Here is a 57,671-nt window from a genome sequence, read left to right on the forward strand (position 1 = left end):
TACATACGTGTAGTGGTCCTCTCTTATCTGTGCAAAGCTCTGGATGCCTATCGGGTATTTCATATCGTATGGCTTATTGGTATAGCACAAAAATAGTGAGAATATTTTAGAAACAGCTTTTAATTTCTACAAAAAGTTTTTCTTGGCTTGATGTGTTCGTTTTCGTATGCGCTTTGGACAATAAATTCGAAACAGTTTCTGAATGTACGCAATCAGACTAATCAGGAATTACCAAGAAGCATTTCCTGGAGACTGTTTACACCTACGGATATTCTCACGCCATGTATTTGCGCATTCTAATGGAACATTCAGGGGCAAAAAATACAGATTGCAGATTTTTCCATCTTTTTTGCTTATTTTTTTGCCTTACTTTCTCAATGGGAAAACCTATCTTTGTGTGACATTTTTTTATAAAAAACATACGACCATGAAAAAAACATTTTTGATTGCTGGAATCATAAGCTTATTCTTGGCTTTCCCACTGGTGGGTAAAGCACAATACACAGAGTTCCGTCCTGGAGAAGTATGGAACGATACGGAAGGAAACTATATCAATGCACACGGTGGAGGCATTCTTTACCACAACGGTACATACTATTGGTATGGAGAATATAAGAAAGGAAAGACCATTTTGCCCGAAGGAGCTACGTGGGAATGCTACCGTACGGATGTGACAGGAGTGGGATGTTATTCATCGAAAGACCTGATGAACTGGAAATTCGAGGGTATCGTACTGCCTTCGGTAAAAGATGACCCTAACCACGACCTGCATCCATCGAAGGTATTGGAACGCCCGAAGGTTATCTATAACCGAAAGACGGGAAAGTTTGTGATGTGGATGCACGTAGACAGTGCCGACTATGGCAAGGCAAGTGCCGGTGTAGCAGTATCCGATTCGCCTACGGGAACATTTACTTATTTAGGCAGTTTCCGCCCCAACGATGCGATGAGCCGCGACCAGACCGTGTTTGTAGACGATGACGGACGTGCCTATCAGTTTTATTCTTCGGAAAACAACGCAACGATGTATATCAGCCTCCTTACCGATGATTATCTGAAACCTTCGGGACGTTTTACACGTAACTTTATCGGCATGTCGCGCGAGGCTCCGGCTGTATTCAAGCGCGATGGAAAATATTATCTGATTACATCGGGATGTACAGGTTGGGACCCGAATGTAGCAGAAATAGCCGTAGCGGACTCCATTATGGGTGAATGGAAAACCATCGGTAATCCGTGTACAGGACCGGACGCCGAAAAGACATTTTATGCCCAAAGTACATTCGTAATGCCAGTAGCCGGCAAGAAAGATGCTTATATCGCGATGTTCGACCGGTGGAACAAAACGGATCTGCGCAACTCGCGCTATGTATGGCTTCCAATTGTATTCAAGGACGGAAAGGTTACGATTCCCTGGCGCAAAGAGTGGACATTGGACGTATTTGGCAAATGACAAGTTTTTGCCTGTTTACTTAGAAGCTGTTTTGAATTTATCGTGCGATGATTTGGGATGAGTTTTTGAGGCATTTTCGCTTCTGTGATGAGGAAGATAGCGGGCTATCTGACGAAAAACAGGAGCGAAAAGGACCAAAAAATCGCCCAAAGCACACACGAAAACGGATACATCAAGCCAAGAAAAACTTTTTGGAGAAATTCAAAACAGCTTCTTAGGAATTCTGCCGGAATAACCGTATCTTCGCAGGAAAAGACCTGTCAAACAATTTAAACTTTTGGTAACATGAAATGGAAACACTGGGGTGCTTTAGGGGCAGCGTTATGCTTTTTGCCGGATATGTCTTATGCACAAGACGTAGCAAACCGGCTTGACTCGGTTTATATTTTCTCGTATGCTACAGCCTCTGATGCCGGACGTAGCGGACTGAAACTGGCGTGGAGCCGGGATACTGAACGCTGGTACAGCGTGGGCGACGGTTATGGCTATGTAAAGAGCGACTATGGAGCATGGGGCTCGGAAAAAAGAATGATTCGCCCACATCTCATGCGGGGAACAGACGGCAAATGGCATTGCGTATGGCAATTGAATGAAGAGGGAAAAGAACTGGCACATGCAGCATCTGCCGACCTGACCGACTGGAAACGCCAGACGTATTTCCTAAAAGGGAACGAAAGACAAATAAAACCGGAATTTACTCCTGCCGGCCATGAGCAACCTGCAAGTGTATGGGTAGAAGGTACCCTGCAACAAGGATATGTGCAGAAAGCCGCCTGGACGGAAGTGGATCACCTGATTCGGTTTGCAAGCTATCGTGCCAATAAAGCAAGAATGGAAGGTGAGCAGACTGTACAAGATGCCGAACGCTTTGCAGGACTGAAAGAAGTGAACCTGCAAGTAGATGTACATCCTGACAAGGCACGCCCCATCAGCGATAAATTAATAGGTGTATTTTTTGAGGACATCAACTATGGAGCCGATGGAGGACTTTATGCCGAGCTGATACAGAACCGGGACTTCGAATATTCGTCTGCTGACCGGAAAGAATGGAACGGAGCGTATGCCTGGACCCTGGAGGGTGATGGTGGAAAATTTACAGTAGAAGCCGGTACCGAACCGATACACGCCAACAATCCTCATTATGCCATACTCGACATACACCAGCCGGGAGTAATGCTGAAAAACACAGGCTACGACGGCATTGTATTAAAGAAAAGTGAAAAATACGACTTCTCTTTGTTCGGACGGATATCGGCAGGCAAAAAGGGAGGCAAAATACATGTGCTGCTACTGGATAAGGACGGAAAAGAAGTAGCAAGGACTTCGGTGAAAATCACCTCGGCAAACTGGAAGAAGCAACAGGCAGTGCTGAAGGTGAACGCAGATGTCAATGCAGGCTCACTGGCACTGATACCCCAGCAAGCCGGTACGTATGAACTGGACATGATTTCGCTCTTCCCACAGCACACGTTCCACGGGCATACAAACGGGCTTCGTGCCGACCTGGCACAGGCTATAGCCGACCTTCATCCACGTTTCGTACGTTTTCCGGGTGGATGTGTAGCTCATGGAAACGGTATTGCCAACATTTACGACTGGAAAGGTTCTATCGGTCCGCTGGAAGCCCGCAAGCCTCTGCGCAACTTATGGGGTTATCACCAGACACGCGGACTGGGTTATTTCGAATATTTCCAGTTCTGCGAGGATATGGGAGCCGAACCCGTTCCGGTAGTAGCTGCCGGCGTACCCTGCCAGAACTCGGCATGTATCCCGGGCAAGCTCTTGAGCGGAGGCCAGCAAGGAGGTATCCCGATGGAAGAAATGGATGCCTACGTGCAAGACATACTTGACCTGATTGAATATGCTAACGGTGATCCCCAAACCAACAAGTGGGCAAAAATGCGTGCCGAAGCCGGACATCCCGAACCGTTCAACCTGAAATACATCGGCATCGGCAACGAAGACCTGATAACCGACATATTCGAGGAACGCTTTACGATGATATACGAAGCTGTAAAGAAACAATATCCCGAAGTGACCGTCATCGGTACGGTAGGACCATTCTACGAAGGATCTGACTATGAGGAAGGCTGGGAACTTGCCACTCGCCTCAACGTGCCGATGGTGGACGAACATTACTACAACACACCAGGATGGTTTATCAACAACCAGGACTTTTACGACCGCTACGACCGCTCGAAACCGAAAGTCTATCTGGGAGAGTATGCCGCGCACTTGCCGGGACGTCCCAACAACATCGAGACAGCACTTGCCGAAGCGCTTTACCTCACTTCGGTAGAACGGAACGGCGATGTAGTACAGATGTCATCATACGCTCCGCTGCTGGCAAAGGAAGGACACACCCAATGGAACCCTGACCTGATTTACTTCAACAACCAGGAAGTGAAGCCTACGGTGGGCTATTATACCCAGCTGCTTTACGGACAACATACAGGCGACAGTTACTTGCCTTCGGAAAACCGTACAGATAATCCACGCGCTGATGTGAATAAACGCATCGCCTCATCGGTAGTACGTGATAGCCGCACAGGAGATATCATCGTGAAGCTAGTCAACCTCTTGCCTGTAGCGGTAAATACCCAAGTAAACCTTCCGGCAGGTATTGATGGAAAAACGGCAACCTTGTACATGCTTTCAGGCAAGCCTGATGACAAACAGGCAAAACCTACAGAAAGTACGCTGGAGGTAAACAATGCATTCGCATACCAAATGCCAGCATACTCGCTGAACGTCATCCGTATCCCGATGGGAACCGAGAAATAATGGTAAATGTAAATGAAATCATGAAACAGCAAACATTCATTTTGTGGATACTTCTTTTCGTCTCCAGCACCATCTGTGCCCAGCAGTTGGTGAGGGTAGGCGAAGGATATAGCAATACATCGGTCAACACCACGGTGTTCCGCAACAATTCGCTGGTGACCCAAGGCAATACGCAATACATCGCCTATTACGCCCCCGACGGATACCTGATGCTGGGCAAACGTACACTGGGTGATACCGAATGGACTTTGCACCGTTCCCAATATAAGGGAAATGTGGAAGACGCACACAACATCATCAGCCTGATGGTGGACGGAAAAGGATACCTGCATGTAGCCTTCGACCATCACGGGCATCCGCTCAATTATTGCCGAAGCATAAAACCCGGCTCGCTGGAACTAGGTGACAAGGAATCCATGACGGGTACGGATGAACAAGACGTGACTTATCCGGAGTTTTACCGTATGCCCGATGGGAACTTGATATTCGTCTATCGCTCCGGAGCATCGGGACGAGGCAATCTTATCATGAACCTATACGACGTGACGACACGCCGGTGGGAACGGATACAGGATGTCCTGATTGACGGTGAAGGCAAGCGTAATGCTTACTGGCAACTCTATGTAGATACGAAAGGCACAATACACCTCTCGTGGGTATGGCGCGAAACCTGGATGGTAGAAACCAACCATGACCTGTGTTATGCCTATTCGCCCGACAAAGGAAAAACCTGGTACAAGTCGACAGGAGATGCATATACCCTACCCATCCGCGAATCAAATGCCGAATGTGCCTGGCATATTCCTCAGCACAGTGAACTGATAAACCAGACCAGCATGTGTACCGATGCCGAAGGACATCCTTACATCGTCACTTATTGGCGTGATGCCACCTCGGAAGTACCGCAATACCGAGTGGTATGGAACGACGGTACCCGCTGGAACATGCGTGAAGTGATGCATCGCAAGCTGGCCTTTTCCCTGAAAGGTGGAGGAACCAAGATGATTCCGGTTTCACGCCCGCGCATTGTAGTAGACGGAAACAAGGCTTACTTTATTTTCCGTGATGCAGAAAGAGGAAGCAAAGTCTCAATGGCATACACCGATGATTTGAAGCAAGATGACTGGCAAGTGAAAGACCTGACCGACTTTCCGGTAGAAGCCTGGGAACCAAGCCTGGACACTGAGCTTTGGAAAAGCCGGAAACAATTGCATCTCTTCGTACAGGTCACTTACCAGGGTGATGGAGAGAAAACCGTCGACCAGGCTCCTACACCGGTATATGTACTGGAATTGGAATGAACGCAGGCTACAAGTTGACAAGCAGACGAGTGTAAAAAACTTCAAGCAAGCATTTAAGACCTTGTCTTCTTGTCAACCGATACCTCAATCAAACACTAACCATAAAAATAATAAGACCCATGAAAAAACTTTACCTGTTGGCTAGGGCATGCCTACTCGCCCTCTTACCCCTTACTTGCGCTTTCGCCAAGCCCTCTGAGGCAGAGAAGGTGCGCCAAATTATCGACAAAGTGAATCAGCACTGGCAAGCGGAAAATCCGCCCGAAGTACGTGCCTTTTGGGACAATGCCGCCTACCATACTGGCAATATGGAAGCTTATTACCTGACCGGAAACCCTGCTTATCGAGCTTATTCCGAAGCATGGGCTACACATAATGAATGGAAAGGAGCAAAAAGCAACAACCGCTCCACATGGAAATATTCGTATGGCGAGACTGATGAGTATGTGCTCTTCGGCGACTGGCAAGTGTGTTTCCAAACTTACATCGACCTATACCAGCTCGACCCAGACGACCGGAAGATACGCCGCGCCCGTGAGGTAATGGAATATGAAATGAGTACCCCCCGGCATGACTACTGGTGGTGGAGCGACGGACTGTACATGGTGATGCCCGTCATGACCAAACTCTACAAGCTGACCCATAACCCACTGTACTTGGACAAGCTGTACGAATACATCACCTACTCAGACAGTATCATGTTCGACCCCGAAGAGAACCTGTATTACCGCGATGCTAAATACGTCTATCCCAAACATAAAAGCCTGAACGGGAAAAAAGACTTTTGGGCACGGGGCGATGGATGGGTATTGGCCGGACTGGCGAAAGTGTTAAAGGACTTACCTGCCGACTATGCACACCGCAGGTTCTTTATAGAAAAATACCAAAAGATGGCACAGGCGGTAGCAGCAATCCAACAACCCGAAGGATACTGGACACGCAGCATGATGGATCCCGAACATGCTCCCGGACCTGAGACCAGCGGTACAGCTTTCTTTACCTACGGACTGTTATGGGGAGTAAACCATGGTTATCTGGACGAAACCACCTACATGCCTGTCATTAGCAAGGCATGGACGTATCTATCAGAAACCGCATTACAAAAAGACGGTTCAGTAGGTTACGTGCAACCCATTGGTGAAAAGGCGATACCCGGACAGGTGGTCGATGCCAAGTCTACCGCCAATTTCGGTGTAGGAGCTTTCCTGCTGGCGGCATGCGAGTACGTACGCTATCTGGAAGCTGGAAGCCAGCCCGACCGTGCTTACTGGTGTAAGCTGGCTTATGACATGGCAGCTCCTGTATTAAGCAACATGGCAAAAGGAGAACTGCAGAAAAACATGCAAGTGGAAGTCAGTCCTACCTGGGACGGACGCGACAAGCGAGTCACTTATATGGAATGTTTCGGACGCCTGATGGCAGGCATTGCCCCATGGCTTGCCCTGCCCGATGATGAGACCGAAGAAGGAGCCATGCGCAAGCAGTTGCGTGAATGGGCATTGCAGAGCTACGTTCATGCAGTCGACCCTGATTCGCCCGACTATCTCTTATGGCGCAACGAAGGTCAGCCGCTAGTGGATGCCGCATACGTGGCAGAAAGTTTCCTCCGTGCCTTCGACCAGCTTTGGATGCCACTTGATGAAACCACAAAGAAACGTTACATCGAAGAGTTTACCCAGCTTCGGCGTATCGACCCGCCTTATACCAACTGGCTGCTCTTCTCAGCTACTATCGAGAGTTTCCTCGCCAAGGCCGGTGCACCTTTTGATATCTACCGCATCAATTCTGCCATCCGCAAGGTAGAAGAATGGTATACAGGCGACGGCTGGTATGCCGACGGACCTTCATTCGCCTTCGACTATTATAGCAGCTATGTATTCCACCCTATGTACCTCGAAACCCTTGATGCACTGATTGACGCCAATAAACATTCACGCCTTGACTATCCGAAGTATTACCGCCGTGCACTGAAGCGTGCGCAAAAGTACAGCCTGGTACTGGAACGGTTTATCTCGCCCGAAGGAACCTTCCCAGTCTTCGGCCGTTCTATCCCTTACCGCATGGCTACGATGCAACCTTTGGCTCTGATGGCATGGTACCGTGAATTACCAGCCAGTGTCACTCCAGCCCAAGTGCGTTGCGGACTTACTGCCGTACTGAAGCGTATGTTTGCCAATGGGGATAACTTTAATGAAGGCGGATTCCTTACCATCGGATTTACCGGACGCCAACCTAACGTAGCCGACTGGTACACGAATAACGGAAGCTTGTATATGACCTCGCTCGCCTTCCTTCCGCTGGGACTTCCGGCAAGCGATGCCTTCTGGACAGATGCTCCGCAAGACTGGACCAGCAAGAAAGCATGGAGCGGCCAACCCTTCCCGAAGGACCATCATTGGAGCGATGACATCGTAACAAGAGACCTTTATTGATTGGGAGACATGTCAACCATCATAACAGGCAAATGACCCGGAAAGGCATATACGGACACAGATTTTCATTTACTCTTCTGTGTTTCTCTATGCCTTTCCGGGTCATCTGTATGCCATGAGACAATTACCGTACACCATATATATTATTCGAAACGGATGGAACGTGCCGGATGGATACGGCTAATCAGGTAAGAAGGTCCCACCAGCATCAGAACCGATACTACCAGCGTACCGGCATTGAGTAACAACCATATCCATAGATTCAACTCTATAGGGACGGCATCGATGTAATATACCGCAGGGTCGAGCCTGACAGGACGGAAAAAATACTGCACGGCACAACAGGTCAGGGCAATGACATTTCCCCACAACATCCCTTTCCGGATAAGGAACACGGCAAACGAAAGGAAAACCTTACGGATAGCAGTATTGTCTGCACCCAATGCCTTCAGCACACCAATCATGTTGGTACGTTCCAGAATAATGATAAGCAACCCTGAAATCATTGTGAAACCCGCCACACCAACCATCAAGACCAGAATAACCCATACGTTGATGTCAAGCAGGTCGAGCCATGCGAAAATTTGCGGATATACCTCTTCAATGGTTTGTGCATAATAACGACCTCCATACTTGTCGGTCTTCTTATCGAGTGAAGACAGTATATACCCGTTTGTTTCATCCAGCAAGTCATAATCGGTCACCTGTATTTCCAAGCCACCCACCTGCCCAGGCTCCCAATTGTTCAGCCGCTCCACCGTGCGAAGGTCGGTCAGCAGGAAAAGGTCGTCGTATGAAGAAAAATTAGTCTGATAGATACCAGCTACGGTCAGCCGACGGGCACGAATATTGTTTTCCAAATAATATGTATAAAGTTTGTCTCCCACTCTCACCCCCAGACGGTCGGCTATCGTTTTCGAAACCAACACCTGATTGGAAGAAACCGAATCGGTAAAAGCGGGAATATGCCCTTCCTGCAAATGACGGTGGAGGAACGTCGTGTCATATTCTTGCCCGATACCTTTCAATACGATTCCCTGAAAATTATCGGAAGTCATAATCATACCCGGCTTGGTGGCATAGCGCTGCACATGTTTTACCCCCGGCATCTTTTCCAATGCCGATATCAGACTATCGTCACCTACCACGGGAGTGACTTGATACGACTGTACTACATCCAGACTGGTTACCAGAATATCCGCCCCTAGCCCGATGACCTTATCGCGCACTTCATGCTTGAAGCCGACAACCACTGCCACCGAAAGAATCATCACGGCAAGCCCGATGGCAATGCCCACCATTGCAATGCGTACGGCAGGCTTCGAAACATTCCGGTCACCTTCCTTTTCTTTGGTCTGATAAATCCGGCGGGCTATGAAAAGCTTCCAGTTCATGATTAGTCGTCTACACGTCCGGGATAAGCCTCCAATGCCTTACGTAATACAAACAACGCCCGGAGCAAGTCTTCTTTCTTCAAGACGTATGCCAAACGCACCTCGTTCACTCCAGCCCCCGGTGTGGTGTAAAACCCTGCAGCAGGAGCCAGCATCACAGTCTCGCCTTCGTAATCGAAATCGCTCAGACACCATGCACAGAACTTCTCGCTATCATCCACCGGAAGCTTTGCTACGGTATAGAATGCCCCCATCGGGATAGGAGAATATACGCCCGGTATGCGGTTCAACCCGTCTATCAGACATTTGCGGCGTTCCACGTATTCATCGTACGTTTCCCGTGCATATTCTTCAGGTTCGTCGAGCGAAGCCTCGGCTGCTATCTGCCCGATGAGCGGAGGACTCAAGCGTGCCTGGCAGAACTTCATCACCGCCTTACGCACTTCTTCATTCTTCGTAATCAACGCACCGATACGGATGCCACACTCCGAATAGCGTTTCGACACCGAGTCTATCAGCACCACGTTCTGCTCAATCCCCTCCAGGTGACAGGCAGAAATATAAGGAGAGCCGGTATAGATAAACTCGCGATACACTTCATCGGAAAAAAGAAACAAATCGTATTTCTTCACCAGGTCACGAATTTGGTTCATCTCGCGACGTGTATAAAGATAACCGGTCGGATTATTGGGATTGCATATCAAAATGCCTTTGGTCCGTTCATTAATCAGCTCTTCGAACTTCTCCACCTTGGGCAACGAAAAACCTTCATCGATGGTAGTAGTCACCGTACGGATTACCGCCCCTGCTGATATGGCAAAAGCCATGTAATTGGCATACGCCGGCTCGGGCACAATGATTTCGTCGCCCGGATTCAGACAGCTCAGGAAAGCAAACAATACGGCTTCAGACCCGCCTGTGGTGACGATAATATCATCGGCATCCAAATGGATATCGTATTTCTTGTAATAGCCTACCAGCTTCTCGCGATAGCTGCGATATCCCTGACTCGGACTATACTCCAGCACCGTGCGGTCGATATGGCGAATCGCATCAAGGGCCGCTCGCGGGGTAGGAAGGTCTGGCTGACCAATGTTCAGGTGATAGACGTGGATTCCTCTCGCTTTCGCAGCTTCTGCCAACGGCGCCAATTTCCGGATAGGCGACTCGGGCATTTCTGTTCCTCTGATGGATATATGTGGCATAAATACAAATTTTATTAAATGTGCTCGCAAAGATAGTTATTTTTGAACACAGAGACACAAAGACACCGTGTTTTTTTATTTTTTAGACAGGAAGAGGTTGAATACTGAATACAAGAACACCCGTATCCGCCCCATTATACATAAAGGATCATTCGCCGTAAGATTAATAATCTTCAGGCTGCAAGATTATTAATCTTACAAGCGGAAGATTATTAATCTTACACCAGACGAAGTTATCTGCGTGCAAAACGAAGATATCTTCATAAGGCATTTCAGTTGGTTGCTACAGCCCATGAAGACAACTGAAACGATAAAGGTATCCCCTCAAAAAGAAAAAGGCAGTTCACTTCTGTCCTCGAATAAAAGGACACTAAACTCTATCAAAAAACATAAAAAGCCCTTGCCCGTTTGCCCGCTTATCAGGAAAAAGCCCTATATTCGTCCACGTTAATAATCTCTTCTGTTTTAACTTAACGATTATGGATTTATATTTGCTCATATTCACATCTGAAGACTACCATGCGGAACAAATTTACAAGTGCCATCAAGAACTTTTCATGGCATTAGAGAAGCATTTCACCCTCCATCTGGTACCCTACACCGAAGTAGACCACATTCCGGCAGGAGCCTACAAAATGCCTTTCATCGCCGACGGATGTGTGGCAGATGTCGTAATCCGCAACTTCAGCATATTCCCCTATCCCATCACCATATTGAGCGACGGACAGAACAATTCGCTGGCAGCAGCCCTCGAAATAGCAGCCTGGATAAGGACAAAAGACATGCGGGCGACTATCATTTACGGAAAAGTATCCGACATGGTACGTCAAGTATTGTTTCATTACCAGGCTTTTGCCGCCAAACACAAGCTGAAAGGAAAGCGCATCGGACTGATAGGAACACCTGCCCCGTGGCTAGTGGCAAGTCATGCCGACTATCTGCTGACCAACCGCCGGTGGGGAGTAAACTTTATTGACATACCGGCCGAAGAAGTGTACAAGCTCTATTACGGCATCACCGATGAAGAAGTAGGCGTGGAAGCCTCGATACTTGCCAACAGAGCCCAAGCCTGCCAAGACACCACCCCTGAAGACCTGCTCCGGGAAATGCGCCTGTATTATGCTACCAAGCAAGTATGCGAAAAATACCAGCTGGATGCCGTGACCCTTTCCAGTTTCTCGATGTATCAGGATTTAAAAAGTACGGGCTGCCTGGCGGTGGCACTCTTGAATGATGAAGGCATACCAGCCGGAAGTGAAGGCGACCTGCAAGCCATCATGACTCTGCTGATGGTGAAAGTGCTAACCGGACAACAGGGCTTCATCGCCAATCCATCGTTCATCGATGTTGAAAAGAACGAAGTATTGTTGGCACACGACACCATCGGTACAAAAATGGCCGAACGGTTCATCCTCCGAAGTCATTTCGACACCGAAAAGGGCATCGCTGTACAAGGCATCCTCCACGAAGGAGAAGTAACCGTATTCAAATGTGGAAGCGAATGTCTGGACGAATATTATGTGTCGCCCGGCTACCTGACCGAAAACACCAACATCATCTCTTTATGCCGCACACAACTGCTGGTAAAACTGGGCAAGCCTGTAGAGTATTTCCTGAGAAATCCGCTGGGCAATCACCACATCCTCATTCAAGGGAACTATTGCGACATAATACAGGAGTTCATGCAACAAAACCGGTGTAAACTGAGGGATTAAACACAGCCGACAGGGTATCGGTTGACAAGGTTCTGAATGCTATCCAAAACCTGGTCAACTTGCCAACCGATACTCCGTCAACCCATAAATTTACACCCCGCCAAGCATTGCCGTATCAAATTTATGCGTACCTTTGCACGAAAAGAAAACAAATATATTCATCTTCAAAACAGAAAAAAGACATAAATTATGATGCATAATTGGTTCGAATGCAAAATCCGCTACGAGAAAGTGGCAGAAAATGGCATGAACAAGAAAGTAACAGAACCCTATCTGGTCGATGCGCTGAGCTTCACAGAAGCCGAATCACGCATCATCGAAGAAATAACCCCGTTCATCAGTGGAGAATTTACCGTTGCCGACATCAAGCGGGCAAACTACAGCGAACTTTTCCCTTCTGAAGAAGAAGCCGCCGACCGCTGGTTCAAGTGCAAGCTCTATTTTATCACCCTTGACGAAAAGAGCGGAGCGGAAAAGAAAACATCTGCCAACATGCTGGTACAAGCGGCCGACCTGCGCGATGCCGTGAAAAAACTCGATGAAGGCATGAAAGGCACTATGGCGGATTACGTCATCGCATCCATCGCCGAAACTGCTATCATGGATGTATACCCTTACTCGGCAGAGCCTGACGTGAAGCCAGAGTTTCCCGATGCTGACAAAAGATAAAAACGACCTATAAATGTCCTGTTTTTTAGTTTTTGAGTTTGTAAGTTTATCAGTTTTGACATACTTCAGCTTAAAAACTAAAAAACGTACAAACTCTAATAAACGTATCTATTTATGGACATCCAGACAAATTTACGAAACGTGCTTGCCGAACTGCCCGACGGCGTACGGCTAGTAGCGGTATCCAAGTTCCATCCCGCCGAAGCCATCCGCGAAGCCTACGAAGCAGGGCAACGCATCTTCGGTGAAAGCAAGGAACAAGAACTGGCAGAAAAACAGAAAACACTGCCCAATGACATCGAATGGCATTTCATCGGGCACCTGCAAACCAACAAGGTGAAATATATCGCTCCTTACATCGCCCTGATACAAGCCGTAGACTCGTATAAGCTGCTGGCGGAAATCAACAAGCAGGCAGCAAAATATAACCGTGTCATCCCCTGTCTGCTCGAAATACATATTGCACGCGAAGAAAGCAAGTACGGATTCACCCCCCAGGCTTGCCGGGAAATGCTGGAAGCAGGTGAATGGAAAAAACTGGACCACGTCCGCATAGCCGGTGTGATGGGAATGGCGACCAACACCGATGATGAGGAACAGATAGCACACGAGTTTCATACCCTGAAAGACTTGTTCGATGAATGGAAACAGGCTTTTTTCGCCGAAGAACCGACTTTTAAGGAAGTCTCGATGGGTATGTCGCACGATTATGAAATCGCTCTCCGAAACGGTACAACCCTGGTGCGGGTAGGCACCAAAATATTCGGAGAAAGAGTTTATTAAGTTGACAACTTGCCAACAATCCATTAACCTAATTATACAAAGCCATGGCAAACCTGAAAACCACATTTGCGGGACTGAAACTGAAAAACCCCGTTATCATCAGCAGTTCGGGACTGACCGACACCCCCGACAAAATCAAACAACTGGAAAATGCTGGTGCGGCAGCCGTTGTACTGAAATCGGTATTCGAAGAACAAATCCATGCCCAGACTGGTACTCTTCATGGATATGGCTCACCCGAAGCCGACGATTATCTGAACACCTACGTCCGTTCGCACATGCTTGATGCGCACATAAGCCTCCTGAAAGAAACAAAAAAACATTGCACCATTCCCGTTATAGCCAGCATCAACTGTTACAGCGATCAGGAGTGGACCAACTTTGCCGTGCTGATGGAGCAGGCAGGCGCCGATGCTTTGGAAATCAACATTCTCGCTCTACAGACCGAAAAGAACTACATCCCCGGCAGCTTCGAACAACGTCACCTTAACATTCTACGCCGTGTGAAGAAGGAAGTGAAAATACCTGTCATCATGAAACTGGGAAACAACTTCACCAATCCCGTAACTCTTATCGACCAACTCTACGCTAACGGTGCAGATGCCGTGGTTTTATTCAACAGGCTCTACCAGCCCGACATCGACATCGACCGACTTACCATCGGTAGCACCGATGTGATGAGCCAGCCGGGCGAACTAGCCTCCCGCCTGCGTTGGACCGCTATAGCTTCCGCTGCCGTACCCCAACTAGACTACGCCATATCAGGAGGCGTACACAACGGGAAATGCCTCGCTAAGTCAATCTTGGCAGGAGCTGCAGCCGCTGAAGTCTGTACGGCTGTATACCGTCATGGTACCCCTCTCATCGCTACCATGCTTGATGAATTGTCACAATGGATGGACAACAAAGGTTTTGATACGCTGGCGCAATACAAAGGCAAACTCAACGCACAAGTGGCAGGCGACATCAATCCTTTCGAGCGCACGCAATTTATGAAATATTACAGCGAACACCACGAATAAATAAATTCAGGACAAATCGTCAAAAGCCCCCTTAAACGAACATAAGTGATAAGACTGACTCACTTATGTGAAACGCCCGACTTACTTATGTGAAACGGCCAACTCACTTATGTTCATCAAAATGCATGCTTGAAGTCACGATGACGCAGAGAAACACATATTTTGCAAAGAAAACGCCCGTATCATTGCACAGGTAAGAATAAAAGGATATATTTGCACAATATCGCACGAGTTGTGCAACCAATATACCCTAATTATGGAAAAAAGTTTCTTAGCGCTCATAGAGCAGAGCATCAAAACGAACTGGGACCTTGATGCGCTGACCGATTACAAAGGTGCCACCCTGCAATATAAGGATCTGGCACGAAAAATAGAAAAGCTGCATATCCTGCTAAAGGAAAGCGGCATACAGGCCGGCGACAAGGTGGCCATCTGCGGCAGGAACAGTTCGCACTGGGGAGTGGCATTCCTCGCCACACTGACCTACGGCGCAGTGGCAGTACCTATCCTCCACGAATTCAAGGCAGACAATATCCATAACATCGTCAACCATTCGGACGCGCGTCTGCTCTTTGTGGGTGACATGGCATGGGAAAGCCTCAACGAAGCTGAGATGCCCCGGCTGGAAGGCATCATTCTGATGACCGACTTCACCCTGCTGGTATGCCGGAGCAAACAACTGGAATACGCACGCGAGCACTTGAACGAGCTGTTCGGTAAGAAATATCCCCGCAATTTCCGCCGCGAACACGTGACCTACCGTCGCGATACGGAAGAAGAACTAGCAGTAATCAACTACACATCAGGTACTACCAGCTTCTCAAAAGGAGTTATGCTACCCTACCGCTCACTTTGGTCGAACACCCAGTTCGCCTTCGAAGTACTTCCCCTCCAGCCGGGTAACCGCGTAGTGTCAATGCTTCCTATGGCGCACATGTATGGATTGGCTTTCGAGTTTCTTTACGAGTTATGCGCCGGGTGCCACGTATTCTTTCTCACGCGTATGCCCAGTCCGAAAATCATCGCTCAGGCATTTACTGACGTGAAGCCCCACATCGTTATTGCCGTGCCGCTCATCATCGAGAAAATCATCAAAAAAGGTGTACAGCCAAAAACTGAAACACTCAAGATGAAAATGCTCATGAAACTCCCCATCATCAACGGAAAGATAAACGAAGCCATCCGTGAACAACTGGTGAAGGGATTCGGAGGACAGTTCTACGAAATCATCGTAGGCGGCGCCGCTTTCAACAGTGAAGTGGAAACTTTCCTGAAAGGGCTGGATTTCCCCTACACCGTAGGCTACGGAATGACAGAATGTGGTCCCATCATTAGTTACGAAGACTGGAAACGATTCCGCCCAGGCTCATGTGGAAAAGCTGCGCCACGGATGGAAATACGTATCGATAGCCCCGAACCACATTATACGGTGGGCGAAATTCTGGTGCGGGGTGACAACGTAATGTTAGGTTACTACAAGAACCCCGAATCTACCGCCCAGGCAATTGATAAGGACGGATGGCTACACACGGGCGATTTAGGCATCATCGATGCAGAAGGAAATCTCTTTATTAAGGGACGGAGCAAGAACATGTTGCTCGGTCCGTCAGGACAGAACATCTACCCGGAAGAAATCGAGGAACAACTGAACAACCTTCCGTTCGTAGCAGAATGCATCGTCATCCAACAACGCGACAACCGGCTGGCAGCCTTGATATATCCTGACTTTGAAGCTGCCTATGCTCAGGGGATGACCGACCAGGACATTGAAGCAAAAATGGAAGAAAACCGGACGATGCTGAACGCCGCCCTCCCTTCGTACTCGCAGATAGCCGCCGTACGCATCTATCCCGAGGAATTTGAGAAAACCCCGAAGAAAAGTATCAAGCGTTTCCTGTATCAGGAAGTCAAGTAAAGAGAACGGATTCAATGTATGTCATTTATTCTCATCACGGAGTATGCAGATTCACACGGAGGTTTTTATTTTTCAACGCCCGGTTTTCTCCGCAACTGTATACTGTGATAGACAACATTCAAATTATATGAAACCAAACACGCTATTGGCAGGTATTTTATATACCTGCCTGCTTATGGCCACAGTGCTGCCGGCAAACGCCCAACTACACACCCAGAAAGGACAGAAAAAGGGCATCCACCTTGCACTGAACATTACAAATCAGAAAAAGCAGCCTTCGCGCACATACTTCAACCTTGGACTACTGAGTAACTACCCATGTTTGAACGGTATGGGCATCAACGCCTTGTCCAGCGTAACCTACCACCATTCAAAAGGTCTTCAGGTAACAGGACTGACCAATATCACAGGGGTGGACGCTGCAGGATTCCAGCTGGCAGGCATTGCCAATGTAACGGGCAGGAACACATCCGGCATCGTGTTGGGCGGCCTAGTCAATGTAAACGGAGGAACGATAAACGGATTCGCATTGTCAGGCATTGGCAATATGAGTGCAAGAAACACGCGCGGCATTCTTTTCAGCGGGTTGCTGAATATGAGCAATGGAAATTCATCGGGAGTGCAGCTTGCAGGAATAGCCAATATTACCGGACAAGACCAAAACGGACTGATGTTGGGAGGACTGATGAATGCTTGTAAAGACACCATACGCGGTATGCAACTCACCTCTTTACTGAATGTAGTGGGCAGTGCCAACCAAGGCGTACAACTAGCAATGTTAGGTAATGTAGCGGTCACGAACCAGGGCGTGCAACTAGGTCTGGGAAACTACAGTGCTGAAAACAAAGGAGTACAGCTGGGAATAGCCAATATCTCCAGCCATGGTCACAAAAGCCTGCAACTGGGCTTTTTCAACCTCAGCTCAGACAGCCTTGCTCACCAGATAGGGTGCATCAATATTTCACCACGCACACACATTCAGCTGATAGTTTCGAGCGGGAACTTGAATAAAGCAAACGTGGCGGTGCGCTTCAAGAACCGGTTCACTTACACCGAACTGGGCGGAGGTGCATGGTACTTCGATCTTGACCACGATCTCTCGGCTTCTGCTTTCTACCGCGCCGGTATATACCTCCCGCTTTGCCGCCTGTTGGAAATCAGTGCCGATGCTGGATTTTACCACATCGAAACACTTGATAACAAACACAAAGGATATCCTGCACGGACTTATGCCCTTCAACCACGCCTGAATCTGGAGTTCCGCATAACGAAAAGACTGGGCATCTTCGCCTCGGGTGGCTATGCCTGGACACGCCCGTATAGCAAGGGACACACCTTAGACCACAAAGGGACTTTCGAAGCCGGTATCGTTTTATTCTAAATGCAACACATTCCAAACAAAACTACATCTTTCTGCTACAAATAATAGGAATTCAACAATAATTCGCTATTTTTGCAAAAACAAAAAAGAAACAAGAGAAAAAGCATGAATGTAGCGATTATCAAATACAATGCAGGAAACATCTTCTCGATAGACTATGCCTTGCGCCGGTTAGGGATAGAGCCGGTCATTACCGCCGACAAGGAACTTATCCGAAAAGCGGATAAAGTCATCTTTCCGGGCGTCGGAGAAGCCAAGAACACCATGGAATACCTTCAGGAGCATCAGCTGGACCGGCTGATCACCGACCTGAAACAACCCGTTTTAGGCATTTGTCTGGGCATGCAATTGATGTGCCGGCATTCGGAAGAAGGTGATGTCCCATGCTTGGGCATTTTCGATGTAGATGTCAAGCGTTTCCAGCCTGTCCGCCACGAAGACAAAGTGCCCCACATGGGTTGGAATACCATCCAATGCACAGACAAGCTATTGTTCAACGGTTTCGAACAAGAAGAATTTGTCTATTTCGTGCATAGCTATTACGTTCCGCTAAACGATTTTACGGCAGCCCGGACAGACTATATCCTGCCCTTCAGTGCCGCCCTGCACAAAGACAACTTCTATGCCACCCAGTTTCATCCCGAAAAGAGCGGGAAAACCGGAGAACGTATATTACAGAACTTTTTAAACATAGCATACTGACATGATAGAACTAATCCCAGCCATCGACATCATTGATGGAAAATGTGTCCGTCTCTCGCAAGGCAATTACAATTCGAAGAAGGTCTACAACGAGAATCCGCTGGAAGTAGCCAAAGAGTTCGAAGCATACGGCATCCGCAGGTTACATGTGGTCGACTTAGACGGAGCCGCATCCCACCATATCGTGAATTACCGTACGTTGGAACAGATTGCCACTCATACCTCGCTCATCATCGATTTCGGCGGAGGAATCAAGACATCGGGCGATATCGAAATCGCATTCGAGAGCGGTGCCGAAATGGTCACACTGGGCAGTGTAGCCGTGAAACACCCCGAATGGTTCTGTGAATGGCTGCAAACCTACGGGAACGAGAAAATCATTCTGGGAGCGGATGTGAAAGACCGCAAAATCGCCATCAACGGCTGGAAAGAAGAAAGCCCGATGGAACTGATGCCCTTCTTAGAGCAATACACACAAAAAGGAATCACCAAGGTATTGTGTACCGACATCAGCCATGACGGAATGCTGGACGGTCCTTCCCTCCCGCTCTATCAAGACATACTGAAAGCCTGTCCGGGACTTTACCTGATAGCCAGCGGAGGCATCAGCTGTATGGATGATATCCTGAAACTGGATGAAGCAGGCATCCCAGCCGTTGTATTCGGGAAAGCCATTTACGAAGGACGGATTTCACTAAAAGAACTTAGCCACTATATAATATAATAAGGAGTAGAGCGCATGTTAGCAAAACGAATCATACCCTGTCTGGATATAAAGAACGGACAAACCGTAAAAGGAACCAACTTCATCAACTTGCGCGAAGCAGGCGACCCCGTGGAACTGGGACAACTCTACAGCGAACAAGGAGCCGATGAACTGGTCTACCTGGACATTACAGCCAGCCACGAAGGACGGAAAACGTTTACCGACTTAGTGAAACGCATAGCTGCCTGCATCAATATCCCGTTTACCGTAGGCGGAGGCATTCACGAGCTAAGCGATGTGGAGCGCCTGCTGAATGCCGGTGCCGATAAAGTATCGGTCAATTCTGCCGCTATCCGGAATCCCCAACTCATTGATGACATAGCCCAACATTTCGGTTCTCAAGTATGTGTGGTTGCCATTGATGCCCGCCAAACGGAAAAAGGATGGAAATGTTATCTGAACGGAGGACGGGTGGAAACCGAAAAGGACTTGTTCAATTGGGCACATGAAGCCAACGAACGGGGAGCCGGAGAGATACTTTTCACCAGCATGGACCACGACGGAGTGAAAAACGGATACGCAAACAAGGCACTGGCAATACTGAGTGACACATTAACCATTCCGGTCATCGCTTCGGGAGGAGCCGGGAACAAACAGCATTTCAAAGACGCGTTCACGCAAGGGAAAGCCGATGCGGCACTGGCGGCAAGTGTATTCCATTTCGGCGAAATACCCATACCCGAACTGAAAGCATACCTCCATACGGAAGGCATTAACGTAAGAATTTAACTGATTATATATCTCATAACCCTTAAAATGAAAAAACTATGCAACCCGACTTTGATAAAATGGACGGATTAGTCCCTGCCATTATCCAAGACAGCTATACCCAAAAAGTGCTTATGCTTGGATTCATGAACAAAGAAGCCTACGAAAAGACCTTGACAACAGGCAAAGTCACGTTCTATAGCCGTACCAAACAACGCTTATGGACGAAAGGCGAAACCAGCGGGAACTTTCTGGAAGTAGTTTCCATAAAGAGCGATTGCGACAATGATACCTTGCTCATTCAGGCACACCCGACCGGTCCTGTATGCCATACGGGCACCGACACCTGCTGGGGAGAAAAAAACGAGCAAGACATCATGTTCTTGAAAGAATTGCAAGACTTCATCGACAAGCGCCACAAAGAAATGCCCGAACACTCGTATACTACCAGTCTGTTCCGCTCCGGAGTCAATAAGATGGCACAAAAAGTAGGCGAAGAAGCTGTAGAAACCATTATCGAGGCTTGTAACGGTACTGATGAACGTCTGATTTACGAAGGAGCCGACCTGCTGTATCACCTGATTGTACTACTCACCTCAAAAGGATACCGCATCGAAGACCTGGCACGGGAATTGAAAGAACGTCATAGCGCAACCTGGAAAAAACATTGATGACTTATGGACGAAACACCGCTAATCCGATACAAAGGAGTGGAAATCGACCAACAGGCTCTCTGCGTCCTGCATGATGTGGACTTCGAACTGCATAAAGGAGAGTTCGTCTACATCATCGGCAAAGTGGGAAGCGGAAAATCTACTCTCCTGAAAACAATTTACGGAGAACTGGACATTGCGAAAGGAGAAGCCACCGTATTGGGCTATGATATGAAAAAACTGAAGCAAAAGAATATTTCCGAATTGCGGCGTAAACTGGGTATCGTGTTCCAAGACTTCCAGCTACTTATCGACCGGACCGTACACGACAACCTGGAATTTGTATTGCGTGCCACCGGATGGAGACAACGGCAAGCCATCGAAAACCGTATTGCGGAAGTACTCGAACGGGTAGGCATGGAAAACAAAGGCTATAAGATGCCCAACGAACTGTCTGGAGGCGAACAGCAACGCATCGTGATAGCGCGCGCCATACTGAACAGTCCAGATATTATCCTCGCCGATGAACCGACAGGAAATCTGGATGTGGAAACCGGACGAAACATCGTGGAACTGCTGAAGGAAATATGCAATCAAGGCTCGGCTATCATTATGACTACCCATAACCTTCACCTACTCTCCGAATATCCGGGAATCGTTTACCGTTGCGAACAGCATCATTTGCAACGCATTGGCGAATCCTAAAAAAAACAAAGAGACCAAGATTTTAGCGGCAAATCATAAAAAGACCGTGAAATATTCGTATCTTTGCGCACAGAAAAGAAATAGTATTTAAACTGAACAATTAAAAATTCGAAACTGAAAATGAAAGTTTTAAAGTTTGGAGGAACGTCGGTAGGCTCGGCACAGAGAATGAAAGACGTTGCCAAATTGATTACCGACGGCGAACAGAAAATCGTAGTCCTGTCTGCCATGTCGGGTACAACCAATACCTTGGTCGAAATTTCAGATTATCTGTACAAGAAAAACCCAGAAGGTGCGAATGAAATCATCAACAGGTTGGAAAGCAAATACAAACAACACATTGATGAACTTTATTCTACAGAGGAGTACAAACAGAAGACACTGGAATTTGTAAAATCGGTATTCGATTACATCCGGTCGTTTACAAAAGATATTTTTACGTTGTTCGAAGAAAAGGTAATCTTGGCACAAGGAGAAATCATCTCTACCAACATGGTTACCAACTACCTGTGCGAACAAGGCGTAAAAGCCTATTTGATTCCTGCACTGGAATTCATGCGCACGGACAAAAACAGTGAACCTGACTTGAATTATATCCGCGAGAAACTTGCCGCACAGCTGGAAGCACATCAGGGACAAGACATCTACATCACCCAAGGATTCATCTGCCGCAACGCATACGGTGAAATCGACAATCTGCAACGGGGCGGAAGCGACTATACCGCATCCCTCATCGGAGCCGCTATCAACGCTTCTGAAATCCAGATATGGACCGACATCGACGGCATGCACGACAATGACCCGCGTGTGGTTGACAAAACATCGCCCGTACGCCAGCTGCATTTCGAAGAAGCCGCAGAACTGGCATACTTCGGTGCTAAAATCCTGCACCCTACCTGCATCCAGCCTGCCAAATATGCCAATATTCCGGTGCGCCTGCTGAATACGATGGAACCAAGCGCCCCCGGTACCTTGATTTCAAATGATACCGAAAAGGGGAAAATCAAAGCCGTAGCTGCCAAAGACAACATAACAGCCATTAAAATCAAGTCGAGCCGTATGCTGCTGGCTTACGGGTTCTTGCGGAAAGTATTCGAAATATTCGAAAGCTACCAGACCGCCATTGATATGGTCTGCACCTCGGAAGTAGGCGTATCGATGTCGATAGACAATACCAAACATTTAAATGAAATTGTCAATGACTTGAAGAAATACGGCACCGTTACCGTTGACCACGACATGTGCATCGTATGCGTTGTGGGCGACCTGGAATGGGAAAACGTGGGCTTCGAAGCCAAAGCGCTCGATGCGATGCGTGACATTCCGGTACGTATGATTTCATTCGGAGGCAGCAACTATAACATCTCGTTCCTGATTCGGGAATGCGACAAGAAGAAAGCCTTGCAATCCTTGAGCGACGTGCTGTTCAATGCCGGCAAGTAATGAAATCTTCTTCATAACTTTTATATAACACGAAAAGCGGATGGTACGGTTGTAACACAAACCGCATCGTCCGCTTTTTTTATAATACTTAATACAAATCGATTATGAAAGGTATTTTTCCTGTAGAGAGATTCCAAAACGTAGAAACTCCTTTTTATTATTACAACGCCGACCTGTTGCGCGAGACATTGAACGTTATCCGCACCGAAGCCGGAAAGTACAACAAATTCTGTGTGCACTATGCCATCAAGGCAAACGCCAATCCTAAAATCTTAGGCATCATCCGCGAGAGCGGACTGGGAGTGGATTGCGTAAGCGGCTGGGAGATAGAAGCGGCTATCCAAGCAGGGTTTCCCGCAAGCAAGATCGTATTTGCCGGAGTGGGCAAGACCGACAAGGAAATCAACCTTGCACTCGACCACGACATCTTTTGCTTCAACGTAGAGTCTGTTCCCGAACTGGAAGTCATCAACCAGCTGGCTACCGGCAAGAACAAGATAGCACGCGTAGCTTTCCGCATCAATCCCGATGTAGGAGCACATACACATGCCAATATCACCACAGGCCTTGCCGAAAACAAGTTCGGCATCAGCATGCAGGATATGGATAAGGTTATCGACCGGGCACTCGAAATGAACCACGTGAAGTTCGTCGGCCTGCACTTCCACATCGGTTCGCAAATCCTGGATATGGGAGACTTCATCGCCCTGTGCAACCGTGTCAACGAATTGCAGGAAAAACTCTACGCACGCCAAATCATCGTGGAACATATCAACGTAGGAGGAGGGCTGGGCATCGATTACGCGCATCCCAACCGGCAATCCATCCCCGACTTTGCCGAATACTTTGCTACCTACCACAAGCACCTGAAGCTTCGCCCGCAACAGACTTTACACTTCGAGCTGGGCCGTTCTGTAGTAGGACAATGCGGAAGCCTCATCACACGCGTCATATACGTGAAACAAGGCACCAACAAGCAATTCGCCATTGTCGATGCAGGCATGACCGACCTCATCCGTCCTGCCCTTTACCAGGCATACCACAAGATAGAAAACATTTCTTCCGAAGAACCGGTGGAAACCTACGATGTAGTAGGGCCTATTTGCGAATCGTCCGATGTCTTTGGAAAAGCCATCGACCTGAACCGCACACATCGTGGCGATTTTCTTGCCATCCGCTCTGCAGGCGCATACGGAGAAATCATGGCATCCGGGTACAATTGCCGACCGCTCCCGAAAGGCTACACGTCGGACGAACTGAGATAACACATTCCCAGTTCTTTACTCCTGCAAACAAATACTAAGCCGCTCCGCCAGATGCGTGCAGATGCATCTGGCGGAGCGGCTTAGTTTCAGACCGGTTTCAACAGGCTAAAACTACCGTTCTCACCCGATAAAACTATACGCTCAACCCGATAAAACCTTTAATACAAACCGGCATTCCTTCCCGTACAGCCCCATAGCTTCATCCGCTTGCCTCGGCACATCATGTCACGCCATTTGATTCTGCTGATTTTATATGCATATTCCAAAGAATTTATTACCTTTGCACGCTGAAGCAGAATAAGGTAAACATTAAAAACGAATAAAATAAGATGGAATTAGCAAGTAAGTACAATCCCGCAGATGTGGAGGGGAAATGGTACCAGTATTGGCTGGACAACAAACTATTCAGTTCGAAACCCGACGGACGTGAGCCGTACACCATCGTCATCCCGCCGCCCAACGTGACCGGCGTGCTCCACATGGGACACATGCTTAACAATACCATTCAGGACATCCTGGTGCGCCGCGCACGCATGACCGGCAAGAATGCCTGCTGGGTGCCGGGAACCGACCATGCCTCGATTGCCACCGAAGCAAAAGTAGTAAACAAGCTGGCACAAGAAGGCATTAAGAAAACCGACCTGACACGCGATGAATTCCTGAAACACGCATGGGCGTGGACAGACGAACACGGAGGCATCATCCTGAAGCAATTACGCAAGCTGGGCGCATCGTGCGACTGGGACCGCACGGCATTCACCATGGACGAAACGCGCAGCAAGAGCGTCATCCGTGTCTTTGTAGACTTATACAATAAAGGACTTATCTATCGCGGTGTGCGAATGGTGAACTGGGACCCGAAAGCCCTGACCGCACTTTCTGACGAAGAAGTTATCTATAAGGAAGAACATAGCAAGCTCTATTATCTCCGCTATAAGGTAGAAGGAGATTCCGAAGGACGCTATGCCGTAGTAGCCACCACCCGTCCCGAAACCATCATGGGTGATACGGCGATGTGTATCAACCCCAACGACCCGAAGAACCAATGGCTGAAAGGCAAGAAAGTGATTGTTCCGCTGGTGAACCGTGTGATTCCGGTTATCGAAGATGATTATGTGGATATCGAATTCGGTACAGGCTGCTTGAAGGTTACGCCGGCACACGACGTGAACGACTACATGCTGGGCGAAAAGCACAACTTGCAAAGCATCGATATCTTCAACGACAACGGAACCATCAGCGAAGCCGCCGGACTTTATGTAGGCATGGACCGCTTCGAGGTGCGCAAGCAAATCGAAAAGGATCTGGAAGAAGCCGGACTGATGGAGAAAGTGGAAGCCTATACCAACAAGGTAGGCTTTTCGGAACGCACCAACGTGCCTATCGAGCCGAAGCTCTCGATGCAATGGTTCCTCAAGATGCAGCACTTTGCCGATATGGCATTGCCTCCGGTAATGAACGATGAACTGAAATTCTATCCTGCCAAGTACAAGAATACGTACCGCAACTGGCTGGAGAACATCAAGGACTGGTGCATCAGCCGTCAGCTTTGGTGGGGACACCGCATCCCAGCATACTATCTGCCGCAGGGAGGATATGTAGTAGCCGAAACACCCGAAGAGGCTCTCGAACTCGCCAAGCAGAAGACCGGCAACCCCAATATGAAAGCGGAAGACCTCCGTCAGGACGAAGACTGCCTCGATACGTGGTTCTCTTCATGGCTTTGGCCCATCTCGCTGTTCAATGGCATCCTCGACCCGGACAATGAGGAAATCAACTACTACTACCCGACGAGCGACTTGGTGACCGGACCGGACATCATCTTCTTCTGGGTGGCACGTATGATTATGGCAGGTTATGAATACAAACACGACATGCCGTTCCGCAACGTGTACTTTACCGGCATCGTGCGTGACAAAATCGGACGCAAGATGTCGAAGTCACTGGGCAACTCGCCCGACCCGCTGGAACTGATTGACAAATACGGTGCCGACGGCGTGCGCATGGGCATGATGCTTTCGGCTCCCGCCGGAAACGATATCCTGTTCGACGATGCGCTTTGCGAACAAGGACGTAATTTCAACAACAAGATATGGAACGCCTTCCGTCTGGTGAAAGGATGGAACGTGGCCGACATCGAACAGCCCGAATATGCCCGCATCGCCACGGAATGGTTCAAGGCAATGCTGGCAAAAACCACCCTTGAAGTGACAGACTTATTCGGCAAATACCGCCTGAGCGAAGCGCTGATGGCAGTTTACAAACTCTTCTGGGACGAATTCTCAAGCTGGTACCTCGAAATGGTGAAGCCCGCATACGGACAACCCATCGACCGCACCACCTACGAACAGACCCTGAAGTTCTTCGAAGCCTTGCTCATGCAGTTGCATCCGTTCATGCCGTTCATCACCGAAGAATTGTGGCAACACATCTACGACCGCCAGCCCGGCGAAAGCATCATGACGCAACAGCTGGACAAAGCGGAAGGGTTCAACGAAGCTTTGGTAAACGATTTCGAAAAGGTAAAAGAAGTCATCGGAGGCATCCGCACCATCCGCTTGCAAAAGAACATTGCACAGAAAGAAACCCTGGCTTTGGAAGTGGTTGGAGCAAATCCGGTATCCGCATTCAATTCTATCCTGGCAAAGATGGGAAACCTGTCCGATATCCATACGGTAGAAGCAAAAGCAGAAGGCGCAGCGGCCTTCATGGTAGGTACTACCGAATATGCTGTGCCATTGGGCAACCTCATCAATGTAGAAGAAGAATTGAAAAAGCTGGAAGCCGACCTGAAATACCAGGAAGGATTCCTGCAGAGCGTGCTGAAAAAGTTAGGCAACGAGAAGTTCGTAAGCAAAGCGCCTGCCAATGTGATTGAAATGGAGCGCAAGAAGCAGGCAGATGCTGAAACGAAGATTGCCGCACTGAAAGAAAGCATCGCCGCACTGAAGAAATAACTTTTTTAGAATGAAGAGTTAAGAATGAGAATAAGGTTAACTGATAAGTTTCTCTTCTTCATTCTTAACTCTTCAACCTTACCGATATGAAAAAACGCTTCCAATTCTGCCTGCTCGTATGCAGCACGTTAATGATTTCCTGCAACCTGAATGTCCCTCTGCGATACGAAAAGCCAAGCAACAACGATACCTATACGATAGATTACCTGTTCCAGCACGACGGAGTAAAAGTATACCGTTTCCGGGACAGAGGAAACTACGTATATTTCACGACTCGTGGAGATGTAACCAGCATCCACGCAGATTCAACCCAACAACGTACCATCACCATCCATCGGGAAGACAGCATTGTTTCCCCGATTTGGTAAGAAAGGATTTAATCCGTTCAGCAATTTAGTCGCACATTTTTTCGGAGATATGGAAGAAAACTTATAATTTTTCCGCCGGAAATAAACATATAAGTTCATCTGGTGTAAGATTATTAATCTTCAAGCTGCAAGATTATTAATCTTACAAGCGGAAGATTATTAATCTTACACCAGACGAAGCTATATTTAATTTTACGATTTGACAATTTACTATCTACTATTTGAGCATTAAATCGTACTTCGTAAATCGAAAAATAGTAAATCAAAAGAATCTGCGAAAATCTGTGTTTCTGATAATATTATTTCATTTTGCACACTTGCTTAATACATAGATTTACCGCAAAGGCTTCAGCTTGACAATCTCCCCCAGTTCGGGAACAATGACGGGCATGTTACGCTTCTTTGCTTCCGACTTAAACACATGGGGAGGGTCAAACAAAGGTTCGTCCGAGAGGTCGAACGTACCGTAATGCATCGGGATAGTCATGCAGGCATGCATCTCGGCAGAAGCCGTCAATGCATCGTACGGAGAAATGTGGTTCGGTTTCATAAACCAGCGAGGCTTGTAGGCACCGATGCCGATCATGCAATAATCGATATGCGGAAACATGTCGGGCAATTCTTGAAAATGTTGCGCATAACCGGTATCTCCACTGTTGTAAATAGTAATTCCGCCCGCTTCTATCATAAAAGACCCCCAAAGCCTCATTCCCCCATCATTCACGCCCCGTTTGCTCCAATGCTGGGCAGGCAGGAAAGTGAGCCGCACCCCGTCTGCCTCATATTGCTGATACCAGGCAGCTTCTATCACTTCCATTGCCGGGAACCAACTCTGAATCAACGTACCTGTATTAATGCCGCAAAACAACTTCATCTGCGGATTATCGGCAAACAGGCGTGCCACACTCGGCTTGTCCAAATGGTCGAAATGGTCGTGGCTGATAAGCAAATAGTCGATGTCCTTAAAAACAGATACATTGGCGGGAAACGGACTCCGGCGTTTCACGAAAGGAATGCTTCCATACACCGGGTCTATCATAAACCGCTTGCCCCCCAACTGGAGAAAGAAAGAATTATGTCCCAGCCAAATCAACGAATTGCCCACTACGGCGTCCAGCGAACGAAGGAAATGCACTTTCGGATCCCATTTGATGGTGCGTTTTTCTTTCCGTTGCGGATTGGGAGACAGGCGCCATTTCAATACACTCCCCATCCCCGGCCGCCAACGGTGCTGGCGGTTAAAAAACTTTCCCCCTGCTGTAGGATTGCCACGCCAATGTGGATTGACCGTGCGCAACCGCTCGTTTCTGCGAAATGAAATGCGCTCTCCCATAAGCCTTTTAGTAATGAAGAATGAAAAATTAAGAAACAACGTTCGGCGTAAGCCAATGAAGAACAACGTACTTCATCCACACCTTATTTTTCCAACAAGTCTTTCAAAAATGCGTCCAGTTCCTCATCCAGTCCTTTCAGCAATTCATCGTTTAAGAACAAGGTTTCATTGTCATCCATCAGCAACAGGTCTGCTACAGTCTCCTTCTCGTCATCCACCAGCACAAACGAATACGGCTTCATCAGCGAAAGCTTGTCCAGCAATCCCTGTTCCTTCAATGCCGTCACTTCAGCACGAAGCAGAGGTTCTATTTCCGTATAGAAATCGTCTCCTTCATAATTCACCCATTCGGCAATGACCGTACGTGCCAGCACTTCATCATCATCGTCATAAATCACCAACTCTCCATTCTCCTGTCCCGGATGCAAATGTATGTCTGTCAGCACCGATTCCTCGCCGTTACCACGATATCTCCCGATAGCTTCTTTCAGAGCCGAAGCAATAGCCTTATGCGACTGTTCACTAATATCCATCATATCTACGTTATTATCTTGACCAAATGTACAAAAAAATTCAATAACAACAATTTTATTCCGACAAATTGTTTCCAAAACGCCCCATTTGGATATTCAGATGAGGGAACTGCCGCATCCGTTTCTCCAGTTGCAGAGCCGAGAACTTCCATACCTGCTCCTCTTCCGAGCCGGATCCGACATACTTCTTTGCATCATCCAGCCATTTCCTTGCTTCATCCAGCTTACCCAACATTTCAGAGGCTAAAGCCAAATTGATAGCAGCACGCCCTTTCACTTTACCCGATTTGCGCTTCCCGTAAAGCGAATGCCACAACGCTTTGGCTCCTTCCCAGTCACCTTCATTGACACATACCGCCGCATCGCGCATTTCGACACACCCTCCGGCAAAATAAACCCGGTCGGTACGCTCCCAATAAGGTGCAACCTGACGTGCCAGCAAGTGTGCCGAGAAATCTGCCACATATTTCAGCAAGACTTTATCGGAAGGCATCTGGTCCAGATCCCAGTCCAGACTGTCTACCGGAGCCACCACACGGAGCGGCCGTTCGCGCACCGGCGAATAAATGCTCAATATCGGAGTGACCTGTGTCAGCACAACAGGCCAAGGCTCAATCAGTCCCGGATACATCACTTCCCGCTTAACGTTCTGCACAAACACACGGTCTAATGAAAAAAGCATGTCCACACCCAGTTCCCGGGTCAATCTGCCCACTTCCTCCTTCGACAACGGACGGATTTCGGCATTATCCGAAGCAGCCTTGTCATTCAGTGCCGAATCGCATATTATCACCTGATTGAAATATCTGGAATCGGCCAATGCAGCGGCAAATGCTTCCGCCGTCTGCTTTCCGTCACCGTTTAAGCTGCCCAGTGTAGCCACACTACTCTTTGCCTGCGGTATCGAAGGCATATTATTGACTACTGCAACCGATTCAACCTGTCCCGGCAAGCTAACTTCTGCCGGACATAGCTGGTCGAACGAAAGGGTCTGCACAGACACACACGATGCAAATCCCCATGCCACCAGCATACAACAACATAAAATCCGTATGTTCATAAACATATTCTTTTTCCTTGGTAATGCACAAAGATAAGGAGAAAAAGTGAAACTCCCCCTCATCCTGCATGGTTTTATCACATTTTCATAACCGATAACAGCATGAAAAACATCCCGCCGGCACCAAGGGCACAAATATCGCGAATCATAAAAAGAAACAAAGAAAGCGGAAGTCACCGATTATGTCACCCAAAAAAAGTGTACGGATTTTCGGGATAGCAAGAGCAAAAAACACAAAAAGCCCACTAAAGCGGTTACTTTAGTGGGCTTTTATCCGTTTATGACTTGGCAGTAGTACACCCGTGGGGAGTCGAACCCCAATCGTCGGAACCGGAATCCGATATTCTATCCATTGAACTACGGGTGCATTGTTTTTTTAATTGCGGCACAAAAATACAATTATTCTTCATTCTATCCTAATGATTCGGATAAAAAATTCGTATGAGCCTATGAAAACAAGGAATAAAAGCATGTCATTTTTCCCATAAACAAAAATAATCCATTTACATTATGACAATATTATCAATAAAAGCATTGCAATTTTACAAAACATTTATACCTTTGCATAACTTTACAAATAATTAATCACGCAAAAATTATGAGCTATCTGATAAAACCAGCAAACTACAAACCCCTGCTCGACATGAAACAGACAGAGCTTGGCATCAAACAAATCAAGGATTTCTTCCAGCAAAACCTATCCTCCGAACTACGCCTGCGAAGGGTGACAGCTCCCCTGTTCGTCTTAAAAGGTATGGGAATCAACGATGACCTGAACGGTGTGGAACGTCCCGTCACATTCCCCATCAAAGACCTTGCCGACCAACAGGCCGAAGTGGTACACTCGCTTGCCAAATGGAAAAGAGTGACCCTTGCCGACTATCACATCGAGCCGGGATATGGCATCTACACAGACATGAATGCCATCCGTGCCGACGAAGAACTGGGCAACCTGCACTCGCTTTACGTCGACCAATGGGACTGGGAACGGGTCATCACGCCCGAACAACGCACCGTAGAATTTCTGAAAAGCATCGTGACACGCATTTATGCCGCCATGCGCCGCACTGAATTCATGATTTGCGAAGCATATCCGCAGATTACCCCCTTTCTTGCCCATGATATCCACTTCATCCATGCACAAGACCTGCTGGACATGTACCCGAACAAGACTCCCAAAGAACGTGAGAACCTGATTACCGAACGGTTAGGCTCTGTTTTCATCATAGGAATCGGAGGCAAACTAAGTGACGGAAAGCCTCATGACCTCCGTGCCCCGGATTATGATGACTATACAACCATCGACCCCAAAACCGGACTTCCGGGACTGAACGGTGACCTGCTGGTATGGAACGAGGTATTAGGCCGCGCCATTGAGCTCTCTTCCATGGGTATACGCGTAGACAAAGCCGCCATGCTGAAACAACTGGAACTGACAGGCAAAGAAGAACGTACCAGGCTTTATTTCCACAAACGGCTGCTCGAAGGTTCGCTGCCCCTCAGCATCGGTGGTGGAATCGGACAGTCACGCCTATGTATGCTCTACTTGAAAAAAGCACATATCGGAGAAATACAGGCAAGCATCTGGCCCGAAGACATGCGGAAAGAATGTGCCGATTGGGGAATGCAGTTGATATAATTTAATCAGGGACTAGGTGACCAGGTTTTGAATACCTTAGTAAATCTATCTAAAACCTAGTCCCTAGTCACCTAGTACCTAGCCACCTAGTCACCTAAAAAAAGAACTCATGAATGTACAGATAGAAGAATCGTGGAAGCAAATTTTGGCTCCCGAATTTGAAAAAGACTATTTTATCCGTCTGACCGACTTCGTCAGGCAAGAATACCACAACACAACCGTTTATCCGCCGGGCAAGCTGATATTCAACGCGTTCAACCTTTGCCCTTACGATAAAGTAAAAGTAGTCATCATCGGACAAGACCCTTATCACGGACCCGGACAGGCACACGGACTATGCTTCTCCGTCAATGACGGCGTGCCGTTTCCTCCTTCACTACAAAACATTTTCAAAGAAATACACGATGATTTGGGAAGCCCTATACCTGCAAGCGGCAACCTGACCCGCTGGGCACAGCAAGGCGTGCTGCTGCTCAACGCCACACTTACGGTACGTGCACATCAGGCAGGTTCGCACCAGAAAAAGGGTTGGGAGGAATTTACCGATGCAGCCATCCGTGCCTTGGCGGAAAACCGCGAGCACCTGGTCTTTATCTTATGGGGGTCGTATGCACAGAAGAAAGGTGCCTTTATCGACCGGAACAAACATCTCGTCCTTACTTCTGTCCACCCCTCTCCCCTATCTGCCTATCACGGCTTTTTCGGCAACAAACACTTCAGCCGTACCAACGAATACCTCATCCAGCATGGGAAGACACCGATTAACTGGTAGATTCAACATTTGAAAGTTGACAAGGTGACGAGTTGACAAGGTACTAGGCTTCAGATAGCTTTGGTTGGCGCCTACAAAAACTATTCAGAACCTAGCCAACTAGTACCTGTATGCTGCAAAGGTACGCAATCCTTTCCATACAGCAATGGATTTGGAAACGGTTGGTTTGAAAATCTATTAACAGCATTCTGTTTTACCCCGTATGTAGCTGCAAATAAGCAAATAACGGAATCAAAAAAATAATATATCATACAAGTCCATATTTTCGATGCCATAGATAAACAAAAGCAATTGTCATAGCCCGTTGTGATGCAACTATATTGGATGCAGGATACACATATATGCACATGCGGACGGACATAGCTGCGCTGCGCAGTGCACTCGGTATCCCCAAAAGGAACTGGCGGATATTCAAATAAATCAAAGATGTTCAGCTGCTTGTATCAATCGTTCGATTTCGGGCGGAGAAAGTGTTTATCGGAATGGATTAGCACTTTCTCCACTGATTTTTCCATCCACCAGATGAATGGTCCGGTCTGTTTGCGAGGCAAGTGCCTCATCGTGAGTCACGATAACGAACGTCTGCCCCAGCTTGTCACGAAGTTCGAAAAAGAGACGATGCAATTCTTCCTTGTTCTGCGTGTCCAGACTGCCCGAAGGCTCATCGGCCAAGACTACAGAAGGATGGTTTATCAAGGCACGCGCCACAGCTACCCGTTGCTTCTCGCCGCCCGATAACTGGGCAGGCTTATGCAAAGCGCGTTCTCCCAACCCCAAAAATGAAAGCATCTCCTCCGCTTCTCTACGGGCAGACTTTCCTGACACGCCCTGTATCAAAAGTGGAATCATCACATTCTCTTCTGCCGTAAACTCGGGAAGCAATTGATGAAACTGAAACACAAAACCTATTTCCTTGTTGCGGAACGCCGCCAACCCTTTATCTTTAAGACGGTTCACCTCTACACCATTCAGTACAATCCGTCCGGCGTCAGGCTTGTCCAAGGTGCCCATTATCTGCAACAACGTAGTCTTTCCAGCACCACTCGGTCCCACGATACTGACCACTTCTCCCTTATTTATTGTCAAGTCGATTCCTTTCAATACTTGCAGCGAACCAAAACTTTTCGTTATTCCTTCCAGTTGAATCATAATTTCCGAATTAAATAACTAATCTTAATTAGTTTGTATTAACGAGTCTGTTTTGAAACACGGATCAACGCGGATAATAATTTAATTATTAATTCAATCTGCGTAAATCCGCGAATATCTGCGTTTCTCCGTCATATCAATTAATTTGTACATTACTTATTATAATTTACGTATGACATATTCTGCCAGATAGCAGCCGAACACTGCCGGCATATAGCTGACGGTACCAGCGGTAGACTTCTTGTTCTGCTCGCCATCTACCAGCATCACAGCTTCCGGGTCTGCCTGTTCGGTACTGAACACAACAGGCAATTTCCGCTTCATCCCCATCTTCTGCAACCGCTTGCGCACCGCTTTGCTCAACCCGCAATGATAGGTTTCCCATAAGTCGGCAAAACGTATCTGGGTTATGTCTTTCTTGGCACCTGCCCCCATGCTGCTTACTATTTTCAGCCCACGCTGTAAAGCATGATAAATCAAATAACACTTAGGGGCAACGGTATCGATGGCATCTACGATGAAATCGAACCGCGCACTATCCAGCAGTGCGGGTATCGCCTCGTCTTTCAGATACACGGGTAATACCTTCAGCTGTATATCGGGATTGATGTCGCGGAAACGTGCCGCAAGAACTTCTGCCTTAGTCTGTCCCAATGTAGAATGCAGTGCCGGAAGCTGACGGTTGATATTGGATGGCTGCACCGTGTCGGCATCCACCAAGGTCAGTTGTCCCACTCCTGCCCGGCACAACATCTCGGCGGCATACGCTCCTACTCCTCCCAATCCTACTACCAATACATGCGCCCGGTGCAGGCGTTCTGTCTTGTCCTTGCCCAACAGTAATTCCGTACGTTGCTGCCACTCTTTGCCTGTCATGCTCATGAATTTTTCTTGAACCATTTATAAATCCAGTTTCCTACTTTATCATAATACTGCGTTTCCGCCCATCCACGCGGGTCAGAGAAAGAAAGACTCTCATTCGGGTCACCCTTCTGCTCGGGATAAAGCAACATGATGCTGTTGTTATTGAAATACTTCGAAACTTGCATCGGAAGTTTCTCGAACGAAGAATCATACGATATCGAGCCACGCCGTGCACTCACGATGACCAGCAAATGATCATAGTTAACCTGTCCGGTCAGCAACAGCAAGTCGTCCCACTCTTCCAGCTCCGAATAGACGGCACGCGTATCCTTGTATTTCTTTTGGATAAAGCCACTGATATACCCCAATGTCCGCGAAGAAGCATAAAACTGCACCCGGCACCCTAACTGGCTGCTCAGCCGGCACATATAAGTTATCCACTTGGTAAACCCGTGCTCGAACTCGGCTTTCGGGGGAACTGCCACAATAATGCGGCGCAATGTATTGACCGGCATCAGGAAGCGCACCACCATTACCTGCAGATAAGTATTCTTCAACAGGTTCTCAGTCAGATTGCCGAAAAACGAATCCACAATACTCGCCTTATAATGTAGCCCCACGATGATGCCCGTAGCCTCGTATTCCTTGGCTGTATGCAGGATACCGGTTGTAATGTTCAAATCAAAACGGCTGACCGTCTTCAACTGTACATTGGTAGATGCAGCAATCTGCGCAGCTTTTTCCAAATTACGTTTACTGCGCATTTCCTGCTTTACCGAATCATTACTGTCATTGATAACACTCAGTGCTACCAGATTATCGTTTATCTTCTCATCGCGCAACACCAATGCCAGGCTCATCAGTCCTTCCAAGGTTTCGGGGTTGGCAATGGGAACCAAGAAACGTTCTTTTTCCTGCTCCTTTTCCTCGTTCACTCCAATATCATCACTCGTCGCAATCCGCTTGGCTGCATGTTCGGTTATAAAAGAACTGACAATGCATGTCACCAAAATCAGCAAAATCGTACCGTTCAGCACATCTTCGTTCAGCAAACGTTCGCCTGAAGGCAGAATGATATCATAACCTACCAATACCGCAGCCAGTGTAGCAGCGGCCTGTGCATTGCTCAAACCGAACATCAATTCCCGTTCGACAGCACGCATCCGGTAAATCTTCTGGGTAAGCCACGAAGCAATCCATTTTCCCACCAAGGCAACCACTATCATAACGCCCGCTACCTTTATCGAATCAATATGCCCGAACAGAACGTTGACATTGATAAGCATCCCCACACCTATCAGGAAATAAGGGATAAACAAGGCATTGCCCACAAACTCCAGATGGTTCATCAGCGGTGACACGTGCGGAATAAGCCGGTTCAACACCAATCCGGCAAGAAAGGCTCCCAGAATTCCCTCCATACCGACTACCTCCATCAATCCGGCACCAAGGAAAACCATCGCCATCACAAAAATGTATTGCACCACATTATCACTATACCGCCGGAAAAACCAACGGGCTATGGGCGGGAAAGTATACATAATGACAGAGCCAAGTATAATCACTTTCAAGACCAACCATACCCAGAACATATCCGACGATTCGCCTTTATACAGGCCACCGATAACTGCCAGCACCAGCAAAGTCAACGTATCGGTCACAGCCGTACCACCTACAGCAATACCCACCGCCCGCTGACGGTTGATGCCATAACGGATTACAATAGGATATGCGATAAGGGTATGTGATGCATACATACTGGCAAGCAAGACAGAAGTAACAACACCATAATCTAATATATGAATATTGGTCCAGAATCCGATACCCAGCGGAAAGATGAATGCCAGCAAGCCCAATACCATCGCCTTGGCACGGATACTTTTGAAATCCTCCATATTCATTTCCAATCCGGCAAGGAACATTATATAATACAGCCCCACTTTGCCAAACAATTCGAAACTGCTGTCACGGGCCAGGATGTTAAACCCATGTTCGCCGATTACTACTCCAGCCAATATCATCCCGATGATGTGTGGTATACGCAACCGCTCCAAAATAATAGGAGCAAAAAGAATAATCACCAGTACAAGAAAAAAAATCCACGTAGGATCGGTAATCGGAAAATGGATATCAAGACCAAAAAAATCAAGCAATTCTTTCATAAACCGGTATCGTCATTTTGCATTCATCGAACAAAAGTAGAAAAAAACTTCCGAGTTTCCATATTAATCGGACAGAATGTTTTATTTTTGCAGTCGAAATCGTCATAAACGATACAGTCCGATTAAAAATAACAAGATATAGTCAGAAAAAGTATTAACTTAACAGAATTACAAAAACATGAAAGTAGCAATTGTTGGTGCAAGCGGAGCCGTAGGACAAGAGTTCCTGCGTGTGCTCGATGAAAGAAATTTTCCAATAGACGAACTGTTGTTGTTCGGTTCCCAGCGCAGTGCCGGGCGAAAATACACCTTCCGCGGAAAAGAAATCGAAGTGAAACTGCTGCAACACAATGATGATTTCAAAGGAGTTGACATTGCTTTCACTTCTGCAGGAGCAGGAACTTCCAAAGAGTTCGCAGATACCATTACCCGATACGGAGCAGTGATGATTGACAATTCAAGTGCATTCCGCATGGATGCAGACATTCCGCTGGTAGTACCCGAAGTCAATGCCCAAGATGCATTGAACCGCCCGCGAGGCATCATCGCCAACCCCAACTGTACCACCATACAGATGGTTGTGGCACTAAAAGCCATCGAAAACCTGACCCATATCAAGCGGGTACACGTTTCTACATACCAGGCTGCCAGCGGTGCGGGAGCAGCCGCCATGGACGAACTTTACGAACAATACCGTCAAGTATTAAACAATGAGCCGGTGAAAGTAGAGAAATTCGCCTACCAGCTCGCTTTCAACCTGATTCCGCAAATTGATGTCTTTACCGACAACGGATATACGAAAGAAGAAATGAAAATGTACAACGAGACGCGTAAAATCATGCACTCCGATGTAAAGGTAAGCGCTACATGCGTACGCGTTCCGGCACTTCGTTCGCACTCGGAAAGCATCTGGATAGAAACAGAACGCCCCGTGTCGGTAGAAGAAGCCCGCAAAGCATTCGCCGAAGGAGAAGGACTGGTACTGATGGACAATCCGGAAAAGAAAGAATATCCGATGCCGTTGTTCCTTGCCGGCAAAGACCCTGTCTACGTAGGACGTATCCGCAAAGACTTAAGCGACGAAAACGGACTGACCTTCTGGATTGTAGGCGACCAGATAAAGAAAGGAGCAGCACTAAACGCCGTACAGATTGCCGAATACCTGATTAAGGTGGGCAACATCAGATAAATGGCTATTCAAGCCAAACGCAAAGACGCAAAGGATACAGAGGATACCTCACCTTTGCGTCTTTATGACAACACTCATCTTCATTCAATCAAAACAAAGACTATGAAACTCACCCGATATGCACTTACCCTGCTGCTTGCCGTAATGGCATGCACCGCCTCTATGGCACAAAACAAAAAACACCCCACATTCCGTACTGCAATCCCACGTGATTCCATCCGGCTCAGCGATCCTTGCATTCTGGCCGATGATGAAACCCGCACCTATTACATGACCGGAACAGGAGGATTATTATGGAAAAGCAAAGACCTTGACCGATGGGACGGACCTTACATCGTAGCCGAAACAGATCCAGACTCATGGATGGGGCACAAGCCACAAATATGGGCAGCCGAACTCCATAAATACAAAGGAAAGTATTATTATTTCGCAACTTTTACCAACGACTCCATTCTTATCGGGAACTACCGGGGAAACGACATTCCCCGACGCGCCTGCCACGTACTGGAAAGCGACCGTCCTGAAGGACCTTACCGCCCAATGAAAGATAAAGTCTACCTCCCCGCTAATGTCCCCACACTAGACGGTACACTATGGGAAGATACCGACGGAAAGCCTTACATGATATATTGCGGCGAATGGCTCCAGAACTGGAACGGCACAATCGAGAAAATAGCACTCAAGACAGACCTCAGCGGAACAACGGGTAAAAGCGAAGTGCTGTTCCGTGCAAGCGATTCACCCTGGAGCCGCGAGACAGGAACAGACAAGCCCAATCGTGTGACAGACGGACCATGGCTCTTCCGCACCGGAACCGGAAGACTGGGAATGCTATGGACAAGCTGGATAGAAGACGTATATACCCAAGGAGTAGCCTACTCGGAAAGCGGAACCCTGGAAGGCCCGTGGATACAAGAAACCGAACCGATTACACCTCCAAACTATGGACATGGCATGCTGTTTAAAGACTTCAACGGACGCTGGCTGATGTCTGTACATAGCCACAACAACGACAATGGAAGATACATACGCATTCCTCAGTTATTCGAAGTGGATTTATCGGGTGACAAACTCAAGCTGGGACGACGCCTGTGCACCTCAGAGCAAAACATGGGAGCGTATCTATTTGTATTTTTCAGCGACCCGACACATAGCCTGTTCATGGCTACGAGCCGCGACGGCTATACATTTACTGCGGTCAACGATGGACAACCAATCATCAGCGGAGATACCATCGCCGAACAACGAGGCATACGCGACCCACATATCTATCGCGGACCAGACGGTGCTTTTTATCTTGCCATGACCGACTTGCATATCTTTGCCCAACGGGAAGGCATACGCGAAACCGAATGGGAACGGGACGGAAAACAGTACGGATGGGGGAATAACCGCGGACTGGTACTGATGAAATCGCACGACCTTATCCACTGGACTCACAGCAACATACGGGTAGACAAAGCTTACCCCGATAAATTCGGCGATATCGGATGTGCCTGGGCACCCGAAACCATCTATGACCCTCAGGCAGGTAAAATGATGATTTATTTCACGATGCGTCACGGCAACGGAAGGAGTACACTTTATTACGCCTATACCGACAATGATTTCACCCAGCTCACCAGTGAACCCAAACAACTCTTCGAATATCCTGACCCCAAAATCCAAATACTGGATGCCGACATATCCCTATTGCCCGACGGACGTGCCTGTATGATGTATGTAGCCCAAGAAAATCCCGGAGGAATCCGCATGGCTATCAGCAATAACGGAAACGTAACCGGTCCCTACCGCTACATAGATAAATGGATAGACTTTGAACCGGGAGCATGTGAAGCACCGAACGTATGGAAACGTATCGGTGAAGATAAATGGGTAGTGATGTACGACATCTTCAGCATCCAACCACACAACTTCGGGTTCTGCGAAACCAGCGATTTCAAACATTTCACCAACCTGGGGCATTTCAACGAAGGAGCAATGAAAGCCGTTAACTTCATCTCACCCAAGCACGGCACTGTAATTCAAATCACTCCTGCCGAAGCTGATGCACTGGAAGCATACTGGAAGCAGCATTAATACCCACATACAGAGACACACAGAGACAAACTTCTTCGTTCTGTGTGCCTCTTCCAACCGTAATATCTTGACGGATAAAATCAACCGGAAAAACGTTGAAAAATGCTCTAGAAGCTATCAACCTATCAGTTCTTGCAATTTTTTTTCAGAAGCGCCAGGCAGCAAACTACGAAGATGTCCATATATCTGCCGATACGACTCTTCGGGTGTGCATCCGGCATCCTGCCTGCCATAAAGCACTTCAGGAGAAGTATAACGGGCAACTCCCCAACCATAAGGACGACCGTGACGATCAATATTGTATTCAAAATCGGAAATAACAACATGCATCCCCATCATCAACCGTGTCAGTATAGGTTCAAGCGAAATCTTGCCATCACTCTGCATTGCATCCACCAGATCTGTCTCGCATCGACGCCCACGCCTCTTGGCAAAACCGAGTAAGCAGCGTAACTCTTTCACCGTCACACTGCCTTCTCCCCAAATAGCCTGAAGCACCACATCATCAAGTGCAGCAGTATCTTCGTCTTTCGCATAACGGCGTGAACGCCGCCAGTTCATCAGATGAGGAAGCCATTCCAGACTGACATAACCCGCTTTCTTATTGTACAGCTTGCCATAGGCGCAATGTCCCTCGCGGATGACGGGGCCTTTCCATTCCCACGGACCTTCTTCTTCGTCCGAGAACCAATATTCAGTTGCCGTCCGTTCTTCGATGGAGAAACCGGGAATGCCGCATCGGAAAAACGGCAGGAAGCCCAAAGCCAATACCTGCCGTTCCATATCTTCCGCCGTGCGTATCTTGTCTTTGGTGCACATCATCATTTTTTCAATGCTATACCGTCCTTGAACGCACTGCCCACATGCCCGCCTACTTCCAGATAGGCATTGTGTACGGGGTCGAACGAAATCGGGCGCAGTTTAGCAGGATCTATCTTTCCCTTCTCGTCCAAGATGCACTCGTCGGCAGATACATTCACAATCTTACCCACCAGATGGCACATTTCCGGGTCGTAAGAAACAAGCTCGCACTCCACTGCCATCGGCAATTCTTCGATGAGAGGCGCGTTGACAAACTCCGACTTTACGGCATGGAATCCCGCACGGAAAAACTTGTCGGGCACATCGTTTGCCGAAACGATACCTACATAATCGCAAGCCGTCAGCTGGTCTGCTGTTGCCATACTTACGGTGAATGCTTTTGTCTTTAGCAAGTTCTTTACGGTCTTATGCCCTGCACTCAGACACAGGTTGATTTGATCGTCGTAATCGATGCCTCCCCAAGCGGCATTCATCGCGTCGGGGTTTCCTTCTCCATCGTAAGTAGCAACGATAAATACAGGCTGTGGATACGTCCACGGCTTTGCTCCAAAATTCTTTCTCATAAAGCTTTCCTCCTTATTTTAATGTGATAATGTGGCAATGTGATAATTCATTCACACATTAACAAACTATTCATTGGCAAATTACCACATTTGCACATTGTCACATTTGCACATTGTCACATTTGCACATTGTCACATTTGCACATTGTCACATTTGCACATTGTCACATTTGCACATTATTTATGCGTCTTCACAATCTCGGTGGGAGCCAGCTCGGCATTGCGTTTCTCTGTCTGTGCAACCACGTTACGTGCCAGTTCCAGAAAAGCCTGCCCCGTCACCGAATCATCGTCAAGAGCTACGGGAGTTCCCTCATCACCGTGCTCGCAAATACTCTGCACAATAGGTATCTGCCCCAAGAGAGGCACATGAAGTTCTTCTGCCAGTCTTCGTGTGCCCTCCTTGCCGAAAAGGTAATACTTGTTTTCGGGCAACTCGGCAGGGGTGAACCATGACATATTTTCTACCAGCCCCAAAATAGGCACGTTCACCTTATCGTTCATATACATATTGATACCTTTGCGGGCATCGGCAAGAGCCACTTCCTGCGGAGTGCTGACGATAACCGCTCCTGTGATGGCAAGAGTCTGCAACAACGTCAGATGGATGTCGCTCGTGCCCGGAGGCGTGTCAAGGACGAAATAATCCAAATCTCCCCAGTCGGCATCGCCCACCAGCTGTTTCAAAGCATTGCTTGCCATGCCGCCGCGCCAAAGCGTAGGTTGATCAGGATCAACAAAAAAACCGATAGACAAGAGCTTGATGCCGTATTTCTCAATCGGAACTATCAAGTCCCGCCCTCCAATAGTTTCGGCATACGGACGTGCATCTTCCACCTGGAACATCTTAGGAACAGAAGGACCAAAGATATCAGCATCCAGCAATCCTACCTTATATCCCAGCTTCGAAAGTGCCACAGCCAGGTTGGCAGCAATGGTAGACTTACCCACGCCGCCTTTTCCCGATGACACGGCGATGACATTCTTCACCTGCGGAAGCATCTTGCCCGGTTCAGGGCGTGCCGCCTGACGGCTTTCGGTCGTGATTGTCACTTCCACGTCTTTCGACACATAAGTATGAATAGCCGTTTCTGCCGACTTCACTACTGATTTCATAAAAGGGTCGGTCGGTTTCTCGAAGACAAGCGAGAAACTGACCTTCATCCCGTCGATACGCATATTGTCCGCCACCATTTCTGCTTCGACAATATTTTTCCCGTTGCCAGGATAACGCACCGTTGCCAGCGCGTCTAAAATCAATTTCGGATACAATGTCATATAAATGAAATTTACGATTTGACTATTTACAATTTACGATTTGACATTTTACGGTTTATGATTCATGGCTAACAATAAATAGTAAATCGTAAATTGACAAATTGTAAATGAGTATTATTTGCTTGTTTGCAGTCCGCTCCGCTTGCTACGGTTATAGCTGCGGTAATCGTCCAGTTCGATTTTCACATCCGGCTCCTGTAGTTCACCCGTCTGGGAAAGACGAAAGCGGATATACTTAATGCTCAGCCCACGGTCCAGCCATTGCTGTTCGTAATAGGTACGGATGCGCAGGATATCATCGTCCAACCCCGAATGATATAAATCATCCGTAACGAACTCAACGGGAAAATGATTGACTTCAACCATATATTTCGTATAGGTGAACATGAAATTGCTGTCCGTCTTCAGGTGCACCAGCCCGTCGGGCACAAGAAACTTGCGGTAACGCTCCATGAAATACGTCGAAGTAAGCCGCTTGGTCACCTTTTTCATCTGCGGATCAGAGAAAGTCAGCCAAATCTCGCTCACTTCACCCGGAGCAAAGAATCGGTCGATAATTTCAATATTCGTGCGCAAGAAGGCTACATTCTTCAATCCTTCATCAAAAGCCTCTTTCGCTCCCGTCCACATACGTGCTCCTTTGATATCGACCCCGATGAAATTCTTGTCGGTATACCGGCGTGCCAGCCCTACGGTATATTCTCCTCTTCCACAACCCAACTCCAACACGATCGGATGTTCGTTCTTAAAAAAATCACGGTTCCAGTTTCCTTTCATCTCACAAGGCGTATCCGCCACCTGTGAATACGGATATTCGAATACATGCGGGTATTCCGCCATGTCTGCAAATTTCGCTAGTTTTCCTTTTCCCATTGCGTACAGATTAATCCTAGTTCAGGGAACAAATGTACAGATTTTCGGCGGAACCCACAAATGAAAACATGGAAAAACACCTGCAAAAACGATAGACTTATTCTTTTTACGGGTGCCGCAATCCGCCCATACAATTACGTTCAAAAACGAAGATATATTACTTTGCCGTTTCAGATATCTTCATGAGCTGTAGCAGTTAACTGGAATCGCCCATGAAGGTATCTGCATTTTTCTGCGAACACTTTTTCCGAATCCATTGCCAGCTGAAAGAAAGGAATTATCTTTGCAACCAGACATAACACTCAAAAAAACGACAACACCGATGACCGATAAAATAACCTCTTATACCTTAGCCGCACTATTGCTTTCATCGCAGGCTCTGCCATGCCCTGCATCCTTATGGCAACAAAGCACCGTATCTGACACCATAACCACGGTAAGCGAGAACCAATGGAAAGGGAAAAAAGTGGCTTTTTTAGGCGATTCCATTACCGACAAGAAACACGTAGGAACTACCAAGAACTACTGGCAATACCTTGCCGAAATGCTGGGACTTACACCGCTGGTATATGGCATCAACGGCAACCAATGGAACGGTATTCTGAAACAAGCCGAACGGCTGAAGGCGGAAGCCGGTGATGACGTGGATGCCATCATCGTATTTTGCGGCACAAACGACTACAACGCCGGCATACCTTTAGGAGAATGGTATACATATACTTACGAAGAAACAACCGTAAAAGGCGGAACAAAAGAAGTGCGCAAGAAACGACATGCAGCACCCAACCCGCACACGTTCCGCGGAAGAATCAACGAAGCAATGCTATACCTGAAGAAAAATTTCCCAATGAAACAAATTATCCTGCTGACTCCCATCCACCGTGCCCAAGCAAGATTCAGCAAGGAAAACATCCAACCCGAAGAATCGTTTCCCAACAAACTGGGATTGTATGTAGACGAATATGTGAACGTTGTAAAAGAAGCTGCCAACGTATGGGCAGTACCCGTTATCGACCTGAACAGCATCAGCGGGCTGTATCCTTTGCTGGACGAACATGCTCCATACTTCCACGATGCACAGACCGACCGCCTGCACCCGAACGCTAACGGACACTACCGTATGGCAAAAGCACTTGCTTACCAGCTGCTGGCATACCCGGCAAACTTCTAAAAAGAATGCGGCCAGAAGTGAAAAACATTCATGTGTCGCAGGAATTACGGCTTTGTCAGGGAGTCGAAAGCCAATGCCTTATAAAACAGACATACAAGGCATTAGCCTTTAACTCCCTATAACTCTATCTCATTCCTGACTCTGTATGCAGCATTAAAAAGGCAAATCATCTTTTTCATCACCTGCCGAAAAGTCTACAGGAGCAGCCGGAGCAGCACCTATCGGCGGGAATGGAGCTTCGGGTTGCATAGGTTGTGGTGCACTTACACGTTCCACTTTCCATGCACGGATACTGTTAAACCAACGTCCTTGCCATTCGCGTGCATCAATGTCGAACGAAACGTTTAGTTCTTCACCTATCTTAATAGCAAACTGCTGTATCTTGTCGGCACCAAACACGTCAAAACACATCCGGCGGGGATATTGGTCGTGTGTTTCAATGACATACTCCTGTACCATCCATTCGTTTCCATTTCTGGAAGTACCGCTCTTCGGTTCGAGAACGGCAATTACTTTTCCTGCTAATTCCATATTTTCATTTTTAAATTTGGCTACGAAAATACGTTTTTCTACACAAGTAAACTAATTTTTTAGATACTTTTTGCGATGCATCTACAATCTTTTCGTAACTTTGGCTGATAAAATAAAAATAAGGATAAAACATACAAATATGAAATTTATTGTTTCAAGTACAAGCTTATTCAGCCATTTGCAAGCTATCAGCCGTGTTATCAATTCGAAAAACTCATTGCCAATCCTGGACTGCTTTTTGCTCGAGTTGCACGACGGGACACTGTCGATGACCGCATCAGATAATGAAACCACACTTTCTACCTCGATTGAAGTGAATGAATTTGACGGAGACGGACGCTTTGCCGTATCATCGCGTACACTATTGGAAGCATTGAAGGAAATTCCTGAACAGCCGCTCTCGTTTGCCATCAACCCTGAAAATCTGGAAATAACGGTGCAATACCAAAACGGGAAGTACAGTCTGATGGGACAGAATGCCGATGAGTATCCGAAACCGCAAGCATTGGGAAACAATGCTGTACAACTCACGATTCCTGCCAACGTCCTGCTGGACGGAGTAAACCGCTGTATCTTTGCCACTGCTGATGATGAATTGCGCCCGGTAATGAACGGTATCTATTTCGACATCACATCCGAGGATATCACACTGGTTGCTTCCGACGGACATAAGCTGGTACGCAACAAGACCTATGAGGCACACGGTTCGGAAAAAGCAGCTTTTATCCTGCCCAAGAAACCTGCCAATCTGCTCAAAAACCTGCTAACGAAAGAACAGGGTGATGTCCAGATAGGTTTCGACGATCGCAACGCAACATTCATCCTGGAAAATTACCAAATGGTATGCCGGCTGATAGAAGGACGCTACCCCAATTACAATTCGGTTATCCCACAAAACAATCCGCACAAGGCCGTTATCGACCGTAGCTCGCTTATCAGTGCTTTGCGCCGTGTATCTGTATTCTCGTCACAAGCCAGTAGCCTCATCAAGCTCAACCTCTCGACCAACCAGATGAAAATCTCGGCACAAGACATTGATTTTTCGACCTCTGCCGAAGAGACCTTGATGTGCCAGTACGAGGGAAATGACATGAGTATCGGATTCAAATCATCATTCCTGATTGATATCCTGAACAACATACCTTCGACCAACGTAGTGATAGAACTTGCAGACCCTTCACGCGCGGGAGTAATTGTACCCGAAGAACAAAGTGAAAACGAAGACCTGCTGATGTTGTTGATGCCGATGATGCTGAATGACTAAGCGATAACAAGAGTTAAAAACCAATAGTCCCGTTTATGACATCAGCATAATAAAGCATAGACATCCAATTGTTTTTAACTCTTAAGCCACATGATATAGACAATTCATAAAAGAATCCGAATGAAACTGAACCTGAAGAATCCGATAGTGTTTTTCGACTTGGAAACAACCGGAACCAATATTAATACCGACCGTATCGTGGAAATATGCTACCTAAAAGTATATCCCAACGGCAACGAAGAAAGTAAAACGATGCGCATCAACCCTGAAATGCACATTCCCGAAGCATCGACTGCCATCCATGGCATCCACGATGAGGATGTAGCAGACTGTCCTACCTTCAAACAGATAGCCAAAGAACTGGCCCGGTCTATCGAAGGTGCCGATATAGCCGGATTCAACTCAAACCGATTCGATGTACCGGTACTGGTAGAAGAGTTCTTGCGTGCAGGCATCGATATCGACCTGAGCCGGCGGAAATTCATTGACGTGCAGGTCATCTACCACAAACTGGAACAACGCACACTCTCGGCTGCCTATAAATTCTATTGCGGCAAAAACCTGGAGGATGCACACACCGCCGAAGCCGACACACGTGCTACCTATGAAGTGCTGAAGGCACAGTTGGATCGCTATCCGGAAGTATTACAGAACGATGTTGCGTTTCTTTCTGAATACTCTACATACAGCAAAAACGTAGACTTTGCGGGACGCATCGTGTACGATGATAAAGGAGTGGAAGTATTCAACTTCGGTAAATACAAAGGAATGCCTGTATCAGATGTCCTGAAACGCGATCCCGGTTATTTCGGCTGGATGATGAATGGCGATTTCACGCTGAACACCAAAAATGTATTGACAAAAATCAAATTGCGCGAAAGCGGACTGGTAAAATAATATTCAAGTATCAGGTTTTAGACACCAGATGCCAGATTATTTTATCTTATTATAAAATCTGGCCAACCGGTACCTAACATCTAGTCTACTTAAAAATATGAAAGGCAAAAAAATTGTATTAGGCATAACGGGAAGCATTGCTGCTTATAAAGCGGCAGTACTGACCCGTGCATTGATAAAAAAAGGAGCAGAAGTGCAGATTGTCATCACTCCCGCAGGAAAAGAATTTATCACTCCCATCACACTCTCGGCACTGACCGGCAAACCGGTCATCAGCGAGTTCTTCGCACAACGCGACGGGACATGGCATAGTCATGTTGACCTTGGGCTATGGGCTGATGCAATGCTCATTGCACCTGCCACGGCTTCCACCATCGGGAAAATGGCACACGGGATAGCTGATAATATGCTGGTCACCACTTATTTGTCAATGAAAGCTCCGGTATTCATCGCTCCGGCTATGGACCTTGATATGTTCGCTCACCCGTCTACCCGCCACAACCTCGACATCCTGCGTTCGTATGGAAACCACATTATCGAACCCGCTTCGGGCGAACTGGCAAGCCACCTTGTAGGCAAAGGACGTATGGAAGAACCCGAAAAGATAGTAGAAGTACTGGAAACATTTTTTGCCCGGGCCGAAGACTTGAAAGGCAAACACATCCTGATAACAGCAGGCCCTACGTATGAAAAGATAGACCCAGTACGGTTTATCGGAAACTATTCTTCAGGGAAAATGGGATACGCACTGGCTGAAGCATGTGCCAGACGGGGTGCAGATGTTACCCTCATCAGCGGACCAGTCGCTCTCCAGGTACAGCATCCTGCTATCCGGCGCATTGATGTGGAAAGTGCCGAGCAAATGTATCAAGCTGCTATCCGTATTTATCCACAAGCCAATGCAGGTATCTTGTGTGCAGCGGTAGCAGACTTCACCCCCGAAACTGTAGCCTCCAACAAAATCAAGCGCGAAGGAGAGGACCTGATTGTCCGTCTGAAACCTACCCAAGACATTGCCGCTGCTTTAGGAAAGATAAAACGTCCGGACCAACGACTGGTAGGATTTGCTTTGGAAACGTATGACGAACAGATACACGCCCAAGAAAAACGGAAACGGAAAAATTTCGACTTTATCGTACTGAACTCGCTGAATGATGCCGGAGCCGGATTCAGATGTGACACCAACAAGATAACCATTCTCGACGAATCGGGAATCACCCCCTATCCACTGAAAGACAAACACGAAGTGGCAAGCGACATTATCGACAAATTAAGTGCAATCTTATAATTCTTACAGACAAACCCGAAGACTACATTATGTTACAGTCTATTCACATACAGAATTATGCGTTGATCGACAAGCTGGATATTGATTTCACACCAGGTTTTTCGGTTATCACCGGTGAAACCGGAGCAGGAAAATCCATCATCCTTGGGGCTATCGGACTGCTGTTGGGCCAACGTGCCGATGTGAAAGCCATCAAAAACGGAACTTCCAAATGCATTGTGGAAGCACGCTTCTGCATTGCTTCATACGGACTGGAAGCATTTTTTCAAGAACTCGACTTGGAATATGACCCTGAAGAATGTATCCTCAGACGTGAAGTATATGCCAGCGGAAAAAGCCGGGCATTCATCAACGACTCTCCAGCCTCACTGAACCAGATGAAAGCTTTGGGTGAAAAACTGATAGACGTCCATAGCCAACACCAGAACCTGCTGCTCAATAAAGAAGGATTCCAACTGAATATCCTGGATATTCTGGCACAAGATGAAAAACAACTGGAAGCATACAAACAGGTCTACCGGCACTATAAAGATATAAGCAACACACTGGAGGAACTGATTATACAAGCAGAAAAAAGCAGGCAAGACGAAGACTATCTGCGTTTCCAGCTGGAACAACTGGAAGAAGCCAGCCTCCATTCTGGCGAACAAACAGAACTGGAGCAGGAGGCCGAAACCTTAAGCCACACCGAAGAAATCAAAGCAAACCTTTACAAAGCCCAACAGCTGATAGACGGTACCGAAGCAAATGGTATCCTCTCACAGACCAAAGACTGCCAACAGGCATTACAAAACATTTCCAATGTATATCCTTCGGCATCCGAATGGGTAGAACGTCTGAGAAGCTGCTACATCGAACTGAAAGACATCGCACACGATCTCTCGGTAGCAGAAGAAGAAACAGAATTCAACCCCGAACGGCTGGATTATGTAAACGAACGGCTGAACCTGATATACAATCTTCAGCAAAAACATCGGGTAACGACTATCGAAGCCTTGTTGGAACTTGCAGAAAATTACCGCCATCAACTGAATGACATTTCATCGTTCGACGAACGAATAGCTGAACTCAACCAACAGAAAGAGGCCTTATATAATAAGGTATTGGAACAAGCCCGCCAGCTGACCAATCTCCGTACAAAGTCGGCACATCATATCGAAGAACAGATGAAAAAACTCTTAATACCACTGGGTATGCCCAACGTACGTTTTGCCGTAGAGCTGACTTCGCGTAAAGAGCCCGACCTTAATGGACTGGACAACGTAACGTTCCTCTTCTCTGCCAACAAAAACGGGGCATTGCAAAACGTTGCTTCGGTAGCTTCGGGAGGAGAAATAGCCCGTGTCATGCTTTCGCTCAAAGCAATGATAGCCGGAGCTGTAAAGCTGCCTACTATCATTTTCGACGAAATAGATACAGGCGTATCAGGCTCGATAGCTGAAAAAATGGCACTTATCATGCGCGATATGGGACGCCAGAACCGGCAGGTAATCAGCATTACTCACCTGCCTCAAATTGCGGCACGAGGCACAACACACTATAAAGTATATAAAAAAGATACAGAAACAGGCACCAACAGTTACATACACCGGCTTACACCGGAAGAACGGGTCAAAGAAATCGCACACATGCTGAGTGGAAGTGTACTGACAGAAGCCGCATTAAACAATGCACGTGCCTTACTGGAAAACCAATAACTAATAAAACATTGATTTTATGATAGAAAAAAATGAAATGATATTCGGCGTACGGGCGGTCATCGAAGCCATACAAGCCGGAAAAGAGATTGATAAAGTATTGATAAAAAAAGACATGCAAGGTGAAGTGGCAAAAGAATTGTTTGCCATACTGAAGCAAACAGATATTCCAGTACAACGCGTACCTGTGGAACGCATCAACCGCATTACCCGGAAAAATCATCAGGGAGTGGTAGCATTCATCTCGCCTGTTGCATACCAGCGCACGGAAGACCTTGTACCGTATCTTTTCGAACAAGGAAAAACACCATTGTTCATCATGTTGGATGGCGTAACCGATGTGCGTAACTTCGGCGCCATTGCCCGTACTTGCGAGTGTGCAGGCATAGACGCTATCATCATACCCGCCAAAAACAGTGTCAGCGTAAATGCTGATGCCGTAAAGACTTCGGCTGGTGCCCTGCTCACCCTTCCAGTATGCCGCGAAAACAACCTGACACAAACCATCCGTTTTCTGAAAGACAGTGGATTCAAGATTATAGCAGCTACCGAAAAAGGAGATTATGATTATACCAAAGCCGACTTCCATTCACCTACCTGCATCATTATGGGGGCCGAAGATAAAGGAGTCTCTTACGAAAACCTGGCCTTGTGTGACGAATGGGTAAAAATTCCACTTTTCGGAAACATTGAATCGCTAAATGTATCGGTAGCTGCAGGCATCCTTATCTACAAAGCCATAGAACAGCGCGGATTTGCCGAAAATGAAAAACAATAACCTTTATATACCGTTTACACACATGAAAAAAACTATAGCTATTTTATTTGTATTCGTTATGCCATTCTCTGTCCTGTTGGCACAAGAATTGCCTAAATGGGCAGAAAATGCCAGAAAAGCCGTTTTCTCCATCGTGACTTATACCAAAGACGGCCAAATTTTGAGCACCGGAAACGGATTTTATATCGATGAACAAGGTACAGGAGTTTCCGATTATAGCCTCTTCAAAGGCGCCGAACGTGCCATAATCATCACCGCAAACGGTAAAGAGCTGCCCGTGAAATACATGATGGGGGCAAACGATATGTATGATGTAGTGAAATTCAAAACCGATTTTGACAAGAAAGCCGAGGCTTTGCAACCAGCCACATTGCCTTCATCGACTGGCGAAACCGTGTATCTGGTTCCCTATTCTACCCAAAAATCATCAAAAGGACAAACAGGCACTATAGCCAAAGTAGATACCATTGGCGAACAACAATACTACTACACCCTTACCATGCAGACTACAGAAAAAACCGTAAGCTGCCCCATTATGAATGCAGCAGGACAAGTAGTAGGCATGATACAAAAAAACAACGACTCTGAAAGCAAAGAAAGTTTTGCCATTGGCATCCGCTATCTGACCGACTTAACTATCAACGCTCTCTCTGTCAATGACCTTGCCCTCAACTCCATCGGGATAAAAAAAGGACTTCCCGAAGACGAATCGCAGGCTTTGGTCTATCTGTATATGGCATCCGGCGTATATGCCCCCAACCAATACTTCGATTTGCTGAACGACTTTATCAGCCAATATCCCAATAATATGGAAGGCTACCTGCGCCGTGCTACTTATTACATCAATATCGGCGATGATACTCATTATGCCCTGGCTGTTGAAGACTTGAAAAAAATGCTTGATGTGGCCGAGAAAAAAGACGAAGCACATTACAACATAGCCAAACTCATCTATTCGTACCAGTTGAATATAGGCGACAAGAAGCCCTATGCTTCCTGGACATTCGATTATGCCCTCAATGAAATAAACGAAGCGTTAGCCATCACCCAAGAACCTATCTATTACCAACTGCAAGGAGACATCTATTTTGCCATGCAAAAATTTACAGAAGCCTATACTGCTTACGACAAGGTGAACAAGAGCAAACTGGCTTCAGCCGCAACTTTCTATTCTGCAGCAAAAGCCAAGGAACTGATAGAAGGAACCGACAAGAAAGAAGTCATAGCCCTGATGGACAGCGCCATTGCTTTTTATCCCAAACCCTACGGAAAAGATGCAGCCCCCTACCTGTACGAACGCGCCCGTATCAAATCGGACATGGAAGACTATCGGGGTGCCGTAACCGACTATAATGACTTCTACGATGCCATGCTGGGACAAACTTCTGCCGAATTCCATCTCATCCGTTCACAAGCAGAATTAAACTGCCGTATGTATCAGCAAGCTATCAACGACATCAACAAAGCTGTTGAACTTGATCCTAACAACGTAACCTATTGGGTAGAAAAAGGAGGCATACACATTCGAGTCAACCAAGCTGCAGAAGCTATACAAGCCCTGACACGTGCCATCAAGATGGATCCCGAAAATGCTCCTGCCTATCGTATGCTGGGATATGCACAAATCCAGAATAAAGAGAAAGATAAAGGCCTGGCCAACTTACAAAAAGCCAAAGACTTGGGAGATGAAGTGGCAGACGGGCTATTGCAAAAATACAAATAACAAAGATTGATGTTACCGCCACAGAAAGACACAAAGACATTCCGGTTTTTCCAATACCACTTGCCTGTCTTTCTGTGGTGAACAAACAATATGTATGGAAAAATTCGAATTACATATTCTAGGATGCGGGTCAGCACTACCCACGATGCGTCACCAAGCCACCTCACAAATTGTCAATATCCGGGAAAAACTTTTTATGATAGACTGTGGAGAAGGCACGCAAGTACAATTGCGCCGTTCACGACTGAAGTTCAGCCGGTTGAATCATATTTTCATTTCCCATCTGCATGGCGACCATTGCTTCGGGCTGATTGGACTGATTTCTACATTCGGCATGCTGGAACGTACTGCCGACCTGCACATTTACAGTCATCCCGACCTGATATCCTTACTTCAAGCACAAATCGCATTCTTTTGCAAAGGAATGAGCTACAAGGTCATATTCCATCCTTTTAACCCGAAAGAACAAGCTGTTATTTATGACGACCGTTCCATATCTGTAGAAACCATTCCTTTATGCCACCGTATGCCTACATGCGGATTCCTGTTCCGCGAAAAACCTACCCTAAACCATATCCGGCGAGATATGATTGACTTCTACCGCATACCCTTATGGATGATAAACCGCATCAAAGAAGGCGAAGATTTTATCACGGACAGCGGTGAAACCATCCCCAACAAATGGCTTACCACACCTTCCGACCCGCCACGCACATACGCCTATTGCTCGGATACCGCCTATTATCCCCGTATCATCCCTCAAATACACGGTGCCGACCTGCTGTTCCATGAAGCCACATTTGTCAATGCCGATGAAACGCGTGCCCGCCAAACCCAACACTCCACCGCCCGTCAGGCTGCCCAAATAGCCCATGATGCAGAAGTGAAACGTTTGGTCATCGGTCATTTTTCGGCACGGTACGACGATGAAAAGCAACTTTTAAAAGAAGCACAGGAAGTTTTCCCTGCAACCTTATTGGCACAAGAAAACCTGCAAATCAACTTATAGGCAAGTTAAAAAAACTTATCCCATTTAAACGTTGGCACTTCATTTTATCTAAAAACATATACAAAGACACCATTATGAATAACTATAACGAGGAAGAGATAATTGCCCAGCTACAAGACCCAAAGCTGCAACGGGAAGCTTTCGGGAAAGTGGTCAGGCACTACAGCGAACCATTGTACTGGCAAATACGACGTATGGTACTCTCCCACGATGATACAAACGACCTCTTGCAAAACACATTCATCAAGGCATGGAGCAATTTGGAATATTTCCGGGGAGAAGCACGCCTGTCTACATGGCTTTACCGCATCGCCATCAATGAATCACTGAATTTCCTGAACAAACAACGTGCCATAAACCAACTCTCATTGGATGAAGCCGAAACAACAGCGCTTGCCAAGTTGGAAAGCGACCCCTATTTCGATGGTGACCATACCCAGCTACTTTTCGAAAAAGCCATACAAACCTTACCGGAAAAGCAACGTATCGTGTTCAACCTGAAATACTTCGAGGAAATGAAATACGAAGATATGTCGGAGATTCTAGGAACCAGCGTAGGTGCCCTGAAAGCCTCTTACCACCATGCCGTGAAAAAAATAGAAGAATTTTTAAACCAAAACGATTAAACCTTGTACCGGATTATCAATCTAATAAACAAAGGAAGGAGGGATGATACGATGAAAAAAAACGACCTTGAACTACAAAAGAAATACGGGAAACAAAATCCATTCACCGTACCGGAAGGATATTTCGAGCATTTTACCGAAAACCTGATGGAACGACTTCCCGAAAAAGAAGTCAAAGCACTTCCTGAAATCAAGTTATGGGACCGTGTGAAACCATGGATTTACATGGCGGCCATGTTCGTAGGCCTGATGTTCACTGTCCGTGCCTTTGTAGGCACTACCCAATCGGCAGATGACTCAGACAACCTTACCGATATGCCGGATGAATACATCGAATCAATCGTAGACCAAACGATGATGGATGATTATGAACTATACCAATATTTAACGGATGCCGATGCCGGTATCTATAACTAAAAGACCAATTCAATGAAGAAACTATTTTCGATTATGATTCTTCTTACCTGCTTCTGCACATACATGCATGCGCAGAAAAACAAATTGAGCAAAGAAGAATTCCGTGCACGGCAAGAAGCGTTTATTACCGAAAACGCCCGACTCACTCCACAAGAAGCCAAAGAGTTTTTTCCACTCTACTTCGAACTGCAAGATAAAAAAAGCAAGTATAACCGTGAAGCCTGGCAAGAAATAAGAAAAGGAAAACAACCCAACGTAAGCGAAGAAGAATACAACCGTATCGTAGAAGACGTAATACAAACCCGAATCACCATTGACCAGCTGGACTTGGAATACGTACGGAAATATAAGAAATTCCTCTCATCTAAAAAGATATACGATATCCAGCGGGCGGAAATGAAATTCCACCGCCATTTGTTAAGACCAGAGAGGGAGAAAAAACCGAAAAAATAAATTACACGAATCAGAAGAGACTGTCTCAAAATAGAAACAGGCACTCAGGATGAAATTACTTTCTGATACTCAATTACCATTTTGAGACAGCCTCATCAGCTTAGTCCGACAATCCAAGCCACATAGCTATCTTGCTTGTAAGATTATTAATCTTCATGCCGAAAGATTATTAATCTTCACGCTGTAAGATTAATAATCTTACAAGCGATGCAGCTATATTGCGAAAAGACCAAAGCTTACTTGTCATGCCGGATGTATAATCCGGCATAATTGAAGAAACGGATTTACAATCCAGCGTGACACCCTGTCAACAGAAGCGACACCGGAAGTATGCATTCCATTAAAATGCACAATTGCATACCGTCCAAAGTATAAACAACCTTTCCTGTCCTCCCCAATCGGACATCATATTAACAAACTGTTTTGAATTTCTACAAAAAGTTTTTCTCATCTTGATGTATTTGTTCCCGTGTGTGCCTTGGGCGATAAATTCAAAACAGCTTCTTACAAGTCAAGTCTATAAAAAACAAAAGCCACAACGTCATCAGTTGTGGCTTCTTACTTCCTGCACGGGAAGAGAGACTCGAACTCCCGACACTCGGTTTTGGAGACCGATGCTCTACCAACTGAGCTATTCCCGTGTTTGCGGATGCAAAGGTACGACATTTTTTGATATTGCCAAATGCTTTGGCATTTTTTTTGCTTCATGGCATAAAAATACCCGCTTCACACAGCATAGACCGATATATTTCTGCCTTTTTCTCCAACTTGAGCGGATAAGCCCTGCTGGAAGAAGGCATCCGGTAAAGCCAAAGTTGGCGGTCAGCATATTCGAATTTGCTTTTTCCACCTACCGGAGGTTCTTCAATATGCAATTGTGCACATAAGGTATCTGTAGCTTTTTGCCCGGTCGTTACAATAGATTTGCATGCCGGAAGTTGTTTCAGAAGCAAGCCGATGTCCGTAGGCTCCACGATTTCCAGGTATTTGTCTGAAGCATTGCTTTTCAAACGTTTCACTGTGCAAGCCGTATCATAAAGCGCAACGCCTTTTTCTTTCAAGAAGTGTATGAGACGTTCTTTATCGAAAGCCTTTTTACCGGAAAGTACAAAATGTTCTTTATCACCGAAGAAAATCAGTCCGAAAATCCGCCACATGTCATTGTTCCAGTTCGGATAGAAGAAATCCATGCTCCAGCGCTTCTTCTGCGGAGGAAAGCTTCCCAGCATCAGCAAAGTAGCTTCTGCAGGAAGAAACGGTTCCAACGGATGATTTTCGATGAGGCTGTCCATCCTAGTTTTCTTTGGGTTTAGGTTCTTTTTTTGCCAGTACAACGATGTTGTAAACATATTCGTTCATCCAGCTTTCGCTATATCCCAGTGCATGCTGGTATTGGCGGATGTTTACACAAGTCTTTCTCACACTATCATCTTTCCAGTTGGTTTTCGTCAGGATATCGTGAATGGTCTTTTCGGTCATCGAACGCAATAATTTCTTGAACATGCCAGGCATACGGAATTTCCATTGCATCAGATTCCCCACTACCATCATCAAGTCTTGACTGAAGCCCTGAAACATAAACAGGTAGTTCTTGATATCATTCACACTCTTGCAGTGCTTTTTGACAGATGTATCTATTTCCTTAAAAAAGAACTCATTAATGCCGTAAATATCCATCAGCATCTTTTTGCATCTGGTACGTTCTGCCACTCCCAGCTTGTTGTTCTGGGTAGGGATTTTCAATGTACGCTTGAATACTGCCATATCAGGCAGGAAATTGATATTGCTGATGCCCAGCTGCGCAGCCATAACGGCTTGGTAGTATACACGTATCAAAGTCATGAAGTCTTCTACACCTCCTACCCGTGCACCTTCTTCTT

General features: G+C 46.9%; 50 protein-coding genes and 2 tRNA genes (1 of these 52 running past the window's edge). 35 read left to right on the plus strand and 17 right to left on the minus strand.

The window, feature by feature from the left end:
• Positions 1-427 precede the first annotated feature (427 nt).
• The 5 genes from B5F71_RS01450 to B5F71_RS01470 all read left to right on the plus strand — a co-directional run bounded on the left by B5F71_RS01450 (position 428) and on the right by B5F71_RS01470 (position 7,970).
• Complete coding sequence (locus B5F71_RS01450; protein ID WP_087207272.1) at positions 428-1,453, plus strand: glycoside hydrolase family 43 protein; 1,026 nt, start codon at positions 428-430, stop codon at positions 1,451-1,453.
• Between the two features lie 47 nt (positions 1,454-1,500).
• Entirely contained in the window at positions 1,501-1,671 is a 171-nt protein-coding gene (locus tag B5F71_RS01455) for a hypothetical protein (RefSeq protein ID WP_158098020.1), read from the plus strand.
• Between the two features lie 121 nt (positions 1,672-1,792).
• Entirely contained in the window at positions 1,793-4,237 is a 2,445-nt protein-coding gene (locus tag B5F71_RS01460) for an alpha-L-arabinofuranosidase C-terminal domain-containing protein (protein WP_241148530.1), read from the plus strand.
• 20 nt (positions 4,238-4,257) lie between these two features.
• Entirely contained in the window at positions 4,258-5,538 is a 1,281-nt protein-coding gene (locus B5F71_RS01465; RefSeq protein ID WP_087207370.1) for a BNR repeat-containing protein, read from the plus strand.
• Between the two features lie 119 nt (positions 5,539-5,657).
• Positions 5,658-7,970, plus strand: a complete 2,313-nt coding sequence (locus tag B5F71_RS01470) for a DUF2264 domain-containing protein (RefSeq protein ID WP_143269832.1) — start codon at positions 5,658-5,660, stop codon at positions 7,968-7,970.
• Between the two features lie 143 nt (positions 7,971-8,113).
• Here B5F71_RS01470 and B5F71_RS01475 read toward each other — a convergent pair whose 3' ends face one another.
• Together B5F71_RS01475 and B5F71_RS01480 are read right to left on the minus strand one after the other, a co-directional pair.
• Positions 8,114-9,364 carry an ABC transporter permease gene (locus tag B5F71_RS01475; RefSeq protein WP_087207278.1) on the minus strand — a complete coding sequence of 417 codons (1,251 nt, stop codon included), beginning with the start codon at positions 9,362-9,364 and terminating at the stop codon, positions 8,114-8,116.
• 2 nt (positions 9,365-9,366) lie between these two features.
• Positions 9,367-10,569: a pyridoxal phosphate-dependent aminotransferase gene (locus B5F71_RS01480; protein WP_022040203.1), complete on the minus strand. Its 1,203-nt coding sequence runs from the start codon at positions 10,567-10,569 to the stop codon at positions 9,367-9,369.
• 479 nt (positions 10,570-11,048) lie between these two features.
• Here B5F71_RS01480 and B5F71_RS01485 point away from each other — a divergent pair, with 479 nt between their 5' ends.
• From B5F71_RS01485 to B5F71_RS01555, 15 genes are all read left to right on the plus strand, one after another.
• The gene (locus B5F71_RS01485) at positions 11,049-12,284 is read left to right on the plus strand and encodes a fucose isomerase (RefSeq protein ID WP_087207280.1); all 1,236 of its coding nucleotides are present in this window, start codon (positions 11,049-11,051) and stop codon (positions 12,282-12,284) included.
• A gap of 186 nt (positions 12,285-12,470) precedes the next feature.
• Entirely contained in the window at positions 12,471-12,953 is a 483-nt protein-coding gene (locus tag B5F71_RS01490; protein ID WP_087207283.1) for a DUF4494 domain-containing protein, read from the plus strand.
• A gap of 114 nt (positions 12,954-13,067) precedes the next feature.
• Complete coding sequence (locus tag B5F71_RS01495; protein ID WP_022040200.1) at positions 13,068-13,736, plus strand: YggS family pyridoxal phosphate-dependent enzyme; 669 nt, start codon at positions 13,068-13,070, stop codon at positions 13,734-13,736.
• 44 nt (positions 13,737-13,780) lie between these two features.
• The gene (locus B5F71_RS01500; RefSeq protein ID WP_087207285.1) at positions 13,781-14,758 is read left to right on the plus strand and encodes a dihydroorotate dehydrogenase-like protein; all 978 of its coding nucleotides are present in this window, start codon (positions 13,781-13,783) and stop codon (positions 14,756-14,758) included.
• Between the two features lie 256 nt (positions 14,759-15,014).
• Positions 15,015-16,673, plus strand: a complete 1,659-nt coding sequence (locus B5F71_RS01505; protein ID WP_087207287.1) for an AMP-binding protein — start codon at positions 15,015-15,017, stop codon at positions 16,671-16,673.
• Positions 16,674-16,800: 127 nt separating this feature from the next.
• Positions 16,801-18,054 (plus strand): hypothetical protein, encoded by a 1,254-nt coding sequence (locus tag B5F71_RS01510; protein ID WP_087207289.1) that lies wholly within the window; start codon positions 16,801-16,803, stop codon positions 18,052-18,054.
• Positions 18,055-18,159: 105 nt separating this feature from the next.
• Positions 18,160-18,756 (plus strand): imidazole glycerol phosphate synthase subunit HisH, encoded by a 597-nt coding sequence (gene hisH / locus B5F71_RS01515; RefSeq protein ID WP_087207291.1) that lies wholly within the window; start codon positions 18,160-18,162, stop codon positions 18,754-18,756.
• A 1-nt stretch (position 18,757) separates the two neighbouring features.
• Positions 18,758-19,480 carry a 1-(5-phosphoribosyl)-5-[(5-phosphoribosylamino)methylideneamino]imidazole-4-carboxamide isomerase gene (hisA, locus tag B5F71_RS01520; protein WP_013616980.1) on the plus strand — a complete coding sequence of 241 codons (723 nt, stop codon included), beginning with the start codon at positions 18,758-18,760 and terminating at the stop codon, positions 19,478-19,480.
• Between the two features lie 15 nt (positions 19,481-19,495).
• Entirely contained in the window at positions 19,496-20,251 is a 756-nt protein-coding gene (gene hisF, locus B5F71_RS01525) for an imidazole glycerol phosphate synthase subunit HisF (RefSeq protein ID WP_013616981.1), read from the plus strand.
• Positions 20,252-20,289: 38 nt separating this feature from the next.
• On the plus strand, positions 20,290-20,901 hold the full coding sequence (gene hisIE, locus B5F71_RS01530) for a bifunctional phosphoribosyl-AMP cyclohydrolase/phosphoribosyl-ATP diphosphatase HisIE (RefSeq protein ID WP_087207293.1): 612 nt from the start codon (positions 20,290-20,292) through the stop codon (positions 20,899-20,901).
• 6 nt (positions 20,902-20,907) lie between these two features.
• The gene (locus tag B5F71_RS01535) at positions 20,908-21,588 is read left to right on the plus strand and encodes an ATP-binding cassette domain-containing protein (protein ID WP_022040194.1); all 681 of its coding nucleotides are present in this window, start codon (positions 20,908-20,910) and stop codon (positions 21,586-21,588) included.
• Between the two features lie 120 nt (positions 21,589-21,708).
• Entirely contained in the window at positions 21,709-23,031 is a 1,323-nt protein-coding gene (locus B5F71_RS01540) for an aspartate kinase (protein WP_087207296.1), read from the plus strand.
• A 104-nt stretch (positions 23,032-23,135) separates the two neighbouring features.
• Positions 23,136-24,296, plus strand: a complete 1,161-nt coding sequence (lysA, locus tag B5F71_RS01545; RefSeq protein ID WP_087207297.1) for a diaminopimelate decarboxylase — start codon at positions 23,136-23,138, stop codon at positions 24,294-24,296.
• A 329-nt stretch (positions 24,297-24,625) separates the two neighbouring features.
• Complete coding sequence (locus tag B5F71_RS01550) at positions 24,626-27,253, plus strand: valine--tRNA ligase (RefSeq protein WP_087207299.1); 2,628 nt, start codon at positions 24,626-24,628, stop codon at positions 27,251-27,253.
• Between the two features lie 131 nt (positions 27,254-27,384).
• Positions 27,385-27,621 carry a DUF4884 domain-containing protein gene (locus tag B5F71_RS01555; RefSeq protein WP_241148531.1) on the plus strand — a complete coding sequence of 79 codons (237 nt, stop codon included), beginning with the start codon at positions 27,385-27,387 and terminating at the stop codon, positions 27,619-27,621.
• A gap of 334 nt (positions 27,622-27,955) precedes the next feature.
• On the opposite strand, the gene B5F71_RS01560 is transcribed toward B5F71_RS01555, so the two are convergent.
• The 4 genes from B5F71_RS01560 to B5F71_RS01575 all read right to left on the minus strand — a co-directional run bounded on the left by B5F71_RS01560 (position 27,956) and on the right by B5F71_RS01575 (position 30,914).
• Positions 27,956-28,954, minus strand: coding sequence for an MBL fold metallo-hydrolase (locus tag B5F71_RS01560; RefSeq protein ID WP_087207302.1), 999 nt, complete (start codon positions 28,952-28,954; stop codon positions 27,956-27,958).
• A gap of 83 nt (positions 28,955-29,037) precedes the next feature.
• Complete coding sequence (locus tag B5F71_RS01565; protein WP_022040524.1) at positions 29,038-29,487, minus strand: hypothetical protein; 450 nt, start codon at positions 29,485-29,487, stop codon at positions 29,038-29,040.
• A 55-nt stretch (positions 29,488-29,542) separates the two neighbouring features.
• Positions 29,543-30,547, minus strand: a complete 1,005-nt coding sequence (locus tag B5F71_RS01570; RefSeq protein WP_087207303.1) for a DUF6340 family protein — start codon at positions 30,545-30,547, stop codon at positions 29,543-29,545.
• A gap of 295 nt (positions 30,548-30,842) precedes the next feature.
• A tRNA-Arg gene (locus B5F71_RS01575) sits at positions 30,843-30,914 on the minus strand.
• Between the two features lie 231 nt (positions 30,915-31,145).
• Between B5F71_RS01575 and asnA the strand changes: the two genes are divergently transcribed.
• Positions 31,146-32,186, plus strand: a complete 1,041-nt coding sequence (gene asnA, locus B5F71_RS01580; RefSeq protein WP_087207305.1) for an aspartate--ammonia ligase — start codon at positions 31,146-31,148, stop codon at positions 32,184-32,186.
• A gap of 109 nt (positions 32,187-32,295) precedes the next feature.
• Positions 32,296-32,958 (plus strand): uracil-DNA glycosylase, encoded by a 663-nt coding sequence (locus B5F71_RS01585; protein ID WP_087207307.1) that lies wholly within the window; start codon positions 32,296-32,298, stop codon positions 32,956-32,958.
• A gap of 474 nt (positions 32,959-33,432) precedes the next feature.
• Here the strand turns inward: B5F71_RS01585 and B5F71_RS01590 are convergent, their stop codons facing one another.
• The 3 genes from B5F71_RS01590 to B5F71_RS01600 all read right to left on the minus strand — a co-directional run bounded on the left by B5F71_RS01590 (position 33,433) and on the right by B5F71_RS01600 (position 37,133).
• Positions 33,433-34,107 (minus strand): ABC transporter ATP-binding protein, encoded by a 675-nt coding sequence (locus B5F71_RS01590; RefSeq protein WP_087207309.1) that lies wholly within the window; start codon positions 34,105-34,107, stop codon positions 33,433-33,435.
• A 159-nt stretch (positions 34,108-34,266) separates the two neighbouring features.
• Complete coding sequence (locus B5F71_RS01595) at positions 34,267-35,007, minus strand: tRNA threonylcarbamoyladenosine dehydratase (protein WP_087207311.1); 741 nt, start codon at positions 35,005-35,007, stop codon at positions 34,267-34,269.
• Positions 34,986-37,133, minus strand: coding sequence for a cation:proton antiporter (locus B5F71_RS01600; RefSeq protein ID WP_022040518.1), 2,148 nt, complete (start codon positions 37,131-37,133; stop codon positions 34,986-34,988). Before B5F71_RS01600 ends, B5F71_RS01595 begins: the two co-directional genes overlap by 22 nt.
• A 178-nt stretch (positions 37,134-37,311) precedes the next feature.
• On the opposite strand from B5F71_RS01600, the gene B5F71_RS01605 reads away from it, so the two are divergent.
• On the plus strand, positions 37,312-38,322 hold the full coding sequence (locus tag B5F71_RS01605; protein ID WP_022040517.1) for an aspartate-semialdehyde dehydrogenase: 1,011 nt from the start codon (positions 37,312-37,314) through the stop codon (positions 38,320-38,322).
• 102 nt (positions 38,323-38,424) lie between these two features.
• The gene (locus B5F71_RS01610; RefSeq protein WP_239466077.1) at positions 38,425-40,401 is read left to right on the plus strand and encodes a family 43 glycosylhydrolase; all 1,977 of its coding nucleotides are present in this window, start codon (positions 38,425-38,427) and stop codon (positions 40,399-40,401) included.
• 117 nt (positions 40,402-40,518) lie between these two features.
• Here B5F71_RS01610 and B5F71_RS01615 read toward each other — a convergent pair whose 3' ends face one another.
• The 4 genes from B5F71_RS01615 to trmB form a co-directional block, all read right to left on the minus strand.
• Entirely contained in the window at positions 40,519-41,226 is a 708-nt protein-coding gene (locus B5F71_RS01615; RefSeq protein ID WP_022040515.1) for a hypothetical protein, read from the minus strand.
• Positions 41,223-41,786 (minus strand): flavin reductase family protein, encoded by a 564-nt coding sequence (locus tag B5F71_RS01620; RefSeq protein WP_087207313.1) that lies wholly within the window; start codon positions 41,784-41,786, stop codon positions 41,223-41,225. The genes B5F71_RS01615 and B5F71_RS01620 overlap by 4 nt, the downstream gene beginning before the upstream one ends.
• Before the next feature lie 177 nt (positions 41,787-41,963).
• Positions 41,964-43,064, minus strand: coding sequence for an Mrp/NBP35 family ATP-binding protein (locus tag B5F71_RS01625; protein WP_022040513.1), 1,101 nt, complete (start codon positions 43,062-43,064; stop codon positions 41,964-41,966).
• A gap of 114 nt (positions 43,065-43,178) precedes the next feature.
• A complete protein-coding gene (gene trmB / locus B5F71_RS01630; RefSeq protein WP_087207315.1) occupies positions 43,179-43,937 on the minus strand; it encodes a tRNA (guanosine(46)-N7)-methyltransferase TrmB in 759 nt (252 codons plus the stop codon).
• A 322-nt stretch (positions 43,938-44,259) separates the two neighbouring features.
• Here trmB and B5F71_RS01635 point away from each other — a divergent pair, with 322 nt between their 5' ends.
• Positions 44,260-45,108, plus strand: coding sequence for an SGNH/GDSL hydrolase family protein (locus B5F71_RS01635; protein ID WP_022040511.1), 849 nt, complete (start codon positions 44,260-44,262; stop codon positions 45,106-45,108).
• 153 nt (positions 45,109-45,261) lie between these two features.
• On the opposite strand, the gene B5F71_RS01640 is transcribed toward B5F71_RS01635, so the two are convergent.
• The gene (locus tag B5F71_RS01640; RefSeq protein WP_087207318.1) at positions 45,262-45,639 is read right to left on the minus strand and encodes a DUF3127 domain-containing protein; all 378 of its coding nucleotides are present in this window, start codon (positions 45,637-45,639) and stop codon (positions 45,262-45,264) included.
• A 139-nt stretch (positions 45,640-45,778) separates the two neighbouring features.
• On the opposite strand from B5F71_RS01640, the gene dnaN reads away from it, so the two are divergent.
• From dnaN to B5F71_RS01690, 10 genes are all read left to right on the plus strand, one after another.
• Entirely contained in the window at positions 45,779-46,903 is a 1,125-nt protein-coding gene (gene dnaN, locus B5F71_RS01645; RefSeq protein ID WP_022040508.1) for a DNA polymerase III subunit beta, read from the plus strand.
• Positions 46,904-47,023: 120 nt separating this feature from the next.
• Positions 47,024-47,800 (plus strand): 3'-5' exonuclease, encoded by a 777-nt coding sequence (locus tag B5F71_RS01650; RefSeq protein WP_022040507.1) that lies wholly within the window; start codon positions 47,024-47,026, stop codon positions 47,798-47,800.
• Between the two features lie 97 nt (positions 47,801-47,897).
• Complete coding sequence (gene coaBC / locus B5F71_RS01655) at positions 47,898-49,088, plus strand: bifunctional phosphopantothenoylcysteine decarboxylase/phosphopantothenate--cysteine ligase CoaBC (protein ID WP_022040506.1); 1,191 nt, start codon at positions 47,898-47,900, stop codon at positions 49,086-49,088.
• Between the two features lie 29 nt (positions 49,089-49,117).
• Complete coding sequence (gene recN / locus B5F71_RS01660) at positions 49,118-50,785, plus strand: DNA repair protein RecN (protein WP_022040505.1); 1,668 nt, start codon at positions 49,118-49,120, stop codon at positions 50,783-50,785.
• A gap of 19 nt (positions 50,786-50,804) precedes the next feature.
• Positions 50,805-51,563 (plus strand): 23S rRNA (guanosine(2251)-2'-O)-methyltransferase RlmB, encoded by a 759-nt coding sequence (gene rlmB, locus B5F71_RS01665; protein ID WP_022040504.1) that lies wholly within the window; start codon positions 50,805-50,807, stop codon positions 51,561-51,563.
• A gap of 22 nt (positions 51,564-51,585) precedes the next feature.
• Entirely contained in the window at positions 51,586-53,286 is a 1,701-nt protein-coding gene (locus B5F71_RS01670) for a serine protease (protein ID WP_087207320.1), read from the plus strand.
• A gap of 94 nt (positions 53,287-53,380) precedes the next feature.
• Positions 53,381-54,295 (plus strand): ribonuclease Z, encoded by a 915-nt coding sequence (locus B5F71_RS01675; protein ID WP_087207322.1) that lies wholly within the window; start codon positions 53,381-53,383, stop codon positions 54,293-54,295.
• A 74-nt stretch (positions 54,296-54,369) separates the two neighbouring features.
• The gene (locus tag B5F71_RS01680; protein ID WP_087207324.1) at positions 54,370-54,921 is read left to right on the plus strand and encodes a sigma-70 family RNA polymerase sigma factor; all 552 of its coding nucleotides are present in this window, start codon (positions 54,370-54,372) and stop codon (positions 54,919-54,921) included.
• Between the two features lie 51 nt (positions 54,922-54,972).
• Positions 54,973-55,338: a hypothetical protein gene (locus tag B5F71_RS01685; RefSeq protein WP_087207325.1), complete on the plus strand. Its 366-nt coding sequence runs from the start codon at positions 54,973-54,975 to the stop codon at positions 55,336-55,338.
• Positions 55,339-55,350: 12 nt separating this feature from the next.
• Entirely contained in the window at positions 55,351-55,791 is a 441-nt protein-coding gene (locus tag B5F71_RS01690; RefSeq protein ID WP_022040499.1) for a hypothetical protein, read from the plus strand.
• Between the two features lie 568 nt (positions 55,792-56,359).
• On the opposite strand, the gene B5F71_RS01695 is transcribed toward B5F71_RS01690, so the two are convergent.
• The 3 genes from B5F71_RS01695 to B5F71_RS01705 all read right to left on the minus strand — a co-directional run.
• Positions 56,360-56,432, minus strand: a tRNA-Trp gene (locus B5F71_RS01695).
• Positions 56,433-56,495: 63 nt separating this feature from the next.
• Positions 56,496-57,083, minus strand: a complete 588-nt coding sequence (locus tag B5F71_RS01700) for a uracil-DNA glycosylase family protein (protein ID WP_022040497.1) — start codon at positions 57,081-57,083, stop codon at positions 56,496-56,498.
• A 1-nt stretch (position 57,084) separates the two neighbouring features.
• Positions 57,085-57,671: the 3' portion of a hypothetical protein gene (locus tag B5F71_RS01705; protein WP_022040496.1), read on the minus strand. 40 nt of this gene lie beyond the right edge of the window; the window shows 587 of its 627 coding nt (coding positions 41-627); its start codon lies beyond the right edge, outside the window; the stop codon is at positions 57,085-57,087.

The sequence above is a fragment of the Bacteroides sp. An269 genome (assembly GCF_002159755.1).
Taxonomy (GTDB): domain Bacteria; phylum Bacteroidota; class Bacteroidia; order Bacteroidales; family Bacteroidaceae; genus Phocaeicola; species Phocaeicola intestinalis.

Bases quoted from the DNA above. Each gene is read 5' to 3' on its own strand.
- B5F71_RS01510 (WP_087207289.1), top strand. From the start codon at position 16,801: ATGAAACCAAACACGCTATTGGCAGGTATTTTATATACCTGCCTGCTT.
- B5F71_RS01625 (WP_022040513.1), bottom strand. From the start codon at position 43,064: ATGACATTGTATCCGAAATTGATTTTAGACGCGCTGGCAACGGTGCGT.
- B5F71_RS01535 (WP_022040194.1), top strand. From the start codon at position 20,908: ATGGACGAAACACCGCTAATCCGATACAAAGGAGTGGAAATCGACCAA.
- B5F71_RS01700 (WP_022040497.1), bottom strand. From the start codon at position 57,083: ATGGACAGCCTCATCGAAAATCATCCGTTGGAACCGTTTCTTCCTGCA.
- B5F71_RS01650 (WP_022040507.1), top strand. From the start codon at position 47,024: ATGAAACTGAACCTGAAGAATCCGATAGTGTTTTTCGACTTGGAAACA.
- B5F71_RS01505 (WP_087207287.1), top strand. From the start codon at position 15,015: ATGGAAAAAAGTTTCTTAGCGCTCATAGAGCAGAGCATCAAAACGAAC.
- B5F71_RS01595 (WP_087207311.1), bottom strand. From the start codon at position 35,007: ATGGTTCAAGAAAAATTCATGAGCATGACAGGCAAAGAGTGGCAGCAA.
- B5F71_RS01635 (WP_022040511.1), top strand. From the start codon at position 44,260: ATGACCGATAAAATAACCTCTTATACCTTAGCCGCACTATTGCTTTCA.
- B5F71_RS01585 (WP_087207307.1), top strand. From the start codon at position 32,296: ATGAATGTACAGATAGAAGAATCGTGGAAGCAAATTTTGGCTCCCGAA.
- rlmB (WP_022040504.1), top strand. From the start codon at position 50,805: ATGATAGAAAAAAATGAAATGATATTCGGCGTACGGGCGGTCATCGAA.
- lysA (WP_087207297.1), top strand. From the start codon at position 23,136: ATGAAAGGTATTTTTCCTGTAGAGAGATTCCAAAACGTAGAAACTCCT.
- B5F71_RS01590 (WP_087207309.1), bottom strand. From the start codon at position 34,107: ATGATTCAACTGGAAGGAATAACGAAAAGTTTTGGTTCGCTGCAAGTA.
- dnaN (WP_022040508.1), top strand. From the start codon at position 45,779: ATGAAATTTATTGTTTCAAGTACAAGCTTATTCAGCCATTTGCAAGCT.
- B5F71_RS01555 (WP_241148531.1), top strand. From the start codon at position 27,385: ATGATTTCCTGCAACCTGAATGTCCCTCTGCGATACGAAAAGCCAAGC.
- B5F71_RS01685 (WP_087207325.1), top strand. From the start codon at position 54,973: ATGAAAAAAAACGACCTTGAACTACAAAAGAAATACGGGAAACAAAAT.
- B5F71_RS01600 (WP_022040518.1), bottom strand. From the start codon at position 37,133: ATGAAAGAATTGCTTGATTTTTTTGGTCTTGATATCCATTTTCCGATT.
- coaBC (WP_022040506.1), top strand. From the start codon at position 47,898: ATGAAAGGCAAAAAAATTGTATTAGGCATAACGGGAAGCATTGCTGCT.
- hisF (WP_013616981.1), top strand. From the start codon at position 19,496: ATGTTAGCAAAACGAATCATACCCTGTCTGGATATAAAGAACGGACAA.
- hisH (WP_087207291.1), top strand. From the start codon at position 18,160: ATGAATGTAGCGATTATCAAATACAATGCAGGAAACATCTTCTCGATA.
- B5F71_RS01450 (WP_087207272.1), top strand. From the start codon at position 428: ATGAAAAAAACATTTTTGATTGCTGGAATCATAAGCTTATTCTTGGCT.
- B5F71_RS01675 (WP_087207322.1), top strand. From the start codon at position 53,381: ATGGAAAAATTCGAATTACATATTCTAGGATGCGGGTCAGCACTACCC.
- B5F71_RS01640 (WP_087207318.1), bottom strand. From the start codon at position 45,639: ATGGAATTAGCAGGAAAAGTAATTGCCGTTCTCGAACCGAAGAGCGGT.
- B5F71_RS01560 (WP_087207302.1), bottom strand. From the start codon at position 28,954: ATGGGAGAGCGCATTTCATTTCGCAGAAACGAGCGGTTGCGCACGGTC.
- B5F71_RS01670 (WP_087207320.1), top strand. From the start codon at position 51,586: ATGAAAAAAACTATAGCTATTTTATTTGTATTCGTTATGCCATTCTCT.
- B5F71_RS01455 (WP_158098020.1), top strand. From the start codon at position 1,501: ATGATTTGGGATGAGTTTTTGAGGCATTTTCGCTTCTGTGATGAGGAA.
- B5F71_RS01460 (WP_241148530.1), top strand. From the start codon at position 1,793: ATGTCTTATGCACAAGACGTAGCAAACCGGCTTGACTCGGTTTATATT.
- B5F71_RS01495 (WP_022040200.1), top strand. From the start codon at position 13,068: ATGGACATCCAGACAAATTTACGAAACGTGCTTGCCGAACTGCCCGAC.
- B5F71_RS01465 (WP_087207370.1), top strand. From the start codon at position 4,258: ATGAAACAGCAAACATTCATTTTGTGGATACTTCTTTTCGTCTCCAGC.
- B5F71_RS01475 (WP_087207278.1), bottom strand. From the start codon at position 9,364: ATGAACTGGAAGCTTTTCATAGCCCGCCGGATTTATCAGACCAAAGAA.
- B5F71_RS01570 (WP_087207303.1), bottom strand. From the start codon at position 30,547: ATGAACATACGGATTTTATGTTGTTGTATGCTGGTGGCATGGGGATTT.
- B5F71_RS01565 (WP_022040524.1), bottom strand. From the start codon at position 29,487: ATGGATATTAGTGAACAGTCGCATAAGGCTATTGCTTCGGCTCTGAAA.
- B5F71_RS01480 (WP_022040203.1), bottom strand. From the start codon at position 10,569: ATGCCACATATATCCATCAGAGGAACAGAAATGCCCGAGTCGCCTATC.
- B5F71_RS01470 (WP_143269832.1), top strand. From the start codon at position 5,658: ATGAAAAAACTTTACCTGTTGGCTAGGGCATGCCTACTCGCCCTCTTA.
- recN (WP_022040505.1), top strand. From the start codon at position 49,118: ATGTTACAGTCTATTCACATACAGAATTATGCGTTGATCGACAAGCTG.
- B5F71_RS01540 (WP_087207296.1), top strand. From the start codon at position 21,709: ATGAAAGTTTTAAAGTTTGGAGGAACGTCGGTAGGCTCGGCACAGAGA.
- hisIE (WP_087207293.1), top strand. From the start codon at position 20,290: ATGCAACCCGACTTTGATAAAATGGACGGATTAGTCCCTGCCATTATC.
- B5F71_RS01610 (WP_239466077.1), top strand. From the start codon at position 38,425: ATGAAACTCACCCGATATGCACTTACCCTGCTGCTTGCCGTAATGGCA.
- hisA (WP_013616980.1), top strand. From the start codon at position 18,758: ATGATAGAACTAATCCCAGCCATCGACATCATTGATGGAAAATGTGTC.
- B5F71_RS01500 (WP_087207285.1), top strand. From the start codon at position 13,781: ATGGCAAACCTGAAAACCACATTTGCGGGACTGAAACTGAAAAACCCC.
- trmB (WP_087207315.1), bottom strand. From the start codon at position 43,937: ATGGGAAAAGGAAAACTAGCGAAATTTGCAGACATGGCGGAATACCCG.
- B5F71_RS01615 (WP_022040515.1), bottom strand. From the start codon at position 41,226: ATGATGATGTGCACCAAAGACAAGATACGCACGGCGGAAGATATGGAA.
- B5F71_RS01605 (WP_022040517.1), top strand. From the start codon at position 37,312: ATGAAAGTAGCAATTGTTGGTGCAAGCGGAGCCGTAGGACAAGAGTTC.
- asnA (WP_087207305.1), top strand. From the start codon at position 31,146: ATGAGCTATCTGATAAAACCAGCAAACTACAAACCCCTGCTCGACATG.
- B5F71_RS01680 (WP_087207324.1), top strand. From the start codon at position 54,370: ATGAATAACTATAACGAGGAAGAGATAATTGCCCAGCTACAAGACCCA.
- B5F71_RS01620 (WP_087207313.1), bottom strand. From the start codon at position 41,786: ATGAGAAAGAATTTTGGAGCAAAGCCGTGGACGTATCCACAGCCTGTA.
- B5F71_RS01690 (WP_022040499.1), top strand. From the start codon at position 55,351: ATGAAGAAACTATTTTCGATTATGATTCTTCTTACCTGCTTCTGCACA.
- B5F71_RS01550 (WP_087207299.1), top strand. From the start codon at position 24,626: ATGGAATTAGCAAGTAAGTACAATCCCGCAGATGTGGAGGGGAAATGG.
- B5F71_RS01485 (WP_087207280.1), top strand. From the start codon at position 11,049: ATGGATTTATATTTGCTCATATTCACATCTGAAGACTACCATGCGGAA.